We start from the raw sequence: 55,948 nt of genomic DNA, 5'->3' as shown, positions 1-55,948 counted from the left end.
TGGGAGAGGGTTTGGGTCCCGCTCCCTACTCCCCCGCCTCCACCGGCTGGTCGTAGGCGGCCATCATCGCCATGTTGAGGATCTTCGACACCGAGGCGCCGAGCGGGCAGATCTGCACCGACTTGGAGAGGCCCAGCAGCACCGGGCCGATCACCGTGGCGCCGCCCAGCGACTGGACGAGCTTGGTCGAGATCGAGGCGGCGTGGATGGCCGGCATGATCAGGATGTTGGCGCTGTCGGTCAGGCGCATGAACGGGTAGGCGAGGCGCTTTTCGGGGTCGAGGGCCAGTTCGGGCGGCATTTCGCCCTCGTATTCGAACTCGACGCCCATCTCGTCCAGCGTGGCGACGGCCTGGCGCACCTTGTCGGAGCGCTCGCCCATCGGGTTGCCGAAGGTGGAGTAGCTCATGAAGGCCACGCGCGGCTTGAAGCCCAGGCGCGTGACGGCCGAGGCGGCCTCGCAGGCGATCTCGACCAGCTCGTCGGCGTCGGGCAGCTCGGTGACGTTGGTGTCGGCCACGAAGATGGTGCGGCCCTTCGCGAGCACGACGGACATGCCCATGATCCGGCCGCCGGGCGCGGGGTCGACGACGCGCAGCACCTCGTCCAGCGCCTGGTCGAAGCTGCGGGTGACGCCGGTGACCATGCCGTCGGCCTCGCCCATCGTCACCATCGAGGCGGCGAAGCTGTTGCGGTCCTGGTTGATCAGGCGCTGGACGTCGCGCTTGAGGAAGCCCTGGCGCTGGAGCCGGGCGTAGAGGGCGTCGACATAGTCGGGGTTGCGGTCGGAAAGCCTCGCGTTGTGGATCTCCAGGCCCGCGGTCTCCGGATCCAGGCCCACGAGCTTCATGTTCTCGTGCACCAGGTTCTCGCGGCCGCAGAGGATGGCCTTGCCGTAGCCGCCCGTCTGGAAGGCGTAGGCGGCGCGGATGACGGACGGCTCCTCGCCCTCGGCGAAGACGATGCGCTTGGGCTTGGCCAGCACCGAGCCAGCGATCTTCTGCAGGAAGCCGGCGGTGGGGTCGAGGCGCTGGGCCAGGCTCTGGCGGTAGGCGTCCATGTCGGCGATCGGCCGACGGGCCACCCCGGTGTCCATCGCCGCCTGGGCGACGAACGGCGGCACGTACCAGATCAGCCGCGGGTCGAAGGCCGAGGGGATGATGTAGTCGGGGCCGAACTTCAGCTGGCGGCCGTGATAGGCGGCGGCCACCTCGTCGGGCACGTCCTCGCGGGCCAGCATCGCCAGCGCCTGGGCGCAGGCGATCTTCATCTCGTGGTTCACGCGGCGGGCGCGCACGTCGAGGGCGCCGCGGAAGATGTAGGGGAAGCCCAGGACGTTGTTGACCTGGTTGGGATAGTCGCTGCGGCCGGTGCCCATGATCGCGTCCTTGCGCACGCGATGGACTTCCTCCGGGGTGATCTCAGGGTCCGGGTTGGCCATGGCGAAGATCACGGGATTGGGCGCCATGCTGGCGATCATCTCGGGCGTGAAGGCCCCCTTGGCCGAGAGGCCGAGCAGGACGTCGGCGCCGGCGACGGCTTCAGCCAGCGTGCGCTTGTCGGTGTCGACCGCGTGGGCGCTCTTCCACTGGTTCATGCCGTCGGTGCGGCCGCGATAGAGCACGCCCTTGCTGTCGCAGGCGATGACGTTCTCGGGGCGCACGCCCATGGCCTTGATCAGGTCCATCGAGGCGATGCCGGCCGCGCCGGGGCCGTTCAGCACCACCTTGATGTCGGACAGGTTCTTGCCGGTGATGTGGCAGGCGTTGATCAGGCCGGCGGCGCAGATGATGGCGGTGCCGTGCTGGTCGTCGTGGAACACCGGGATGTCGAGCAGCTCCTGCAGCTCGGTCTCGATGCGGAAGCACTCGGGGCTCTTGATGTCTTCCAGGTTGATGCCGCCGAAGGTGACGCCGATGTTCTTGACGACGGTGATGATCTCGTCGGCGTCCTTCGTCGTGACCTCGATGTCGATGCTGTCGACGTCGGCGAAGCGCTTGAAGAGGACGCTCTTGCCTTCCATCACCGGCTTGGAGGCCAGCGCCCCCAGGTCGCCCAGGCCCAGGATCGCCGTGCCGTTGGAGATCACCGCCACCAGGTTGCCCTTGGAGGTGTAGTCGTAGGCGGCGTCGGGATCGGCGGCGATGGCGTGCACCGGCACGGCCACGCCGGGCGAATAGGCCAGCGAAAGGTCGCGCTGGGTCGCCATCGGCTTGGTGGGGGTGACCGCCAGCTTTCCCGGCTGGGGATAGCGGTGGAAGGCCAGGGCCTCCGCGTCGGTGAAGGTCTTGCGTTCCGCGTCGCTCATGGCGGCGTTTCCTGTCCTGCGTAGCCAGTTGAAATGGACCCGCCGAACGATGCGACGCGTCCTTATGCACGGACCAGCCTAGCGACGGGCATGGGCGGCTACAACCTGACAATATCAAATGGTACCGGTACAAACGCTTGTTGGGCAAAGGTTTGCGGGTTCGTCGTCGCTCCCGCTACGGAAGCTCGCCGGATAAATCCGTTGACCCCGGAGAGGGGGTGGGCGACGAGGCGCGGGCTTGCTTGCCGGAGAAAATCCCATGTCCTCGTCCCCCGTTCGGATCGCCGTCGCCGGAGCCCTGGGCCGCATGGGCAAGGCCGTGGCCGCCACGCTGGAAGGCCGCGCCGACGCGGTCGCCGTGGCCCGCTTCGACCGTCCGGGGGCGGAAGGCGAGGGGCTGGTGGCGCTGGAGAGCGCGCTGGCCGACGCGCAGGCGATCATCGACTTCACCATCCCCGAGGCCTCGGTGGCCCTGGCCGAGACCATCGCCGCGGCCGGCGGCGGCATCGCCCTGGTCATCGGCTCGACCGGCTTCACGGCCGAGCAGGACGCGCGCCTGGCCAAGGCCGCCGAAAAGGTCACGATCGTGCGCTCGGGCAACTTCTCGCTGGGCGTCAACATGCTGATGGGCCTGGTGCGCCAGGCCGCCGCGGCCCTGCCGGCCAGCGACTGGGACATCGAGGTCTTCGAGGCCCACCACAAGCGCAAGATCGACGCGCCCTCGGGCACGGCCCTGATGCTGGGCCAGGCCGCCGCCGACGGGCGCGGCGTGGTGCTTTCCGAGGTCGAGGACCGCGCCCGCGACGGCGTCACCGGCCCGCGCAAGGAAGGCTCGATCGGCTTTTCGGTGGTGCGCGGCGGCGGCATCATCGGCGAGCACAGCGTGATCTTCGCCGGCGAGAGCGAAAGCCTGACCATCGCCCACTCGGCCATCGACCGGGGTCTGTTCGCGCGCGGCGCGGTGGCGGCGGCGGTGTGGGCGCAAGGCCAGGCGCCGGGGATCTACGACATGCAGCAGGTGCTGGGGTTCAAGGCGGTTTGAGGCCTTCAAAGCCTCACGTCATTCCCGCCCTTGTGGCGGGAACCCCTGGTTCCGCTCGCACGTGAAGCGCCAGCGGCGCGCTGGGCGCGTCGCCCCTTCCGCCCTTGCGGCTGATGGAGGGTTTCCCGCCACAAGGGCGGGAATGACGGGAAACGGGGAAGGGGCGCCCCCTCCGCAATATTTCCAAACCGTCGCTTTCCTGACTTTTCTCGTACCGGGGCCTCACAAACGCCACGGGTTGCGGCATGGTGCGGCCGATGGCCGAGCCGCACGCCGACCCCGATTCCGTCAAGAAACCCGCCAAGCCCAAGCGGGGCCCGCGCCTGAGCAAGGCGGCGCTGGCCGACGCCGGGCTGGAGGCGGCGTCCTTCGCCATGATGGCGTTCATCGCGCTGGGCATGTCGGCCTATGCCGGCCGGCGCGAGATCAGCCAGGCGCTGGCCGAAGCGTGGCTGGCCGAGCGCGGCATCGAGGGCCTGATCTCGGTCGAGAGCCTGGACGCCTCGGGCTTCGCCGGCTCGATCCGGCTGGGCCCCAAGAACGATCCCTATTTCTCGGCCAAGCGCATCGAGGTGGCCTACGACCTGCAGGCCCCGTGGTCGGGCGGTCCGTTCGCCATCGACACCCGGGCCGTGCGCATCACCAGCCCCCGCCTGCAGGCCAGCTATGACGGTACGAGCCTGACCTTCGGCAAGCTGCAGCCGCTGATCGACGAGGCGCTGAAGTCGCCCGGCGAGGCCAAGGAGGGCGGGCCGGCGGTGCTGGTCGAGGACGCCCGCGTCACCCTGCGGACCCCGGGAGGCGTGGCCCGCCTGACCGGCGACGCCAGCCTCGACGACGGCCAGCTGCTGCGGCTGGACGCGGCGATCGCGGCCATGCGCTACGCCAGCGACGACCTGCAGGTCGAGCTGCGCGGCGCGGTGCTGAGGGCCCGCAAGCGCGGCGACCGGCTGTCGGTGGACGCCCGCGCCCAGGTCGACGCCCTGGACGCGGCGCAGATGGACCTGGAGGGCGCCGACGCCCGGGTCGAGGCCGACGTGGCCTATCCCGACCTCAAGCGGCTGGCGGCCACGGGGCCAGCTGACGTCAAGCTGTCGATCAAGGCCCAGGGCCTGAGGGCCGGCGAGACCAGCCTCGAGGACGTCGAGACCCGCCTGACCCTGGCGGGCCTGGTGGCCGGCAACTTCACCCAGGGCGGGGCGGCCGCGCGGCTGTCGGGCCAGGCGCGGGCCGGGCGGCTGGTGGCGCCGGGCGTCGAGGCCCGCAGCTTCACCGCCGAGCTCGACAGCGACGCCCTGCGGGTGGACTTCGACAAGGCCRGCGCGCGGGTGCTGGGGCCGGCTAGGCTGCGCGGCACGGCCGAACGGGCGGTGGCCGGCGGCGCGGCCCTGACCCGCACGGCGATCGACATCAAGTCCAAGACCTTCGTGTTCAGCGCGCCCAAGGGCCGGCCGATGAGCGTGTCGGGCCCAATCCAGGTGGCCGCGGGCGTCGGCCGGGCGGCGCGCGACGGCCTGGGGCTGTCAGCCCTGGTGCTGGACGCCAAGGGCCGGTTCCAGGCGGGGCAGACCCTGAGCCTGACCCTGGCCGGGCGGGCCGGGGCCGACGGGGCGGTGGCCGCCCCCGACGCCGAGCGCCTGACCGCCGGCCTGCCCAGTCCCGAATACGCCGCCGCGGCCCGCAAGGCGTTGGCCGAGTTCTCGCTCGACGCCGACGACCTGCGGCTGGAGATCGGCGAGGGCCGCGTGGCCGCCTTCGCCGGCAAGCCGGTGACCCTGGCCTCGGCCAGCGGCGCCAAGGCGACCCTGACCCTCGGCGGCGGGCGGCTGATGGAGAGCGTCAATGGCGTCTCGCGCGGGGCGGCGACCCTGGCGCTGGGCGGCGGCGGCCTGCCCGAACTGACCCTCAGCGCCAGCGACTGGCGGGCCGACGCCGGCGGCTTCTCCTCGCCCGTGGCCCTGGCCGGAACGCTGGACGTGCCGCCGGCGCAGGGGATCAGCGCGGCGATCAAGGGCCAGGCCCGGGCCGCCAACGGCGTGTTCGACTTCCGGCTGGCCGGTTGCACGCCGGTCAAGGTGGCCGCCATCGAGGCGGGCGAGGCCGGCGAGCGGCCGATCCAGGACATCGCGCTGGACGTCTGCCCGGTGGCCGCGCCGCTGGTGCGGGTGGCCAATGGCCGCTGGGAGGCCCAGGCCCGCTTCGCCAATGGACGCGGAACGATCACGGCGGCCGAAGCGAAAGCAGAAGGCGTGGCCGGGACCTTCGTCGGCGGCGGGCAGGGCTTCGACCGCGCCGAGGTGCGCCTGACCGAAGGCCGCCTGATCGACGCGGCCTCGGCCAAGCGCTTCGAGCCGGTGAAGGCGACGGGAAAGCTCAACCTGGCCTCGGGCGTGTGGAGCGGCGGCGTCGACGTCGGCACCGCCAGCGGCTTCGCCTTGGGCCGGATCGACATCCGCCACGGGGTGGAGAGCGGGCGCGGCTCGGCGCTGATCGACGCCTCCAACATCGTCTTCACCAAGGAGGCGGGCCTGCAGCCAGTGGCGGTCAGCCCGATGGCCGCCTTCGCCAGCGAGGCCGAGGGCAAGGCCAGCTTCAAGGGCCGCTTCGACTGGACAGACAAGGGCGTGACCAGCAGCGGCGAGGTCTCGACCCAGGGCCTGGACTTCCGCGCCAGCCCGCTGGGTTTCGTAGCCACCCTGGCCGGCGACGTGAAGTTCGACAGCCTGGCGCCGCTGACCAGCGTCCCCGACCAGAGCCTGAAGATCACCCGCATCGACTCCATCGTGCCGCTGGAGGCCGTGGGCGCGGTGTTCACCCTGGGCGCCACCTCGCTGAAGGTCAGCGAGGCCAGCCTGACGGCGGCCAAGGGCAAGATCTCGATCGAGCCCGTCGACGTGCCGCTGAACGGCGGCCCGATCAGCGGCGTCATCGTCATCGACGGCCTGGACCTGGGCGAGCTGACCGCCGGCTCGACCCTGGCCGAGAAGGTCAAGCTGGACGCGGTGGTCTCGGGCCGCCTGCCATTCCAGTTCAGCGACAAGGGCTTCAAGCTGCTGGACGGCAAGCTGTCGGCCATCAAGCCCGGCCGCATCTCGATCGCCCGCGAGGCCCTGACCGGCGTCGAGGCCAACCAGGGTGAGAGCGACAGCCCAGGCAATCCCAACAACCAGCCGGCCGCCGACGCGCCGGTCAACGCCATCCAGGACTTCGCCTACCAGGCCATGGAGAACCTGTCGTTCGACACCCTGGAGGCGGGCGTCAGCTCGACGCCGAACGGGCGCCTGGGCATGCTGTTCCACATCAAGGGCGAGCACGACCCGAAGGTCGCCGAGAAGGCCCGGGTGGGCATTCTGGAGCTGATCCGCGGCAAGGCCTTCCAGCGGCGGATCCCGCTGCCGGCCAAGACGCCGGTGGACCTGACGCTCGACACCTCGCTCAATTTCGACGAGCTTCTGGCCGCCTGGGGCCGTCGCTTCGCCGAAGAGACAGAAGAAACACGCCGTTCAGCACCGGTTCAGCCGTGAACGACGACCCTGAAGCCCGAATTGGAGACAAAGCCATGCACAAGCGCGTCCTGATCGCGACCCTGCTGGCGGCGGGAGGCCTTGCGGCCTGCACCCCGACCGTCCGCGTCAAGGTCGACCCGATCAACATCTACGCCAAGCTGGACGCCGACGTGCGGGTGCGGCTGGACAAGGAAGTCCAGACGCTGATCCAGCAGAACCCGAACCTGTTCTAAGCAAGGAGAACCGCCATGATCCGCAAGACGATGACGGTTTTGGCCATCGCCGCCGCCCTGGGCGCGGTCGCCGCCGCCCCCGTGATGGCCCAGTCGGCCGCCGCCAAGGCCGCCGTGGACTCCGCCAAGGCCGCCGGCACGGTCGGCGAGCAGGCCGACGGCTTCCTGGGCATCGTGTCGGGCGGCGACGCCGACCTGCGCGCCGCCGTGGCCGAGATCAACACCGGCCGCGCGGCCGTCTACAAGGACACCGCCGCCAAGACGGGCGTCACCGCCGACGCCGCCGGCCAGGCCACCGCCAAGCAGCTCTACGCCCGCCTGTCGGCCGGCCAGTACTGGAAGCCGCTCGGCGGCGGCTGGGTGAAGAAGTAATCCCTCGTCCTTCTCCCCTTGCGGGAGAAGGTGTCATCCGAAGGATGACGGGTGAGGGGTTTCTCAGACGCAAGACGCCGCGACAGCTGACCAGCCGTCGCGGCGTTTCTGTAAGTGCGACCCCTCACCCGACCCCGCTCCGCGGGGCCACCCTCTCCCGCAAGGGGAGAGGGATCTAATCCCCCTTCACGCCCGCCGCCGCGCGGGTCAGCTGCACGAACTCCGCCCGCAGGCCGTAGGGGTCTTCGCCGCGGGCGCCCTGGGCCAGGGCGGTGACGGCGGGCCAGTCGAACGACGGGTCGAGCCAGGGATCGCCGCGCAGCTTCTGGCCGTAGGCGGCGACCGCGACGGCCAGGCGGGTGGCCTCCGGGGCGGCGCCGAGGCGGGCATAGGCGTCGGCCGGGCCGATCGGGCGTTCGATCAGCCTGGAGGCGCTGCCGCCCGGCGGCTTGTAGCGCACCTTCAGATAGGCCAGCTCGCCCGCCTTGCCGGTCGCCGGGGCGGGTTTATCGTCACCGTAGCGCAGCGGATCGGACGAGGGCGTCGCGCCCGCCGGGGTGATCTCGTAGAGCGCGGTGACCGAGGCGCCCGACCCCACCTCGCCGGCGTCGACCTGGTCGTTGTTGAAGTCCTCGCGGTTCAGGAGGCGGGTCTCGTAGCCGATGAGGCGGTACTCGGAGACCTCGCGCGGATTGAACTCGACCTGGATCTTCACGTCGTCGGCGATCGGGAAGAGGTTGCTGGCGAAGTCGTCGCGCAGCAGCTTGCGGGCCTCGCGCAGGCTGTCGACATAAGCCGCCGTGCCGTTGCCGTTCTGGGCCAGGGTCTGCATCATCAGGTCGTTGTAGTTGCCGCGCCCGAAGCCGTAGACCGACAGGTAGACGCCGCTCTTGCGCTGGTCGGCGACCACGTCCTTGAGGCGCGAGGGATCGGCGACCCCGACGTTGAAGTCGCCGTCGGTCATCAGGATCACGCGGTTGACGGCCGCCTTGTCGAAGTTCTGGCGGGCCAGGGCGTAGGCCAGTTCCAGCCCCTGGCCGCCGGCGGTCGACCCGCCCGAGCGCAGGGCTTCCAGCGCGCAGCGCATCTTCAGCTTGGAGCGGCCGTCAGTGGGCGCCAGCACCGCGCCGGCCGAGCCGGCATAGGCGACGATGGCCACCCGGTCCTGCGGGCGCAGCTGGTCGACCAGCACGTTCAGCGCCTTCTTGGCCAGCGGCAGGCGATCCTGGCTCCACATCGAGCCGGAGGTGTCGACCAGGAAGACGAGATTCAGCGGCGGCTGGTCGGCGCGGGGCCGCTCGTAGCCCTGCAGGCCGATGTGCACGAGCTTGCGCTGCGACGACCACGGCGAGGGCACGACCGCGACGCTGGCCCGGAACGGCGTCTCGGCTGAGGCCGGGCGGGCATAGCCGTAGTCGAAGTAGTTGATCATCTCCTCGACCCGCACGGCTTCGCGCGGCACGGGCAGGCCGTCGTCGAGGAAGCGGCGGACATTGGCGTAGGCGGCGGTGTCGACGTCGATCGAGAAGGTCGAGACCGGCTCGTCGGCGGTGCGCTTGATCGGGTTGGCGACGGCGCTGGGATAGCGCTCGGTGTCGCGCGGCGCCGGGGCGGGCATGGGCAGCGACGACGGCGAGCGGATCATGGCCGGGGGCGGCGGGGCGTAGGCCAGGACGGCCGTGTCGGCGGCGCTGCGCTGCGCGCGTTCCTTGACCGGCGGGATCGGCAGGGGCGGCGGCGGGGTGACCGAGGGCGGCGGGGCGATGGCCGGGCGGGCCTGGACGCCTGAACGCCGCTGCAGGCCCGAGGTCTGGACCTCGCCGACAGCGGGATAGCCGAGGGCGGCGCAGGCCGCGGCGGTGGGCGAACCGTCCTGGGCCTGGGGCGCCGGCGTGATCGCGCCGGCGGGAAGGGCGGTCAGGAATGACAGCAGGCTGACGCCCGCGAGGCGCGCGGTCTTGGACACGGTGTCTCCTCCTCGTTCGAGGCTGAGATTACACATGTAAAAGAAAAGCGCCAGGGGCATTCCTCGCCCATGGCGCGGGGGAGGGGCCTACAGGAAAGAGTACGGATCGATGTCGATCGTCACGCGCACCGAGTTGGGAACCTTGGCCCGCGCGCGCCAGGCGGCCATGAAGCCCGGCAAGTCGACATTGCGGCCGGCCCGCACCAGGAAGCGCTTGCGGCGGCGCCCGCGCACCAGGCCCAGCGGCGCGTCGGCCGGGCCGTAGACCTCCACCCCCTCGGCGTTGGGCGTGGCGGCGGCCAGGGCCTGGACATAGGCCTCCAGCGCCTCGGCGTCGGGGCCCGAGGCGATCACCGCGGCCAGGCGTCCGAACGGCGGAAGGCCGGCCTCCTCGCGCATGGCCATCTCGGCCTCGACGAAGGCGTCGCGGTCCTGGGCCTTGAGGGCCTGCAGCACGGCGTGCTCGGGCGAATAGGTCTGCAGGTAGGCGCGGCCGGGCTTTTCGTGACGGCCGGCGCGGCCCGTCGCCTGGGCCAGCAGCTGGAAGGTCCGCTCGCCGGCCCGCAGATCCCCGCCGCGCAGGGAGAGGTCGGCGTCGATGACGCCCACCAAGGTCAGGTTGGGGAAGTTGTGGCCCTTGGCGGCGGCCTGGGTGGCGACAAGGATGTCGATCTCGCCCGCCGCCATCGAGTCCACCAGCGCCCGCGCGCCGGCCGGATCGAACACCGTGTCCGACGAGAACACCGCGATGCGGGCGTCGGGGAACAGGTAGCGGGCCTCTTCCTCGACCCGCTCCACGCCGGGGCCGATCGAGACCAGGCTGTCCTTGGCCCCGCAGTGCGGGCAGGCCTCGGGCTTCTTCATCGAAAAGCCGGTCAGGTGGCAGACCAGGCGCCCGGTGTAGCGGTGCTCGACCAGCCAGCTGTCGCTGTCGGGCGACTTCAGCTTCTCGCCGCAGGCCCGGCACAGCACCAGCGGCGCATAGCCCCGGCGATTGAGGAAGAGCAGGGATTGCTCGCCCTTCTGCAGGGTCAGGGAGACGGCCTTCACGAGCGTTGGCGACAGCCAGCGGCCGGGCTCGGGCGGGGTGGCCCGCATGTCGATCAGATGCACGTCGGGCAACTGGGCCGCGCCGTGGCGCGCGCCCAGGCGCAGCCAGCGATAACGGCCCTGGTGGGCGTTCCACAGGCTTTCCAGCGACGGCGTGGCGCTGGCCAGCACCACCAGCGCGCCCTCGATCTTGGCCCTGGCCACCGCCAGGTCGCGGGCCTGGTAGATGAAGCCCTCTTCCTGCTTGAACGAGCCGTCGTGCTCTTCGTCGACGACGATCAGCTTGAGGTTCGTAAACGGCAGGAACAGCGCCGAGCGGGCGCCGACCACGATGCGGGCGCGGCCGTCGGCCACCGCCTCCCAGGCGCGGCGGCGGCGCGGCGGCGAGACGCCGGAATGCCACTCGATCGGGGCGGCTCCGAAGCGCTGTTCGAAGCGGCCCATGACGGCCTGGGTCAGCGCGATCTCGGGCAGCAGCACCAGCACCTGGGCGGCCGGGTCGGCCTCCAGGGCCGCGGCGGCGACCTCGAGATAGACCTCGGTCTTGCCCGAGCCGGTGACGCCGTCCAGCAGCGCGGCCTGGAAGCCGCCGGCCGCCAGCATGTCGGCCATCTCGTCGGCTGCGGCCTTTTGACTCGGGTTCAGGGTCTGGGGCGGCAGGGAAAGGTCGGGCTGGGCGACGCTGTCGTCGGCGGCCACCAGGACCGGCTCCAGCGCGCCCTCGTCGATCAGGCCCTTGACCACCCCGGCCGAGACCCCGGCCTGGCGGGCCAGTTCGGCGGCGCTCAGCGGGCCGGCTTGCGCGGCCGCCAGCACCTTCAGCCGGGCCGGCGTCATGCGGGCGGGCTGCACGCCGGTCAGGGCGACGGCTTTCTCGGGCTTGGCCGGCGGGTGGCGCAGGCCGCGCAGGGCCATGGCCAGCGGCCAGCCGGGCACGTCGACGCTGTAGCGCGCGGCCCACTCGACGAAGGTGATGACGTTGGCCGGCAGGCGCGGGTCGTCCACGCGGGCGAGCACGGGCTTGAGGCGACGGTTGCCGCCGACGCCGTCGCGCAGGGCGGTGACCACGCCGCGCACGGTGCGCGGACCCAGCGGCACCGACACGTGGTCGCCGACGACCAGCTCCAGGCCCTCGGGCTCGGCATAGTCGAAGGCCTCGGGCAGCGGCATGGGCAGCAGGACGGAGGCGATGCGCGGCATGGGACCCGCCTTCTGCAACGGAAACGTCGCCGCGTCGAGATGGGGCGGCAGGCGTCGTCATCAAGCCGGCGTTAACCGAAACAGGGCTTCATCGGCCTCGCCTGACGCGTGCAGGCGATCGTTTTTGCGAGGGGTCATGAGCGAATCCAGCCAGGCGATGGTCCAGCCTCAGATCGATCCCGATCTGGTCCGCGACTTTCTTCGTGAACAGCCCGACGTGCTGCGCGAGGACACCGACCTGCTGTCCGATCTGGGCCTGAAGCTCGACACCGGCAACGTCGTCGAGTTCGGCCACGTGGCCATCGCCCGCGCCGCCGCCGCTCGCGAACGCGAGGCTCAGGTGCGCAAGACCATCGAGGCCACCGCGGAGGCCAACATGTCGGCCCAGGCCCAGGTGCACGCCGCGGTCATCGACCTGCTCGACGCCCGCAACCATTCCGACCTCGCCCGCCGGGTCGACGAAATGGCCGCCCTGCGCTTTAGCCTCGCCGCCGGCACCGTGGCCCTGGAAGGCCCCGCCCGGGTGCCGGCCGGCTGGCACGCCCTGGTCGACGGCCAGGTCGACATGATCATGGGCGACCATGGCGTCGCCCGCATGGGCTTCTTCGCTCCGGCGCTGGGCCTGTTCGGCGACAAGCTCGACACCATCCGCAGCATGGCGCTGGTCCGCATGGCCCTGTGGGAGCCCTCGCGCCAGGGCGTCCTGGCCTTCGGCTCGACCGATCCCGAAGCCTTCACCCCCGACATGGGCTCCGACCTGGTGGCGTTCCTCGCCCGCGTCGTCGAGCGCACGGCCGAACGTTGGCCGGTTCCCTGACCTCAAGATCCTCCCCCTCTGGGGGAGGTGGCCCAGAGGGCCGGAGGGGGGGCGTTCTCAGCTTCCGCGAGGCTGACCAGCCCTGCCCCCACTCCCCCCTCCGTCGGCTTCGCCGACACCTCCCCCAGGGGGGGAGGATCTAGATGCGCGCACGCGAAGCCCTGGCCGCCTGGCTGACGCACCTGGCCGACGAGCGCCGCGCCTCGAAGCGCACGGTGCGGGCCTATGGCGACAATGTGCTGGCCTATCTGAACTTCATCGAGGGCCACAACGGCGGAAGCCTGTCGCTGAACGACCTTGGCGCTGTCTCGGCCGCTGACCTTAGGGCCTATCTGGCCTTCCGGCGTTCGGGCGATCATCCGCTGTCGCCGCGTTCGGTCAGCCAGAGCCTGTCGTCGATCCGGGCCTTCCACCGCTTTCTCGACGCGCGCCTGTCGACGCCCAACGCCGCCATCGGCCTGGTGCGGGGGCCGCGCATCAAGGTCGGCGCGCCGCGTCCGGTCACCGAGGACCAGGCCCGGGGCCTGCTGGCCGAGATCGCCGTCGATCCCGACCGCGAAGCGTGGGAGGCCGCCCGCGACGAGGCGGTGCTGACCCTGCTCTGGGGCTGCGGCCTGCGGATTTCGGAGGGCCTGTCGCTGACCCGCGCCGACGCCCCGCTGGCCGAGACCCTGCGGATCACCGGCAAGGGCGGCAAGACCCGGATCGTGCCGGTGCTCGACGCCGTGCGGGCGGCGGTCGACGCCTATCTGGCCGCCTTGCCCTTCGTGCTGGCCCCCAACGAGCCGCTGTTCCGCGCCAAGCGCGGCGGGCCGCTGTCGCCGCGCCACGTGCAGGCGTCGATGCAGCTGCTGCGGGGGCGGCTTGGCCTGTCCGACCGCGCCACGCCCCACGCCTTGCGCCACAGCTTCGCCACCCACCTGCTGGGGGCGGGCGCCGACCTGCGCTCGATCCAGGACCTGCTGGGCCACGCCTCGCTGTCGACAACCCAGCGCTACACCCAGGTGGACGCCGAAGGCCTGCTGGCGGCCTACGGCAAGGCCCACCCGCGGGCCTAGGCCCCCAGGTCCTTGCGCACGAAGCGATAGGTCTCGCGCTTCTCGCAGGCGCAGGCCTTCATCTGGCCGTCGGGCGTCCACCACACCAGGAGCGGATAGGCGAAGTTCACGCCGTTCTGCTTGAGCAGCGGAACCAGGTCCTCGACCGACTTGCGGCCGGCCTCGATCACGGCGGTGCGGGCGATGTCGCCGTCGGCGGGCTTGAGGCCCGGGGCCGTCCAGGCGTCGACCGGGGTGGCGTCCCACTTCTCCGACAGCGCCCACGAGCGGTTGATCCACAGCTCGGCGACCGTGGCGCGCTCGACCGGCGTCGACTTGGGCACGCCGTTGCGGTCGGCGCGGGCGATCTCGATCAGGCGGGTGTCGATCCCGGCCTTGTGCAGGCGCGGGTACTCTTCCTTCTTGAAGCGGACGCAGTCGGGGCAGGTGCGGAAGCTGATCATGTAGAGCTTGGGCCCTTTGAGGCCCGGCGACACCCAGCCCGAGCCTTCCAGGATCTTGGCGATCTCGGCCTGGTTCCGGGTGATGGTCTTGGGCCGCCAGCGCAGCTCGAAGTTCCACCACGCCCACCAGCCGGCGCCGATCACCACGACCACGGCGGCGAGGCCGGCCCACAGCTTCCAGTTCTTCATCTCGACCGATCCTCTCGGGATTGTTCTGCTGGTGATAGGACGCCCCGCGCGCCCCGGCGACGGCAAAATTCCTGAAAGCCGCTTGAGGCCCGCGTGGGGGACTCTAGATTGGCGCGATGTCTACGCCACAGGCGCCCGGGGGCGCCGCCTCCCTCGAAATCGACCTGCCCGACGAGGCGGCCACCAAGGCGCTCGGCGCGCGGCTGGCCGCGATCCTGTTTCCGGGCGCGGCCCTGTGTCTCTACGGCCCGCTGGGCGCGGGCAAGTCGACCCTGGCCCGGGCGCTGGTGCGCGCCCTGACCTCGCCCGACGAGGAGGTGCCCAGCCCGACCTTCACCCTGGTGCAGTTCTACGAGACGGCCGAGTTTCCGCTGGCCCACTTCGACCTCTATCGCCTGGAGGACCCGGACGAGGCCTACGAGATCGGCCTCGTCGAGGCGCTGGAGGACGGCGCGGCCCTGATCGAGTGGCCCCAGCGCCTGGAGGGCCGTCTGCCGCCGCACCGACTCGATGTAGAGATCTCGCCCGTTCTGGACGCGCCCGACGGCGAGGCGCGCCTGGTCCGCATCACCCCGTACGGCGCCTTCAAGGAACGCAAGCTTGAGCTCTGACCGCGAGACCCTGAAGGCCGACTTCCTGGCCCGTCACGGCTATGGCGACGTCCGCCGCCAGCCGCTGGGCGGCGACGCCTCGACCCGGTCGTACGAGCGCCTGTATCGCGGCGAGGCGACCTTCATCTTCATGGACCAGCCGCCGGCCCTGGAGACCGCGCCGTGCCCGCCCGGCGCCACGCCGGACGAGCGCCGCGCCCTGGGCTTCAACGCCGCCTATCGCCTGGCCGCCGGCCGGGTGGACGCCTTCGTGGCCGTGGCCGGCTGGCTGCGCGCCCAAGGCCTTTCGGCCCCCGAGGTGCTGGCCGCCGAGCCGGCCCTGGGCCTGGCCGTGCTGGAAGACCTGGGCGATGATCTCTACGCCAGCGTGATCGCCAATGGCGGCGACGAGCCTTTGATGTACGACGCCGCCGTCGACGCCCTGGTCGCCCTGCACGCGGCCAGGCCCCCGTCGGTGCTGGAGGCGGGCGGTTCGACCTGGCCGCTGCTGACCTATGACGACCTGGCCTTGCAGATGGCGCAGGACCTGTTCGTCGAGTGGCTGCCCAAGCTCAAGCCGGTGACCTTCGACGCGGCCGCCCTGGCCGAGTGGCAGGCGCTGTGGACGCCGATCCGCGCCCGGGCCGAGGCCGGCGCCTGCGTGTTCTGCCACCGCGACTATCACGCCGAGAACCTGCTGTGGCTGCCCGATCGCGAAGGCCCGGCCCGCGTCGGCCTGATCGACTTCCAGGACGCGGTGGTCGCCCACCCGGCCTGGGACTTCTCGATGCTGCTGCATGACGCCCGTCGCGACGTTTCGCCGAAAATCGAGCAGCGCGGCCTCGACCGCTACCTGGCCGCCCGGCCCGACCTCGACCGCACGCAGTTCCTGGCCGACTACCACGCGCTGGGGGCGCTCAACATCGCCCGCATCCTCGGCATCTTCGCCCGCCTGGTCACCCGCGACGGCAAGCCGAAGTACGAAAGCTTCATGCCGCGCCTGTGGCGCTATCTCGACAGCTGCCTGGCCGATCCGGCGCTTTCGGGCCTGAAGGCCTGGTTCGACGCTCACGTCCCGGCGGAGGTCCGAGCATGACCTCTCCGAAGAAAGCCATGGTGCTGGCCGCGGGCCTGGGCACCCGCATGCGCCCCCTGACCAACGACCGCCCCAAGGCGCTGGTCGAGGTCGCCGGCCGCACCCTGATCGACCACATGCTCGACCGCCTGGCCGACGCCGGGGTCGAGACCGCGGTGGTCAACGTCCACGCCTTCGCCGACCGGCTGGAAGCCCACCTGAAGGCCCGCACGGGCGCCCCGGCCATCGTCATCTCCGACGAGCGCGGCGAGCTGCTGGAAACCGGCGGCGGCCTGCGCAAGGCCCGGCCGCTGCTGGGCGAGGACGCGGTGTTCGTCGCCAACATCGACTCGGTGTGGACGCAGGACGGCGCCCCCGCGATCGACAGCCTGGCCCAGGCCTGGGATCCGGAGCGCATGGACGTCTGCCTGCTGCTGGCGCGGCTGGACCGCACGCTGGGCTTCGACGGGGCCGGCGACTTCTTCCTGGCTGACGACGGGGCGCTGACCTTCCGGGGCGAGGCGCCCAGCGCGCCCTTCGCCTATATGGGCGTGCACATCTGCAAGCCGGGCCTGGTCGACGACGGCCCGGACGGCGCGTTCTCGCTGGCCACGATCTGGCGCAAGCTGGCGCCGCTGGGCCGCGTGCATGGGGTGGTGATGGACGGCTTCTGGATGCACGTCGGCGATCCCGGCGCGCGCGACGAGGCCGAAGCCAAGCTGGCCGGGGGATGAGCGGCCTGGCCGGCTCCGGCTGGTTTTCGATCCCGGCCCACCGGCCGTTCGTCGACGACGTGGCCGCCGGCCTCGTGGAGCGGCTGTCGCACCTGGGCCCCGACGCCCTGTCGCACGCCACCCTGCTGACCCCCACCCGGCGCGGGGCGCGCGCCCTGGCCGACGCCTTCCTGGCCGTGAACGGCGGACGGGCCGTGCTGCTGCCGCAGATCCGCCCCCTGGGCGACCTCGACGAGGGCGAGCCGCCGTTCGAGCCGGGCGACCTGGCGCTGGACCTGCCGCCCGCCGTCTCCAGCCGCCGGCGGCGGTTCGAGTTGGCGCGCCTGGTGCACGACAACGCCTCCTTGCTCGACAGTCCGCCCAGCGCCGGCCAGGCCCTGGAGATGGCGAAAGCCGTCTCCGACCTGCTCGACAGCTGCCAGATCGAGGAGGTGCCGATCATCGAGCGCCTCGATGGTTTGGCCGACGGCGATCTGGCCGCCCACTGGCAGGTCTCGGCGCGGTTCATCCGGGCCATGGTCGAGGGCTGGCGCCAGCGCCTTTCCGATCTGCAGATGATGGACGTCAGCGCCCGCCGGGTGGCGCTGCTGCGCGAGCTGGCCAAGCAGTGGACGGCCAATCCGCCGCCGGGCGTGCTGGTCGCCGCCGGTTCGACCGGCACCGCGCCGGCCACGGCCGACCTGCTGATCGCGGTCGCCAATGCGCCGCAGGGCTGCGTGGTGCTGCCGGGCCTGGACGAGGACCTGGCCGGCGAGGCCTGGGACCAGGTCGGCGAGCAGCACCCGCAGGGCGCCATGCGCCGCCTGCTGCACCGCGCGGGCGTGGATCGCGGCGTCGTGCGCCGCTGGCGCAACGAGGCCGACAGCCGGGGGCGCTGGCGCCGCCGCCTGGTCAACGAGGCCCTGCGCCCGGCCGAGGCCACAGCCGACTGGCTGGCCCAGATCGCCAAGCTGCGCGCGGAGTCCGAGAAGGTCGATCCGATCGCCGAGGGCCTGTCGGGCCTGTCGCTGGTCAACGCCTCGGGCGAGGAGGAGGCGGCGCTGGCCTGCGCCCTTCTGCTGCGCGAGGCGCTGGAGACGCCGGGCAAGACCGCCGCCCTGGTCACCCCCGACCAGCAGTTGGCCCGCCGGGCGGGGCTTTATCTCGCCCGCTGGGGCGTCGTGCCCGACAGCTCGGCCGGCGCGCCGCTGGCGGCCTCGGCCCCGGCCGTGCTGGCCCGCAAGCTGGCAGGCCTGGTGCTGGCGCCGCTGGACCCCGTCGGCCTGCTGTCGGTGGCCAAGCACCCGCTGCTGAAGGCGGACGAGGCCGCCCGCACGCTGGAACTGAAGGGCCTGCGTGGGCCAGCGCCCGTCGACGCCGCCGCGCTGGAGCGCCGCATCGCCGCCTTCCCGGAGGCGGTGGACCTGGCTCGCCGCATCCATGCCGCCGTCGAGATCGCCTGCGCGCCCTACGCCGCCGGTCCCGTCGCGCCGCCGCACCTGGCCGCCGAGGCGCTGGCCAAGGCGCTGGAGAGCCTGGTCGAGCCGTCTTCGCTGTGGGCAGGCTCGGGCGGCGAGGCCCTGGCGGCGCTGATCTCGGCCCTGATCGACGACGGCCAGGCCCTGCCGCCGACCAATCCGCTGGGCTTCCTCGACCTGCTCGGACGACTGGTCGACGAGGAGACCCTGCGCGTCGGCGGCGCCACCCATCCGCAACTGCGCATGCTGGGCGCCATCGAGGCCCGTCTCGTGCGCGCCGACCGGCTGATCCTGGCCGGGCTGGAGGAGGGCGTCTGGCCCCAGGCCGCGCCGATCGACCCGTTCCTGTCGCGGCCGATGCGCGCCAAGCTCGGCCTGCCGCCGCCCGAGCGCAAGATCGGCCTGACCGCCCACGACTTCGCCCAGGCCGCCAGCGCGCCCGACGTCATCCTGGTGCACAGCCAGCGCCGGGGCGGCGCGCCGGCCGTCGAGAGCCGCTGGCTGTGGCGGATGAAGACCCTGGCGCGCGGGGCGGGCCTGACGCTGACCGAGCGCACCGACGTGCTGGACTGGGCCCGCGCCCTGGACGCGCCGGGCCCCTACGCCCCGGTCAAGCGCCCGGCCCCCTGTCCGCCGGTCGAGGACCGGCCGCGCAGGATGGCCGTCACCCGCGTCGAGGCCCTGACCCGCGACCCCTACAGCGTGTGGGCGCGCGACATCCTCAAGCTCTATCCCCTCGACCGACCCGACGAGCCGGTGGAGGCGCGGGCGCGCGGCACGGCGATCCACGCCGCCTTCGAGGTGTTCGCCCTGACCTATCCCGACGCCCTGCCGGCCAATGGCGCGGAGATCTTCGAGGGCCTCTACATCGCCGAACTGGTGGCCGCCGGCATGCCGCCCTCGGCCCTGGCCCGGGAACGGGCGCTGGCCCGCGAGGCCGCGCTGTGGGTGATGGACCTGGAGGCCCGCCGCCGCGCGGGCGCGCAGAAGATCATCGTGGAAGCGGCCGGCGAGATCACCTTCCAGGTGAACGGCCGCCCCTTCACCCTGACGGCCAAGACCGACCGCATCGAGCCGACGCGCGACGGCGCGGCCGCCCACATCCTCGACTACAAGACCGGCGCGGCCCCCAGCCAGAAGCAGGTCGACACCGGCTTCTCCCCGCAGCTGACCCTGACGGCGGCGATCCTGCAGAACGGCGGCTTTGGCGAGCTCGGCGCGCGCGCGCCGGGCGACCTGACCTATGTGCGCGTCACCGGCCGCCGCCCGGCCGGCGAGGAGCAGGTGCGCGCCGCCGCCGGCCCGGAGAGCGAGGAGGCCGCCCGCAAGGCCTTCGACGGCCTGGTCGAGCTGATCCGCAAGTACGACGAACCCGACCGCCCCTACCTGTCGCGCACCGCGCCGCAGTTCGTGCACGACCACGCCGGGGACTACGGCCACCTGGCGCGGGTGTTCGAGTGGTCGACCAGCGGGGACGAGGGGGACGGGGAATGAGGGCGGGGAAAGCCTCAAGGAACCTCCCCCTGTGGGGGAGGCGGCCGAAGGCCGGTGGGGGGGCGTTTTCAACTGCCGCCGCGCTGGCCTGCGCCGCAAAGACTCCCCCCACCGATCGCTGCGCGATCGCCTCCCCCAGAGGGGGAGGTTCCCTGTGATCGACCCCCAACGCATCGCCGCCGATCCGGCCATCTCGGCCTTCGTCACGGCCAACGCCGGTTCGGGCAAGACCAAGACCCTGATCGACCGGGTCGCGCGCCTTCTGCTGGGCGGCGCCGAGCCGGCGGCGATCCTGTGCGTGACCTACACCAAGGCCGCCGCCGCCGAGATGCAGCACCGTCTGTTCGACCGCCTGGGCAAGTGGTGCGTCACGCCCGACGACGCCCTGCGCGCCGAGATCGCCGGCCTGGTCGACCGGCCGCAGAGCGAGTTCGACGCGGTCGCCCTGTCGAAGGCCCGCAGCCTGTTCGCCAAGGCGCTGGAGACGCCCGGCGGCCTGAAGATCCAGACCATCCACGCCTTCTGCGAGAAGCTGCTGCGGCGCTTTCCGATCGAGGCCGGGGTCTCGCCGGGCTTCGAGGTGATGGACGACGGCGCCTCGGCCGCCGTGGCCCAGGCCGCGCTGCACAAGCTGGCCGCCTTCGTCACCGCCACCGACAACGAATTCTCCCAGGCCTATGCCCGTTTTTCGGTGGCGCTGGACTTCGCCTCGTTCGAGGCGATGTTCGCCACGTTCGAGCACCAGCGGGCCAACATCGCCGCCTATCTGGACCGCGCCGGCGGCCTGGAAGGCGTGATCGCCGACATCTGGGATTTGTGCGGCTTCGCCGAGCCGACCACGGTGGAGGCGGTCGCCGCCCAGGCGATGGATGACCTGGATCCGACGCTCTGGCGGTCGGTCGCCGACGTGCTGTCGGGCGGCGGCAAGACCGACATCAAGTGCGCCGACCAGATGCGGGCGGTGGCGACCAACCCCGCCGCCACGCTGGACGAGGCCCTGGCGGTGCTGTTCACCGAGAAGGGCGTCGGCACGCCGGCGACGTGGCCGGGCAAGACCTCGGGCCTGAAGAGCCGCGAGGACCTGCGCGAGCGCCTGCTGGCCGAGCAGGAGCGCCTGGGCGAGGCCCGCGAATGGATGCGCGCGGCCCGGGTGGCCGAGGACAGCGTCGCGGCCATGCGGCTGGCGGCCCTGTATCTGGCCGAGTTCATCGCCGAGAAGCAGGCGCAGGGGGCGCTCGACTTCTCCGACCTGATCGAGAAGACCCGCGATCTCCTGACCCGCAAGGTCGACGCGGCCTGGGTGCTCTACAAGCTGGACGGCGGGGTGTCGCACATCCTGCTCGACGAGGCCCAGGACACCGCGCCCGAGCAGTGGGAGATCCTGTCGGCCCTGACCGAGGACTTCTTCGCCGGGGCCGGGGCGCCGGGGCGCGACGGCAAGGCGGCGGACGGCCGCACCCTGTTCATCGTCGGCGACGAGAAGCAGTCGATCTATTCGTTCCAGGGCGCCCAGCCCGAGCGCCTGCTGATCGAGACGCAGGACTACATCGCCCGCATCGAGGCCGTCGGCCGGGTGGGCAAGGCCGTGCCGCTGTCGACCTCGTACCGCTCGACCCGGCAGGTGCTGGACTTCGTCGACGCGCTGTTCGAGGCGCCCGACGCGCGGCTGGGCCTGGCCCCCACCGGCGAGGACATCCCCGCCCACGTGGCCTTCCGCAAGGATCATCCCGGCTGCGTCGACCTGTGGCCGCTGGAGCGCGAGCCGGTGGCCGCCGAGCGCGAGGCCTGGGACGCCCCGCTGGACATCGAGACCGAGCAGGGCGCCAACCGCCGCCTGGCCGAAAGGATCGCCGCCGAGATCAAGGCCCTGGTCGAGCGCGGCGACGGCGTCTTCGACAAGGACGCCCGCGTCTGGCGTCCGGCCCACTACGGCGACGTGCTGGTGCTGGTGCGGCGGCGCAAGGCGCTGTTCGAGGAGGTGCTGCGGGCGCTGAAGCGGCGCGGCGTGCCGGTGGCCGGCGCCGACCGGCTGTCGCTGTCGGCCCACATCGTCTTCGACGACCTGCTGGCGCTGGGCCGCTTCTGCCTGTTCCCGGACGATGATCTGACGCTGGCGGCGCTGCTCAAGAGCCCGTTCTGCGCGCTGACGGACGATGATCTCTACGCCCTGGCCAAGGGACGGAAGGGAACGCTGTGGGGCGTCCTGTCGGCGCGGGCCGACGAGCGTCCGGCCTGGCGCGAGGCGCACGCCCTGCTGGACTGGGCCCTGACCGCCCGCCGTCGCCGCCAGCCGTATGAGTTCTACGCCCTGTTCCTGGGCAAGCTGGACATCAACGGCGTCAGCAACCGCGCCCGCGCCCTGACGCGCCTGGGCGAGGAGGCGGCCGACGCCCTGGACGAGTTCCTGGCCCAGATCACCAACGCCGAGGCGCGCGGCGTGCGGGATCTGGAGACCCTGGTCGCCGAGTTCGCGGCGCTGGACATCGTGGTCAAGCGCGAGATGGAGGGCGTGCGCCGGCAGGTGCGGGTGATGACCGCCCACGGCGCCAAGGGCCTGGAGGCGCCGATCGTCTTCCTGCCCGAGACGACGATGAAGGGCGGGGCGCGCGGCTCGCCGCTGCTGGCCACCGAGAAGAAGGGTTTTCTCTGGTGCGCCTCGGGCAAGCAGGACTGCGAGGCCTCGGCGGCGGCGCGCAAGCTGCGTGAGGACAAGGCCCAGCAGGAGGCCTATCGCCTGCTCTATGTCGGCCTGACCCGGGCGCGCGACCGGCTGGTGCTGTGCGGCCGCATCGACGCGCGCACCAAGGACGAGAACGTCGGCGGCTGGTACGCCGCCGCCCGCGCCGCCTTCGCCCATGCCCGCATCGCCGAGGACGTGCGCACGATCGACGCGGAGACGGGGATCCTGCGCTATGGCCCCGATCCGTCGCCCGCGCCGCCGGCCGCCGAACTGGTCGAGGCGCCGCCCGCGCTGCTGCCCGACTGGGCGCGGCGGGCCGCCGATCCCGTCTCGGCCGGCGCCCGCTGGGCCGCGCCCTCGGCGCTGGAGGCCGAGGAGGAGGCGGCAGGCTCGGCGCCCTCGCCCCTGGCCAGGATCGAGGGCCTGGGCCGTTATCGCCGGGGCGAGATCATCCACCGCCTGCTGCAGCTGCTGCCCGACATCGCGCCGGCCGGCCGGCGGGCTGCCGCCGCCCGCCTGCTGGCGGCCGAACGCGACCTGACCGACGCCCAGAGAACCGAGATGACCGCCGCCGCCTTCGGGGTGCTGGAGGACGAGCGGTTCGCCGCCGTGTTCGGGCCGGGCTCGCGGGGCGAGGTCTCGCTGGCCGGGGCCGCCGCGCAGCTGCCGTCGGGCATGGCGATCTCGGGCCGGGTCGACCGGCTGGTGGTCGATCCCGAGCGGGTGCTGGTGGTCGACTACAAGACCAACCGCCCCTCGCCCGACCGCATCGAGGACGCCGATCCGGCTTATCTGTCGCAGATGGCGGTCTATGCGGCGGTGCTGGCCGAAATCTTCCCGGGTCGCCGGATCGAGGCGGCGATCGTGTGGACGGATGGTCCCAAACTGATGGTCGTTCCAGAAAACGTGCGGGCCGCGGCGCTTTCGCGCCTCTTCTGAGTTATTGCCGGACGCGCCCCCCGCGCCTACATCTTCGATCAAGAGGCGGTCGCAACCGCCACCGTTCTCAATTTCGCGCCGCGATCCCCCGACCCGCCGCGCCAGCCAGGAGCCTGACCATGAGCACCGTTGCGGTGACCGACGCCACCTTCGAACAAGACGTCCTGCAAGCCGAGGGCCCCGTGCTCGTCGACTTCTGGGCCACGTGGTGCGGCCCGTGCAAGCAGATCGCCCCGGCCCTGGAGCAGATCTCCGAGGAGCTCGCCGACCAGGTCGTGGTCGCCAAGATCGACATCGACGAGAACCAGATGACCCCCGCCCGCTACGGCGTGCGCGGCATCCCGACGATGATGCTGTTCCGCGGCGGCCAGATGACCTCGATGAAGGTCGGCGCCATGCCCAAGAGCAAGATCGTCGAGTGGCTGGCCGAAGCCGGCGTCAAGCAGACCGCCTAAGCGCGGCCTGCACCCTCGAAACGAAGAAGCCCCGGCCGCAAGGCCGGGGCTTTTTTGTTGTCCGTCGGGGGCTGAAGGATCAACCGCCCTTGACCAGTTCCGGCAGCGACTTGCCGCTGACGTTGGTGCGGGCCGCGCCGCAGACCTGGATGGCCACGGCGCGGGCCGTGGCGTCGGTGCGGCGCAGGCGCATGTCGTGGCCGCCGACCAGGGCGAAGTCCTGGTCGTAGTGGCGGACGGCGTTGATCTGTTCGCCGGTCTTGCCGCAGTCGATGCGCGACGAGATCTCGGTGTAGCTCGACTTGTCGTCCGGCCACACGAAGTAGCTGACCAGGGCGACCTTGCCCTCGCGGCGGATCGAGCCGACGTCCAGGGCGATGTTCGAGCGGCCGGTGGGCGCCGGCTGACGGAAGGTGACGCTCGTGGAATACACGCTCTGGATCGGGCGGGCGCCGCCGTCGGGCTCGTAGAAGGACGGCGTCTGGGCCGAAAGGTTGGAGATCCGGCTGACCCGCCAATCCTGCTTGGGCCACTCCTGGGCCGCGGCCGGCGCGACGAACGACAGGGCGGCCAGACCGGCGAGGATCATCTTCATGGGGTGCTTTCCTCCAACGCTTTTGGCGACGCTACGCCCGCAACCTTAAGTGATCAACCGTCTCCTTGCCCGGAGTGAAACTTATGTTTCTCGCGCGCGGACCCTTGTGGCGAAGGGATTTCGCGGCCGGCCGAGATCGCGGTGAGGTGGAAGCGCTCCCTTGCGGCGGGAGCCGCCGTCAAAACCCGCGAAGCTCGCCCCAGACCTCGAAATCGTCGCGCCGCGAGCGCCAGGCGTTGACCGGAGCGGTCTCGTCGGCGACGCCCAGCGCCATGCCGGAAAACACCATGTGATCGTCCGGCAGGCCCAGGAACTCGGCCGAGAGCGCGCCGTAGGCCGACCAGAACTCCTGGGCGCAGGTGGCCAGGCCCGCCTCGGCGGCCAGCAGCATCACCGTCTGCATGTACATGCCCAGGTCCGACCACTGCGGCGGGCCGAGGTTGCGGTCGATGGAGAAGAAGAGGCCCACGGGGGCTCCGAAGAACTCGGCGTTGCGGGCGAACTGCCGCAGGCGGCCGATCTTGTCCTCGCGCGGAATCTCCAAGGCCCCGTAGAGGTCCTCGCCCACCTGGAAGCGGCGGCTGCGGAACGGCTCCCAGAGATTGGCCGGATAGACCGCGTATTGCGCCTCGTCGGGCGAGCCCAGGCGCGCGGCCACCTTGGCCTTGAACTCGGCCAGCACTTCTCCGGCGATGGCGTGCACCTTCCAAGGCTGCAGGTTGCCGCCGGACGGCGCGCGGGCCGCGGTCTCCAGGATCGCTCGCACCGTCTGTCCCGGCACCGGATCGGCCTTGAAGGCCCGCGCCGAAAACCGCCGCGCCACCGCCTCGGACACGCTCATCGTCTCCGGCATCAAGGCCTCCCTAACCAACGCACCCTATCGAGCGTCTCCATCGTTGGTTAGCATCCGGCCGCAAGGTCAAGGCAAGGGGCGTCGGGTTTTGAAGGTCTTGTTGCGCAACATCTTCCTGGCGCTGTTCATCCTGCTGATCGCAGGACCGATCCTGGCCGTGCTGGTCTATCGCTTCGTGCCGGTGCCGGCGACGCCGCTGATGGTCATCCGCGCCGCCGAGGGCAAGGGCTGGGATCACCGCTGGCGGCCGCTGTCGAAGGTCTCGCCCAGCCTGCCGCGCGCCCTGATCGCGGCCGAGGACGCCCGCTTCTGCGAGCACCACGGCTTCGACGTCGAGGCCCTGCAGAAGGCCTACGAGAACAACGAGAAGGGCAAGAAGGTGCGCGGCGGCTCGACCATCAGCCAGCAGACCGCCAAGAACGTCTTCCTGTGGCCCGACCGCTCGTACCTGCGAAAGGGCCTGGAGGCCTGGTTCACGGTGCTGATCGAGCTGGGCTGGGGCAAGCAGCGGATCATGGAGGTCTATCTGAACTCCATCGAGTTCGGCCCCGGCATCTACGGCGCCGAGGCCGCCGCCCAGCGCTATTTCGGGGTCAGCGCCGCCAAGCTGACCCCGGCCCAGTCGGCGCGGCTGGCGGCGATCCTGCCCAGCCCGCTGAAGTGGAAGGCGGTCAAGCCGGGCCGCTACGTCCAGAAGCGCTCGCGCCGGATCGGCGCGGCCTCGGGCACGGTGCGCCGCGACGGCCTGGCCGCCTGCGTGATCTGACAACGACGAAGAAGACGAAGAACAAGAGGGAGGAAACGACGATGGCCATCGCCCCCGGTCCGACGCTGGAGACCGCCCGCCTGATCCTGCGCCCCACCGGCGCCCAGGACCTCGACGGCTGGGCCGAGCTGATGGCCGACGCCGAGGCCGCCCAGTACATCGGCGGCCAGCAGACGCGCGAGGCCGCCTGGCGCGGCATGGCCAGCATGGCCGGCTCGTGGGCGATCAACGGCTTTGGCATGTTCTCGCTGATCGCCCGGGACACCGGCCTGTGGGTCGGCCGCATCGGTCCGTGGCGGCCGGAGGGCTGGCCGGGCACGGAGGTCGGCTGGGGCCTGCTGCGCAGCGCCTGGGGCAAGGGCTATGCGGTCGAGGCGGCGCAGGCGGCCATCGACTGGGCCTTCGATCATCTGGGCTGGGAGGAGGTGATCCACTGCATCCACCCCGACAACACGCCCTCCCAGCAGGTGGCGACGCGGCTGGGGTCGAGGAACCGGGGGCCGGCGCCGCTGCCCCCGCCCTACCAGGACACCCCCAACGAGGTGTGGGGCCAGACCCGGGCGGAATGGAAGGCGCGGGCCTAGGGACGGGTACTCAATTGGCCGAGGGCAATGGGTTATCTGTTTCAATAGCTTATAGCAGTTGTCATCCCGGCCGCAGCGCAGCGGAGCGCCGGGATCTCCCACAGTTTTCGAACCTGCCGACGTGGGAGATCCCGGCTCTACGGATCGCTGACGCGCTCCTCCGGCCGGGAAGACACGTTTCTTTGCACGCCAATTGAGTCCAGACCCTAGGGCGAAGGGGGCTAGCGCAGCATCCCCGCCGCGATCGCGGCCTGGCCGCCGATATAGAGGAACCACACCGCCCAGGCGGTGAGGCGCGCCGAGCCGAACAGCCTGGCGTTCTTGAAGAGGTCGAAGGCCAGGATGGCGTCGGAGGCCATGAAGGCCACGGCGCCCGCCGTCGCCGGCCAGCGCGCGGCCGGCAGGGCCGCGGCGCTGACCACCATGGCCAGGATCGCCGCCACATAGGCCAGCACCGCCGGCCGCAGCGGCCCCAGCGACCCCCACAGGCGCCGCAGCATCACCGCCCCGACCAGGGCCGCGACCGGCGCCAGAACGAAGAAGGCCTGGCCGGGGGCCGCGCGCTCGCGCCAGAAGACGATCACGTAGACGACGTGTCCGGCCAGGAACGCCGCCAAGCCGAAGGGCAGCCAGCGCTTGGGATCGCCGGCCAGGAAGGCGTCGCCCAGCGCGCACAGGGTCAGCGCCACGGCCAGCAGCACCGTGCCGCCTTCCAGATAGGCCAGCACCGCCAGGGCGCTGGTGGCGGCGGTCTTGACCAGCGTGCGCAGGAACGACGGCGGGCGCTCGACCAGCACCAGGCCGTAGGCCAGGGTGCAGGCGCCGCAGATCGCCCACAGGACCGTGTCAGTCATCCTTGGAGAGCTTGGCGAGGAAGGCCTGGGCCGCGTCCTTGTGGCGGGCCTTGAGGTTTTTGCCGACGATGGCCAGCAGGGCGGCGATCACCGCCGCGTCGTCGGTGAAGCCCAGCGCCGGCAGCACGTCCGGGATGGCGTCGGTCGGCAGCACGAAATAGGCCAGGGCGGCGAACATCATGCCCTTGGCCGCCGTCGGGGTCTCCGGATCGCGCGCGCACCACCACAGCGACAGGGCGTCGGCGGCGAACGGGATCTTCGAGGCCACCTTGCGCATCTTCGGCCAGAAGCCGCGCGTCACCCGCTGCTCGTTGACCCGCACCGTGGCCGGCACGAGGGCCTTCCTCGGATCCAGCACGTCGTCGGGCGTGACGCCGCCGTTGACGTCGGGGGATGGTTTGGCGTCGGCGCTCATCGGGTTAAACCGCTCCTCAACACACCAATTAAACGCAACCCCAGGGGAAACGTCCATGAAACTCGACAACACCGTCGCCGCCGTCGTCACCGGGGGCGCCTCGGGCCTTGGCGAGGCCACCGCCCGCGCCCTGGCCGCCCAGGGCGTGAAGGTCGCCATCTTCGACATGAACGAGGCTCGCGGCGAAGAGGTCGCCAAGGAGATCGGGGGCGTCTACTGCAAGGTCAACGTCACCAGCGACGCCGATGTCGACGCCGGCTTCGAAAAGGCCCGCGCCGCCCACGGCCAGGAGCGGATCCTGGTCAACTGCGCCGGCGTCGGCAACGCCGCCAAGACCGCCAGCCGCGACAAGGCCACCGGCGAGACCAAGCACTTCCCGCTCGATATCTTCGACCGCGTGATCCAGATCAACCTGGTGGGCACCTTCCGCTGCATCGCCAAGTCGGCCAAGGGCATGCTCGACCTCCCGCCGCTGCAGGACGGCGAGCGCGGCGCGATCGTCAACACCGCCAGCGTGGCGGGCGAGGACGGCCAGATCGGCCAGGCCGCCTATTCGGCCAGCAAGGGCGGCGTCATCGGCATGACCCTGCCGATCGCCCGCGACCTGATGAACGACGGCATCCGCGTCAACACCATCCTGCCGGGCATCTTCAACACCCCGCTGATGAACGCGGCGCCCGACAACGTGAAGGACGCCCTGGCCGCCAGCGTGCCGTTCCCCAAGCGCCTGGGAAACCCGGCCGAGTACGCCCAGCTGGCCCTGACGATGATCACCTGCGGCTATTTCAACGGCGAGGACGTGCGCCTGGACGGCGGTATCCGCATGGCCCCGCGCTGAGCCTTGCGTCCCCCTCCCTTCGGGGAGGGGGACGACGGCCGGGGGCGGATCAGCCCGCGACCTCTTCCTTTTCCAGCACCGGCTCGGCGGCGGGCATGCGCGAGCGCAGGGGCAGGGCGGGCACGAACAGGATCACCGCCAGGCCCAGCACGATCACCACCAGCGCGGCCTGCATCACGCCGCTGACGGCGAAGGCCAGGGCCTGGCCCAGCGCCGGGTCGCGGGTTCCGCCGACCACGCCGCTTTCCAGCGCCAGGCCCTGCAGGGCGCCCAGATCCAGCTTGCCGCCGCCATAGGCCGCCAGCCGCGTGGTCAGCAGGGCGCCGGCCACGGCCACGCCCACGGTCGAGCCGATCTGCCGGAAGAACTGGTTGGAGCTGGTGGCCACGCCGATGTCGCGCGGCGACACCGCGTTCTGGGTGGCCAGGTTGAAGAGGCTCTGGTTGGGGCCCAGGCCCACGCCGACCACGAGCAGCAGCAGGCACAGCAGATAAAGGTGCTGGATCCCGGCCAGGTGGGTCATCGGGACCACGCCGACCAGCAGCAGCGACGCCCCGCCCAGCATGAACGGCTTGTACTTGCCCGTGCGGGTGACCAGCTGGCCCGACACCGCCGAGCCGACGATCAGCCCGCCCATCAGCGGCAGCATGGCCAGGCCCGAGGTGGTGGCGTCGACGCCCAGGCCCAGCTGCATGTAGAGCGGCAGGAACACCGCCACCCCCATGAAGGCCATCGAGATCAGGAAGGCGGCCAGGTTGGCCGTGACGAAGGTCTTGTTCCTGAACAGGTGCAGGGGGACGATCGGGTTCGACACCCGGCTCTCGACATAGACGAAGAGGCCCAGCGCCACGGCCGCGCCGACGAACAGGCCGATGCTCTGGGGCGAGGCCCAGGCGATGTCGTGGCCGCCGAGGCTGAGCGCCAGCAGCAGCGGCACGAAGGCGGCGATCAGCAGGGCCGCGCCCAGGAAGTCGATATTGCCCGAGCGCTGGTGCGGCAGGGCCGGCATCTTCACCAGGATCATGAACAGCGACAGCAGGCAGAGCGGCAGGTTGACGTAGAACACCCAGCGCCAGCCGGCGATCACGTGGCCGGCCAGGTGGACCGTGCCGTGGTCGGTGAAATAGCCGCCGATCAGCGGGCCCAGCACGCTGGACAGCCCGAACACCGAGCCGAAGATGCCGGCGAACTTGCCCCGCTCGCGCGGCGGATAGAGGTCGGCGATGATCGCGAAGGCGGTGGTGAACAGGGCCCCGCCGCCGATCCCCTGCAGGGCGCGGAAGACGATCAGCTGCACCATGCCGCTCATGCCGGCCAGGGTTCCGAACTCGCCCGACAGGCCCGACAGCCACGAGCCGACCATGAAGATCGAGATCCCGACCACCAGCACGGGCTTGCGGCCGTAGATGTCGCCCAGCTTGCCCCAGATCGGCACCATCACCGTCGAGCTCAGGAGGTAGGCGGTGGTCACCCAGCTGTAGAGCGTCAGGCCGTGCAGTTCGGAGATGATCCGCGGCATGGCGGTGGAGACGATGGTCTGGTCGAGCGCGCTGAGCAGAAAGACGATCATCAGGCCGGCCAGGGTGGTGCGGCGTTCGGCGTCGGTGAATTGACCGGTCATGCGGTGGTCCGTCGATCTTGGTCGCCCCGCCTAGCACGGTTCGCCGGGCCAAGGGCAGGTGCGATGCGACAAGAGGTCGAGGGGCGGTGAAGCCGACTTTCTCTGCTCCGCTTCACGGGGGAGGAGCAGGGTCTCCGATCCTTGATCCAACCTCTGGTCGCTCGCCGCCCGGGTCCAACCGGCGTAAGTCGTTCCGGCGCCTTTCAAGGATGTTCCATGCGTCGTTTCACTCCGCTGCTGCCTCTGCTGGCTCTCGCCCCCGTGCTCGGCGCGGCCGCGCCGCGGGCGGTGGAGGTCGACATTCGCCAGGCCTGGGCCCGGCCGGTGGCGGCCGCGGGCATGAACAGCGCCGGCTACATGGTGCTGGCCAATCGCGGCCGCGCGCCGCTCACCCTGACGGGCGCCGCCAGCCCGCTGGCCCGCGAGGTGATGGTCCATCGCACGACGCAGGCCAGCGGCGTCTCGTCGATGCGGGCCATGACCCAGGGCCTGGTGATCCCGCCGGGCGGCCAGGTCGCCTTCGCGCCGGGCGGAAACCACTTCATGATCATGGGCCTCAAGCGCCCGCTCAAGCCGGGCGAGCGCCTGCCGCTGACCCTGACCTTCGACGGCGGCCGCAAGGTCGAGGCGCAACTGGCGGTGCGGACGGCTCCGCCGCAACCCGTGGCTGCGGCCGCGCCCGCCGCGCCGCATCGGCACTGACCCAAGGTGGCGCTTGCGTGGGCGCCAGGCCCGCCTGTGGAAACATGACAGAATTTTAAGGCAGGAAATTCCGATCTCCGGCGCAGATTGCCGCCGGTTTTCCAACGGATCTGCCTTTCGATGAAAAAAGCTTGGTTCGGCGCCGCCGCGGCGGTCGCCCTTTCGATCTCCGCCTTCGGCGCCCAGGCTCACGAAGAGCACGCCTGTCTCGACGACGCCTGCACCGTCCAGTCGCTGTTCGCCCAGGGCGCGGAAGGCGGCGGCGCGGCCGTCTCGCTGGAGTCGCCGCGCTACGGCGCCTGGGGCTTCGACCTCACGGGCATGAACACCTCGGTCAAGCCGGGCGACGACTTCTACAAGTACGCCAACGGCAAGTGGGACGAGACCACCCAGATCCCCGCCGACCGCACCCGCTACGGCAATTTCGACAAGCTGGCCGAGCTGTCGGAAGCCCGCACCCGCGCCATCATCGAGGGCGCCGCCGCCGGCAAGACCACCGACGCCGACAGCGTCAAGGTGGGCGCGGCCTACAAGGCCTTCATGGACGAGGCCCGCATCGAGAAGCTGGACGCCGCGCCGATCGCCGGCGAGCTGAAGCAGATCAAGGCCATCAAGACCAAGGACGAGTTCACCGCCCTGATGGGCAAGAGCCCGACCACGGCCTTCGCCTCGATCCTCAGCCTCTACGTCTCGACCGACGCCAAGAACCCCACCCGCTACGCCGTCTATGCCGGCACGGGCGGCCTGTCGCTGCCTGACCGCGACTACTATCTCGACGCCAAGTTCGCCGACAAGAAGGCCGCCTACGAGCTCTACGTCGCCAAGATGCTGGGCTTCGCCGGCTGGGCCAATCCGGCCGAGAGCGCCAAGGCCGTGGTCGCCTTCGAAACCCAACTGGCCGAAGCCAGCTGGACCCGCGTCGAGCGCCGCAACCGCGACAAGACCTACAACCCCAAGACCTGGGCCGAGCTTCAGGCCCTGACCCCGGGCTACGACTGGAACCGCTATCTGGTCGGCACCGAGCTGCCCAAGCTCGACCGCGTGGTGGTGACCACCGACACCGCCTTCCCGAAGTTCGCCAAGGTCTATGCCGACACCTCGCTCGACACCCTGAAGGCCTGGCAGGCGTTCAAGGTCGTCGACGGCGCGGCCCCGATGCTGTCCAAGCGCTTCGCCGACGCGGCGTTCGAGTTCCGCGGCAAGACCCTGTCGGGCCAGCCCGAGCAGCGCCCGCGCTGGAAGCGCGGCGTCGCCCAGGTCAACGGCATGCTCGGCGAGAGCGTCGGCAAGGTCTATGTGGCCGAGTACTTCCCGCCGGACTCCAAGGCCAAGATGGTCGACCTGGTGGCCAACCTGCGCACCGCGCTGAAGGCCCGCATCGAAGGCCTCGACTGGATGGGCCCGGAGACCAAGGACAAGGCCCTCGACAAGCTGGCCAAGTTCACCGTCAAGATCGGCTATCCCGACAAGTGGCGCGACTACTCCAAGCTGGAGATCCGCGCCGACGACGCCTACGGCAACGCCCTGCGGGCCGGGGCCTTCGAATGGCGTCATGACGTCGAGCGCCTGAACCAGCCGGTCGACAAGACCGAGTGGGGCATGACCCCGCAGACGGTCAACGCCTACTACAACTCGGTCAACAACGAGATCGTGTTCCCGGCCGCCATCCTGCAGGCGCCGTTCTTCCATCCGGACGCCGACCCGGCCGTCAACTACGGCGGCATCGGCGGCGTGATCGGCCACGAGATCGGCCACGGCTTCGACGACCAGGGCCGCAAGTCCGACGGCGACGGCGTGCTGCGCGACTGGTGGACGGCGGAAGACGCCGCCAAGTTCGACGTGCAGAAGGCCAAGCTGGGCGCGCAGTACTCGGCGTTCGAGCCCTTCCCGGGCGTGCACGTCAACGGCGACCTGACGATGGGCGAGAACATCGGCGACATGGGCGGCCTGTCCTTCGGCCTCGACGCCTACCACGCCTCGCTGCACGGCAAGCCGGCCCCGGTGCTGGACGGCTTCACCGGCGACCAGCGCGTCTATCTGGGCTGGGCCCAGGTGTGGCGCCAGAAGAGCCGCGACGATGCGCTCAAGCAGCAGATCGCCAGCGACCCGCACTCGCCGGCCTACTACCGCGTCAACGGCACCATCCGGAACCAGCCGGGCTGGTACAAGGCCTATGACGTCCAGCCGGGCGACAAGCTGTACATCGCGCCGGAAGATCGCGTGAAGATCTGGTGATCTGAGCGTTCTCCTCCCTCGCGTAGCGGGGGAGGTGGCGCGCTGCGGATACGCAGCGTGACGGAGGGGGCGACGGCCGGCAATGAGCCCAGTCTCGCCCCCTCCACCGCTTCGCGGTCCCCCTCCCCCGCACGCGGGGGAGGAGTTAGAACCCCGGACCTTGCGGTCCGGGGTTTTTCTTTGGCCTCACGTCGCCGCGTCGAGGATGGCCTCGCGCACCAGGTCGGGGCGCTCCATCGGCAGGAAGTGGCTGGTTCCGGCCAGGGTCTCGATGCGCACGGCCTTGCCGCGGCGGGCGAAGGCGGCGCCGTCGCCGATGCGGCAGGTCGAGCCGGTCTCGGCCGCCAGGATCCGCACGGGTCCGCGGAACTGGCTGACCGCCCGCCACGGATCGTGGCCCTGGGCGGCGTAGTTGGAGGCCTCCCAGGCCGGCGTGCAGGCCAGTTCGACCTTGCCGTCGGGACGGTCCTTGAAGCCGCCGCCGACATAGTCGGCCAGCATGGTCTCGGGCCAGGTCTTGAAGGCGCCGCGGCCGCGATAGGCGGCGAAGGCGGCCTCGCGGCTGTCGAACACCTCGCGCCGGCGGCTGGCGGCCTGGGCGATCGGCATGCGCTTCCAGAGGCGCCCCGAAGTCCACGGCGCCTTGGCGTAGAGGGCCACCAGGCGCGGCATGATCACCGGATCCAGCAGCACGACGCTGGAGACCTTGCCCGGGGCCTGGGCGGCGGCCAGCAGGCTGACCGTGGCCCCCATCGAGTGGCCGGCCAGCACCACCGGGGCCTGGTCCAGCGCCCGCAGCAGCGCCAGCAGGTCGTCGCGCAGGTCGAGCCACGAGCGGCGGCCGTCGGGATCGGCGGCCAGGCGGCTGTCGCCGTGGCCGCGCTGGTCGACGGCCAGCACCCGCAGGCCGGCCGACAACGGGGCCAGCAGGGCGCGATAGGTCTGGGCGTTGAAGCCGTTGGCGTGCACGAAGACGACGTCGACCGCGCGGCTGGCCGGGCCGAAGTCCAGCGCGGCCATCTCGCCGTCGCCGGCGGGGCTGTCGATGGCGATGAAACGCCGCTTGGGCTCGCGGAAGACGGCGGCGTCCATCGGCCAGAGGTTCCTTCTTCGGCTCTTCCCGCTAACGTAGGCGCCCACAGCCCCGCCGTCCAATGGAGCCGACGATGAATCCGCTCGCCACCATCGGCTACGAGACCGACACCCAGGGCGGCATGATCGATCGGCTGAAGGCGGCCGGGGTGGAGCTGGTGGTCGACGTGCGGGCGGTGGCCTCGTCGCGCAAGGCCGGTTTCTCCAAGACCCTGCTGGGAAACAGCCTGCAGGACCAGGGCATCGGCTACCTGCACCTGCAGCCGCTGGGCACGCCCAAGGCCGGCCGCGACGCCGCCCGCGCGGGCCGCACCGACGAGATGCGGGCAATCTTCGCCGCCCACCTGGAAGAGCCCAAGGCCCAGCTGGCCCTGGCCCAGGCCACGCAGCTGGCGGGCGAAAAGCGGATCGCCCTGCTGTGCTACGAGGACGACCCGGCCTGCTGCCACCGCCGCATCGTCGCCGACCGCATCCGCCAGGCGCTCAAATGCGAGGTCGTGGACCTGTGATTAAGACGGTGCTGGCCGGTTACGAGGCCGACGGGCAGGACCTGGTCGACCGGTTCGAGGCCATAGACCCCGCCGGGCTCTACGCGCCTGTGGCCCAATTCATTCCAGCGGCGCGGGCCAGGATCGCTGACATCGGGGCCGGCACGGGACGCGACGCGGCCTGGCTGGCGGGCCTGGGCCACGCGGTGGTCACCGTCGAGCCGGTCGCGGCCCTGCGCGAGGCGGGCCGGGCGCTGCATCCCGAGCTGGCCTGGATCGACGACCGCCTGCCTGAACTTTCAGGCCTGCGCGGCGAGCGTTTCGACCGCTTGCTGCTGAGCGGCGTCTGGCAGCACCTGGACGATCAGGCCCGCGCCGAGGCGATGCCGGCGCTGGCCGACCTGCTGGCGAGGAACGGGGTGCTGGTGATGTCGCTGCGCCATGGCCCCGGCGCGCCGTCGCGGCCGGTCTGGCCGGTGGACGTGCAGGCGACCGTGGCGCTGGCGCGCGACGCCGGGCTGCGGCTGGTCCACCGCGCCGAGGCGGCCTCGGTGCAGGCCGGCAACCAGGCGGCGGGGGTGACCTGGACCTGGGTGTGTTTCGAGGGGCAGGGGCGATGAAGGCTCTCGTGACCATGCTTTCGCTTCTATCCCTGACGGCCTGCGGCCGGCCTCAGGCCGAGTGCGTGGCGAGCCCCGAGGTCAGGGTGAGCATCGACGCGCGAACCTTTCGCGTCCCCACCCGCCTGCGGCCGGCGATCCTGGGCGTGGACGGCGAGGCGCGCCTTCCGAGCCGCGCTCGTCGCGACGCGCACGGCGGATGGGCCTATTGTCAGGATGCTTCAGAGCCGCCGGCGCGGGCGACGTCGATCTCGTTCCGTCCTTCCGGCGCCGGGCTGGAGGGGGTGGACCTGTTGATCATCGGCCGGCCCGTCGCGCCGAAGCGCTTGGCTCCCTCCGCTTACCCCACGCATGAGGAGGCCGGCTTCGAGGTGACGCCGACGAAGGGGCCGATCCATGTGTTCAGTCCGGCCGGCCGCGCCTGGTCTTCACCCGTCGGCGCCTCGTGCATGCCGTTCGCGGCCGAGCCTGCGCGGGGGTCGTGCCGCGTGTCGTTCGTCACGCGAAGGGGCGCCGCGGTCACCTTCGACCTGCGCGGCGAGCCGAGCCTGGCCGAGTGGCCGCGAATGATCGCTGCGGTGGACGCCTACGTTTCCGGCCTGGAGGCGCGGGACTGACGGATGGTGACGCCTCTCCCGCCGGGCGGGAGAGGCGTGCGGCCATCAGACCTGCGTCAGCTGCCACTCGCCGCGGCCGTCCTTGCAGGCGTTGTAGCGCTCGGTGGCCGGGCGCTGGCCGCGGGTCGAGATCTGGGCGGCGATGGTGCGGCACGACGGCTCGGGGCCGTAGCCGCTGGCGGTCAGCAGGCTGCTCGACACGTAACCCGTCCCGTAGCCGCCGCGGCCGACCAGCAGCCAGTTGGAGCCGGGCACGCCGCCCAGCACCTCGACGCGCTCGCCGGCCGACAGCTTGCCGACCACGCTCTCGCTGGTCGACGGACCGGCGCGCAGGTTGGCGGTCGAGCGGACGGTGTAGTCGGCGCCGACGGCGTCGTAGCTGGCGAGCTGACGGATGTTGCGCTCGAAGCGCAGCTGGTCGCCGGCGATCGGCGGGCCGTAGGTCGAGGCCACCACGTCGATGCGGCCCGAGGCGCCGGTGCGGGGGTTGCTCCAGGCCTGCGACTGGCCGGTTTCCAGCGCCTTCTTGGTGGCGGCCTGGGCGCGGGCGGTGTCGGTCGACTGCATGCGGCAGCCGATGTACGAGCCCGCCGCCGCGCCGGCGGCCGCGCCGACCAGGGCGCCCAGGCCCTTCTCGTTCTTGGCCACCTGGGTGCCCAGCAGGGCGCCGACGCCGGCCCCGATCAGGGCGCCGCCCTCCTGCTTGCCGCCGCTGGCGTCGCACGAGAACAGGCCGCCCAGCGGCTTGCCCTGGGCCAGGGCGGGGGCGGGCGCGGCCAGGCCCGCACCCAGCAGGGCGGCGATCGACAGGGCGGCGGGGATGGACTTGCTCATGACGTGGCTCCTTGCGCGGGGCGGATCGTCGTCCTCTGGGGAAAGGACGATGCGTCCGCCGGATTTGACGTCGCCGCCGCCGCCCGTGCTATCGTTCAGGTGAACAATGATAAGGGAGGCGACGATGGGTAATGAAACACCGTCCGACTATAGCTGCTTTAAGGTAGAGGTCGAAGCGGGCGTCGCTCACCTCAAGCTGATAAGGGCGGAAAGCTTCAACAGCATGACGCGTTCGTTCTGGCGCGAGCTGCCGGCGATCGTGAACGACCTCGACAGGCGTGGCGGCGTGCGGGCCATCGTCATCTCCTCGACCGGCAAGCACTTCAGCGCGGGCATGGATCTTTCGGTGTTCGCCGACGAGGGCGTCACCGGCGGCGAGCCCGTCGACCGCCACGTGGCCGCCGAGGCCTTCCGCCACAAGGTCAAGGGGCTGCAGGAGACCTTCTCGTGCCTGGAGCGGGCGCGGATGCCGGTGATCATGGCCATCCAGGGCGGCTGCATCGGCGGCGCGGTCGACTTCGCCACCGCCTGCGACATCCGTTACGCCACGGCCGACGCCTATTTCGTGATCCAGGAGATCAACATCGGCATGACCGCCGACGTCGGCACCTTCCCGCGCCTGTGCAACCTGATCCCCGAGGGCTGGGTCAAGGAGCTGGCCTATACCGGCCGCAAGCTGCCGGCGCAGAAGGCCCTGGAGCTGGGCCTCGTCAACGCCGTGTTCGACAGCCATGAGGCCGTGGTCGCCCACGCCCTGGAGACCGCCCGCGAGATCGCCGGCAAGACGCCGCTGGCGGTGACCGGCAGCAAGGTGATCATCAACTACGCCCGCGACCATTCGGTGGCCGACACGCTGGACTACCTGGCGGTCTGGCAGTCGGGCATGCTGGCGGGGCCGCACATGGCAGAGGCCTTCGCCGCCAAGGCCGGCAAGCGCGAACCGGTCTATCCGGACCTGGCGCCGATCAAGGCGGGGATCTGACCCCGCCTCGCATCAGATCTTGCGGGTGATCTCGATCGCCTGCCAGCCGGCGTTGGGGCCCTGGCCGTCGGGGTCGAAGCTGTAGTGCACGGTGCGCCAGCCGCCGGCGTTGCTGCGATGCCAGCCGATGGCCTTCCAGCCAGCGGGATAGTTCATCATGTCTTCGAAGTCGGGCTCGCCCAGCGGCGAGCCCAGCACCGGCTCGGCCTTCAGCCGGGCGACGGTGGCGGCCGGATCGGCGGGCTGCAGATAGAGGCGGCACTCGGAGGTTCCGCCCAGGTTGCTGACCATCAGCATGGCCGGGCGGCCGGCGATCGTTCCGGTGCGGATCTCCTGGATGTCGCTGGCGCCGATGCCGGCCAGCAGCGGCGGGGCGGCCTTGGGATCCATGGCCGTCCAGCCGGTGGCGCGGACCTTGCGGCGGATCTCGAGGTGCGAGGCCGGCGCGACGCACACGTCGCGGAAGGCCGCCAGTTCGCTGCTCAGGTTCGGCGGGGCGACGGGCTTGGAGACGGCCGAGACGGCCAGGGCCCCGCCGCCCAGCAGGGCGGCGCCGGCGACGGACAGGGCCAGGAGGGTACGCGCGTTCATCACTCAAGGTTGAGGCGCGCCGAGGGGCCTCGTCAAGCGCCGCGATCAGCGTCCCTGCCAGATCTCCGGCCGCTGATCGAGGAAGGCCGACAGGCGGGCGGAAATCCCCTGCTGGTCGCGGGCCGAGGGGTGCCAGTCGCAGCCGGTCAGCTCCATCTCGCCCACCGGAATGACGGCCAGGCGGGTCTCGCCGTCGGCCTTCAGCGCCTCGGCGACGCGGTCGACCTGGGCGGCGATCTCGCCTTCGGCGCTGGGCGGGGCCAGCAGGATCACGAAGGCCTGGGGCTGGCGGGCGCGGATGTCGCGCACGAAGCGGGCGTAGGCGGCCACGTAGTCGTCGCGCAGGGCCCGGCGGTCCTTCCACCGCTCGCCGGCCTTCAGCGGCGTGGAGAAGTCGTTGGTGCCCAGGTTGATCACCACCACCTGCGGTCGCCAGTTGTCGTCGCGGTAGCCGGGGGCGTCGCCCAGCAGGGCCTTGGGCCAGGCGGTCGGCAGGGTGTCGCCGCCCATGCCGTCGAAATTGCGCACGATACCCCGGCCGGAGATGGCGTTGACCTGGCGCTCGGCGCCGAAGCGCTGGGCGGTGAGGGGGCCAAAGGCGATGGAGTTGTCGGTGGTCATCCACACGCCGTCGCCCGGGCAGGCGCGGACGTCGGAGGCGTCGCCATAGCCGACGCTGTGGGAGTCGCCGATGAACTCGATCTGGCGACGGGGCGCGGCCAGGGGCAAGGGGAGGGACTGCGCCTGGCCGCCGTCCAGGAAGAAGCCGCCGAAGCGGGCTGGGGCGGCCTGCATCTCGTTGACGACGCTGGCGCGCACCAGGTGACGGCCGTTGGCCAGGCCCTCGATGCGGTAGAGGCCGGGGGCAGGCTTGACCAGCCGGCCGACCGGCGCGCCGTCGATGGAGAGGTGCAGGATCTGGTCGCCGGCCCCGACCTTGAACAGCACCGTCTCGCCCGCGAAGGCGGCCTCGAAGCGGGCGCTGGGCCACTGGTAGGTCCAGCCTTCCGGCCCGGCGACGACGCGGCCGCCGGCCAGCGCGGGCAGGGGCGTCAGGGCGGACGTTTCGGGAGCGGGGGCCAGGCGCGGCTGGGCCAGCGCGAGGGCGGGAACCAGGGCGGCCAGAGCCGCGGCCGTCACAAGCCCTCGAAATCCCATCGCGCCCTCCGGTTCGTGTGCGAGGGCCTTCGTGTAGCGGGTGGGCGCAATAAGGAAAGTCGGAAAAGGTATTCCGGCGCCCCTCTCCCCCTGCGGGAGAGGGTGGCCTCGCGGAACGAGGTCGGGTGAGGGGTCTCTCAGAAGTTTGTGGAGAGGCCTTTCGACCCCTCATCCGTCGGCCTTCGGCCGCCACCTTCTCCCGCAAGGGGAGAAGGTTCACTTGGCGACGAGGCCCTCGGGCAGCTCCGCGCCGCGCAGGTCGCAGCCGGAAAGGTTGGCGCGCGACAGGTCCGCGCCGATCAGGCGGGCGCGGGCGGCGCTGGCCCCAGACAGGTTGGCGCCGCGCAGCACCGCGCGGGTCAGGTCGGCGCGCAGGGCGCGGCCCTCGCCGATGACCAGCGGTCCCAGCTTGGCGCCCGTCAGGTCGGCGCGGGCCAGGTCGGCGTCGGCCAGACGCGCGCCGCGCAGGTCGGCCTTGCGCAGGTTGGCCCCGCGCAGGTCGGCGCCGACGAGGTTGGCGCCCTGCAGTTCGACGCCCTCCAGGTCCATGCCGAAGAAGATCGCGCCGGGGGCGGAAAGGCCGCTCAGCTTGCGGCCCTTCAGGCGGCGCAGGGGGCGGAAGTCGACCTGCGGGATGCTGGCCGCCCGACCCTTGGCGCCGCTGCTGGCGCAGAACGCCTCGTGGGCTTCCAGAAGCTCGTGCAGCGGCTGGTCGTCGACATAGATCAGCGGCGGCGGGGCGCGCAGCACCTCGGCCAGGTCGGCGTCCTCGAGATTGGCGCCGGAAGTGTCGACGCCGGTCAGCACCGCGCGGCGCAGCAGGGCGCCCGACAGGTCGGCCCCGAAGATCTCGGCGTTGGTCAGGTCGACCCGGTTCATCGTGGCGTTGTTCAGCCGTGCGCCCGACAGCGTGGCGCCCGACAGGTCGGCGTCGGTCAGGTCGGCGGCGCGGGCGAAGGCGCCTGACATCTGGGCCCCGCTCATCTTGGCGCCCTTCAAGAGGGCGTAGTCGAGGCCGGCGCCGTCCTCGGCGTGGCGCAGCAGGCGGAAGCCCTCGGCCCCGTCCTGCACGGCCGTCAGCCCCTCGCGCAGGTCGCAGCTGGAGAGGTCGGCGCCCGACAGGTTGGCCCCGCGCAGATAGGCTCCGCGCATGTCGACCCGGGTCAGGCGCGCGCCGCGCAGGTCGGCGTCGCGCAGGTCCGCGCCGTACAGCACCGCCCTGTCCAGCACCGCGCCGCGCAGCGAGGCCCCGGCCAACAGCGCGCCGGTCAGGTCGGCCTCGGACAGGTCCGCGCCGTCCAGCTCGAAGTGCGACAGGTCCAGATAGGCCAGGGTCGCGCGCCGCCCGGCCGGCAGGCCCTTGAGGTACCGCGCGTGCGCCTCCACCGCGGCCTTGACGGCGGCGGCGGGAGCCTTGCGGATCAGGCTCTGCGGCGAAGGGGCGGGAAGGGGCGACATCGGTGTTTTTATCAAGTGTTCCGGCCGTTTATGCCGAAGCTCCGCTTAAGGAACGGTTTGTTTTGCGGCTGTGAAACAAGTCACAGCCAGCCTTTTCGGCGGAACCAGATCAGCGGGAACAGGGCCGCGGCCAGCATCAGCCCCAGCGCCATCGGATAGCCCTCCATCCAGCGCAGTTCAGGCATGTGCTCGAAGTTCATCCCGTAGATGCCGGCGATCAGGGTCGGCGGCAGGAACACGGCCGAGAACACCGAGAAGATCTTGAAGATCTGGTTCTGCTCGATGTTGATGAAGCCCAGCGCCGCGTCGAGCAGGAAGGTGATGTTGCCCGACAGGTAGCTGGAATGGTCGGTGATCGACTGCACGTCGCGCTGCAGCGATTTGAGGTGGTCGCGCAGGTCCTTGTCGCCCTCGAACTGCTCGGCGAGGCTGGCGAACGACAGCAGGCGCGCCAGGCTGACCAGGCTGTCGCGGGCCTTGGCGTTGACGTTCTGCGCCCGGCCCAGGCGGCTGAGGATCTTTTCGAAGGCCGCGCCGCGCGGGCGGCTGAAGATGGTGCGCGACTGGGCCTCGACCTCGCCGGCGGTGCGCTCGAGAATGTCGGCGGTGCGGTCGACGATGGCGTCCAGCAGGCCAAGGAAGGTCTGCGGGCCGTGCGGGCAGAGGCTGGGCTGGCGCTCAGCCTGGGCGGCGAACACCGAGAAGGCGCGGGGCTCGACGTAGCGGATGGTCACCAGCTTGTCGCCGGCCAGCACGAAGGTCACCGGCGCGGCCGTGGGCAGCTCGCCCTCGGCGTTGACCAGGATCGTGGCGGTCATGAAGGTGCCGCCGTCCTCCTGGTAGAGGCGCGAGGAGGCCTCGATCTCGGCCATTTCCTCGCGGGTGGGCAGCAGCAGGCCGATCGACTGCTCGACGGCCACTTCCTCGGCGCGGGTGGGGTCGACGAGCTCGATCCAGACGGCGTCGGTCGGCAGCCGCCAGTCGGGCGTATGGCCGCCCGGCTCGAAGCCCGGGGCACCTTGTCGGAGAACTCTCAGCATGGATCGACCCGGACCTTCACCTCACGGGTGTGGCAGGGGCTTTGGGTCGCGTCAACGCACCTGGGCGTCGATCGATGTGGAGATCAGCGCGGCTGCTGAGCCTGCTTGTCGTCGCCTTGGGCGGCGGCGATCAGGGCGGCGATGCGGTCGGTGGAGTCGGCGGCCTGGTTGATCATGTCCAGCGGGTTGGCGCGGACCGACGAGGCGACCTGGTTGGCGGCCTGCTTGGCCAGCGACACGGCGGCGTTCTGGGCGAGCGCCAGCTTGCTGGTGGCCGCGGCGATCGTGATCGCCTGCTGGTTCTGATAGATGAAGCCGTGGGTCGGATAGACCGTGGTGCCCAGATCGCGGATCGGGTCGTACCAGACCTTGACCTGGCTCCAGTCGCCGGCGGGCGAGACGTCGACGACGGTGACGTCCTTCTCGACCTGGCCGCGGGCACCGTTCATGACGGACCAGTTGGCGTGGGTGACCTGGATCACCCGGTCGGTCAGCACCTGCGAAACGAAGGCGACGTGGCCGAGGTTCATGCGGCCGGTGGGCTTGAAGCAGAGGACGGCGCCGGCCTTGGGCGTGAAACCGGTCTCGTACTTGCCGGTGGCCTGGCCCCACCAGGTGCGGGCGTCGCCGAAGATCTGGATGCCCGACATCAGGCGGGCGAAGGGGACGCACTGCCAGTAACCGTCGGCCACGGCGCTCGAGATCGGCGCGAGGCTGATCATGGCCGCAGCGGCCAGGGAACCCCAAAGGGCTCTCTTCCGTTTCGTCATGCTTGGGTACTCCCCCGCGTCACTGGGTAGGGGGATAACCCTGACGGAAAAATATGAAAAGAGTGTTTATTAGGCCACAGTGGCGGTTGCGGCCGCGCTACGGCGTCGCTTGGCCACAGACTTCATGAAGTCTCGGGCCGGCTTTTCCACCAGGTGATACGACGCCGCCGACAGTGGAACCAAGGCTGCGACGATTAACGCCCAGACGGCCAGCGGCAGTTTGTCGCCCTCTATGTTCAAGAGCTTTGCTGCGCCGTTGATCGCCAGGATCTTCCACGGGATGCAGATCATGTAGGTCGAGTAGCTGATCTCGCCCAAATACACGAACATGCTTTGCGAAGCGAAGGTCGAACCGGCCTTGGCCAGGCGCGCCAGGGATAGAATAAATCCGCCCAAAATGGTCACGATCAACGCATCGGGCGCCTGGAGCTGCACTGTAGCGAGCAGCAGGAGGCCCGCGAAAGCGGCGCCGATTCCCGCGCCGCGAAGGCTCAGGTCCTGGTTCTTCCACAGGGTGTAGAGCGCGCAGCCGTAGAAGAAGCACGGCACGATGCGCAGGGCGCCCCAGCGGATCGTGGCCTCGGTCAGCGAAAATCCGGCCAGCTTCTCGAAGGCCGGATAGAGCCCGGCGATCACCAGCAGGGCCGCGCCCAGCAGCACCAGCGGCCGCTGCCGCAGCTTCCAGGCGACGAAGGCGAAGGCCGGGAAGCTGAGATAGGCGAACCACTCGGCCGAAATCGACCACGAGGGGTGGTTCCAGCCCGACACCGGCGCGAAACCCCAGGCCTGAACCAGCAGCAGGTTGGCCGGCAGGGCGTCCCAGGCCAGCATGTTCTTGTCGACGGCAATGCCGGCGATCCCGGCGGCGACCGCCATCAGGCCCACGCCCGCCAGGGTGAAGAGGTGCAGCGGATAGACTCGCGCCAGCCGGTTCCACAGGAAGCCGCCATAGCCGAACCGGCCCTCGCCGAAAGCCGTCAGATAGACGTGGCAGAGGATGAAGCCCGACAGGATGAAGAAGGCCTCGACGCCCAGGTAGCCCTTGGCCACGACGCCGGGAACCGTTCCGTCCACGGCGAGGTTTGGCCAGTAGTGGTACATCACCACCCAGAAGGCGGCGAAAAACCGCAAAGCGGTTAGGGGCTTGATATGGGCGGCGTCAGGCATATCTGCTTCTTCCGTGTCCGAGTTTCGCCGCAATTCGCCGATCGCCGTTTGGCGACCGCGGCGGGCTCTGCGACGGGCTGGGACCTGCTCAATTCTCACTCAGCCTAACCGGGACCCATGAACGAACTCCTTCAACTCGCCACCGACCCGGGCGCCTGGGCCGCCCTCGTCACCCTGGTGACCATGGAAATCGTCCTCGGGATCGACAACCTGGTCTTCATCTCGATCCTGTCGAACCGGCTGCCGCCCGAGCATCGCCAGCGTGTGCGCCGCATCGGCATCTCGCTGGCGCTGATCATGCGCCTGGCGCTGCTGTCGACCATCGCCTTCATCGTCGGCCTGACCGCCCCGGTCTTCAACCTGGGCATCGTCGGCCCGCTGGGCAGCCACGGCGAGCCGGCCTTCGAGACGGCCTTCTCCTGGCGCGACCTGATCCTGATCGCCGGCGGCCTGTTCCTGATCTGGAAGGCCACCAAGGAGATCCACCACACGGTCGACCCCAAGCACGAGAGCAACGACGTGCTCGACAAGACGGGCGTCGTGATCTCGAACGTCGGCGCGGCGATCTTCCAGATCATCCTCTTGGACCTGGTGTTCTCGATCGACTCGATCCTGACCGCCGTGGGCATGACCGACCACCTGCCGATCATGGTCATCGCCGTGATCGCCGCCGTGACCGTGATGCTGCTGGCCGCCGACCCGCTGGGCAACTTCATCAACGCCAACCCGACCGTGGTCATGCTGGCCCTGGGCTTCCTCTTGATGATCGGCACCGTGCTGATCGCCGAGGGCTTCGGGGTGCACGTGCCCAAGGGCTACATCTACACCGCCATGGCCTTCTCGGCCGGCGTCGAGGGCCTGAACATGCTCTCGCGCCGCGCGGCGGAGCGGAAGCACAAGAAGGAATGACCATGATCCTTCTCCCCTTGTGGGAGAAGGTGTCGGCGATAGCCGACGGATGAGGGGTTTCTCAGACGCAGAACGCCGCGACAGCTGATCGGCTGTCGCGGCGTTTCTGTTTCAAGGACCCTCTCCCTGAAGGGAGAGGTGTCGGCGAAGCCGACGGAGAGGGGAGGGGCTGCGAAACCGGCCGCCTCTCCGGCGGCTGAAAACGTCCCCCCTCCGGCCCTCCGGGCCACCTCCCCCAGGAGGGGGAGGGTCTTTAATGCGCCGGGGCCGGCGGCGGCTGGCGCCTCGGGGCGCGCTGGAGCATCCCGCGGGCGATCTCCTGCTCGCCGATCAGGGCTTCGGTGGCGCCCATCTGGCCCAGCAGCTCGACGTCGGCGTCGGTGTAGGCGCGGGCGATGATGCGGGCGTCGGGATTGGCCGCGCGGGCCTGCTCGATGATCCGCGCCGCCTCGAAGGGGCTGGGCACCGCCACGAAGACGTGGGTGGCCTTGTCCAGGCCCGCCTTCATCAGCACCTCGGGGCGCACGGCGTTGCCCTGCACCACCTCGTAGCCTGCCTCGCGCAGCTCGGCGGCGCGCTCGACCTCGTCCTCGATGACCACCAGCGGCGTGCGGTTGCGCAGGCCCTCGGCCACGGCCTTGCCCACCCGGCCGTAGCCGACCAGCACCGCGTGCGGCTGGGCGGCGGCGGCCACCGGCTCGCTGGCGCCCTCCTTGGCCGAGACCTTGACCAGCGCCTTGTCCAGCCAGGCGAACAGCAGCGGGTTGATCAGGATCGACAGGATGGCGCCGGCCAGGATCAGGTCGCGGCCCTCCGGCGGCAGCAGCTTCAGCGACACGCCAAGGCCCGCCAGGATGAACGAGAACTCGCCGATCTGGGCCAGGCTAACCGAGATGGTCAGGGCCACGCTCTTGGGGCGCTTGAAGGCCACGACGATGAAGTAGGCAGCGACCGACTTGCCCAGCACGATGATCGCCACGGTGGCCAGCACCGCCAGCGGCTCGCGCAGCAGCACCATCGGGTCGAACAGCATGCCGATCGAGACGAAGAACAGCACCGCGAACGCGTCGCGCAGGGGCAGGGTCTCGTTGGCGGCCTGATGCGACAGCTCGCTCTCGGCCATGATCATGCCGGCGAAGAAGGCGCCCAGCGCGAACGAGACGCCGAACAGCGCGGCCGAGCCGAACGCCACCCCAAGGGCGATGGCCAGCACCGCCAGGCGGAACAGCTCGCGCGAGCCGGTGTGGGCGATGCGGTGCAGGATCCACGGGATGACCCGGCGGCCGACGATCAGCATGAAGGCGACGAAGGCGGCGACCTTGCCGATGGTCAGGGCGAAGGCGCCCAGGATGCCGCCCGAGGCGTGGGCCGGGGCGGTTCCGCCCAGCACGCCCGACAGCGCCGGCAGCAGCACCAGGGCCAGCACCATGGCCAGGTCCTCGACGATCAGCCAACCGACGGCGATGCGGCCGCGGTCGGTCTCGATCAGCCGGCGCTCCTGCAGGGCGCGCAGCAGCACCACGGTCGAGGCCACCGACAAGGCCAGGCCGAACACCACGCCCGGCCCCCAGCCCCAGCCCAGCGCCACGGCCAGGCCCACGCCCATCAGGGTGGCGGCGGTGATCTGGGCCACCGCGCCGGGGATGGCGATCTTGCGCACCGCCATCAGGTCCTTGACCGAGAAGTGCAGGCCCACCCCGAACATCAGCAGGATGACCCCGATCTCCGCCAGCTGCGGGGCCAGTTCCTGGTCGGCGACGTAGCCCGGCGTGAACGGCCCGACGATGACCCCGGCCAGCAGGTAGCCGACCAGCACCGGCAGCTTCAACCGATTGGCGAGCGCGCCGAAGACGAAAGCCAGGCCCAGGCCCGCGACGATGGTGGCGATCAGCGAGGTGTGGTGCAAAGGGCCTCCTTGACGGTCATCTTTTTCGGGCGTACTCACCCATTATGGGTGACGAGCCCGTGGGATTCCAGATGCCACACGCAAAAATTCTCCTTCCTGCCCAGTGTCGGGGCGCCCGCGGGCTGCTCAACTGGTCGCAAGGCGAGCTCGCGGACAAGGCGGGGGTGTCGCGCAGCACGGTCAAGGACTTCGAGACCGAGCGCCACGCCTTGCACCATAGCACCGAAAGGCTCCTCATCGAGGCGCTGGAAGCGGGCGGCGCGGTGCTGATCCCGGGCGCGGAGACCGGCGAGCCGGGACCGGGCGTGCGGCTTAAGATGGTCGTGGACTAGGACAGAAACCTGATCGAGGAGGGGCGGGGGCGTTGAACCACGAGGTTTCACCGGCGGACTACAAGGATCTGGTCCTGTTCCTGGCCACGGCCGGGATCGTCGCGCCGCTGTTCAAGCGCCTTCGCATCAATCCCATCCTCGGCTTCCTGCTGGCCGGCGTGATCCTGGGGCCGTTCGGCCTGGGCCGCCTGATCGGCGTCGCCCCGTGGCTCGACTACGTCACCGTCGACAATCCCGACGAGATCGGCCAGCTGGCCGAGTTCGGGGTGGTGTTCCTGCTGTTCATGATCGGGCTGGAGCTGTCGTGGGAGCGGCTGCGCCTGCTGCGCAAGTACGTCTTCGGCCTGGGCGCGGCCCAGGTGATCGGCTGCTCGCTGGCGCTGGGCGCGGTGGCGATGATGCTGGGCCAGACGCCGGTGGCGGCCCTGGCCATCGGCTCGGCCCTGACCCTGTCGTCGACCGCCATCGCCGTGCCGGTGCTGGCCGAGCGCAAGCGGCTGCACGCCGAAGGCGGGCGGGCGACCTTCTCGGTGCTGCTGTTCCAGGACCTGGCGGTGGCGCCGATCCTGATCACCCTGGCGATCCTGGGCCGGGGGCATGGCGAGTTCGACGCCCGCGGCCTGCTGGCGCTGCTGCCGGCGGCCCTGGGCCTGGGCGTCATCGTGCTGGTCGGCCGCCTGGCCCTGCGTCCGATGATGCGCTCGGTCGCCAAGGCCAAGAGCGAAGAGATGTTCATGGCCGCCTGCCTGCTGGTGATCATCAGCGCGGGCCTGGTCAGTTCGCTGTCGGGCCTGTCGATGGCGCTGGGCGCGTTCGTCGCCGGCGTGCTGCTGGCCGAGACCGAGTATCGCCACGAGGTCGAGGTCAAGATCGAGCCGTTCAAGGGCCTTCTGCTGTCGCTGTTCTTCGTGTCGCTGGGCATTCGCCTGGACCTGTCGCTGCTGGTCGCCTCGCCGGTGCTGGTGCTGGGCACGGCGGTGGGCCTGGTGGTGATCAAGGCCGCCATGGTGTTTGGCCTGGGCCGGCTGTTCGGCCTCTCCAACCGGGCCTCGGGCGAGGCGGCCCTGGCCCTGGCGGCCGGCGGCGAGTTCGCCTTCGTGCTGCTGGCCAACGCCATGGACGCCGAGGTGGTCGAACCGGCCATCGGCCAGGCGGTGCTGGTCGCGGCCACCCTGACCATGTTCCTGATCCCGGTCCTGACCGGGATCGGCGCGCGGCTCGGCCGCAAGGCGCCGGCCGAGACCACCGAGGCGCCGGACGGCGTCGACCTGTCGGTGGAAGAGCCCAAGGGCCGGGTGCTGGTCGTCGGCTTCGGCCGCGTCGGCCGGCTGGTCGGAGAGATGCTCGACCGCCACGACCTGCCGTGGATCGCCATCGACCGCGACCCGCGCCTGGTCGAGCAGGGCCGCCGCGCCGGCCACCGGGTCTATTTCGGCGACGCCGCGCGGGTGGAGCTGCTGGAGCGCTGCGGCCTCGACTACGCCCGGGCGGTGGTGGTCACCATGGACGGTCCGGAAGCCGCCGAGGCGGTGGTCGAGGCCGCGCGGGGCCATCGTCCCGACCTGACCATCGTGGCCCGGGCCCGCGACGCCCGCCACGCCGCGCGCCTGTACGAGCTGGGCGCCACCGACGCCGTGCCCGAGACCATCGAGGCCTCGCTGCAGCTGTCGGAGGCGGTTCTGGTCGATGTCGGCGTGCCGATGGGCCTGGTGATCGCCTCGATCCACGAGCGTCGCGACGAGTATCGCAAGGTGCTCAACCGCCCGGACGCCCTGGGCGGGCGCCGCCGCCGTCTTCGCGACGCGGGGTGAGGCGAGGGGGCCGGGATCGCCGGCCCGCCCGGTTGGTATCCCGACACCGCGCTCAAAACTTGACTATTTGCGTCGCTTTTCAGCCCTCAAGACCGGCTGGACGCTACGGAAGGCCTTGCGCGGAAACGCTTTGCGTGCGAACCGAGAGGTGCGGGCGCCTTTCGAGGAGACCACGCCGTCGGATTCGGCGGGGGGGAATTCGCAAGGCGTGACCGCGAGGTGTCGCGGGGGACTCCGCCGCTGTGAAACTTTGGACGGTGTTGCCGAGCCGACACTTTCGCGGGACGTGCGCCTTGGTATAACGATGCTCGGCCGTTGGGCCGTGCAGGGCAATAGAGGGCTCTTGATATGAAACTCAAACTCCTGGCGGGAGCCGCCCTGGCCGCGGTGTTCGCCGCGTCGGGCGCTTCGGCCCAAGAGACCGGCTGGTATGGCGCGGTCGACCTCGGCTACCACTGGCCGACGGCTGTCAACAGCGAGTCGGACGCCAACGCTCCGGACGGTCAGCACTATCACTGGACCTGGAAGTCGGAGTCCGATTGGGCCGGCTTCGTGCGTCTGGGCTACCAGTTCACCCCGAACTGGCGCGCTGAACTCGAAGGCGGCTACCGTCCGGGCGACCTGGAAGGCGTCCGCGGCAACCCCGTCCGTCAGCAGCCGATCGGCCTCTGCACCCCGGGCGTGACGCGCACCGCCGCGAACCCGAAGTGCGGTTCGCCGTCGGGCTCGATCGAGTCGTGGTCGCTGATGTTCAACGTCCTGTACGACTTCGCTCCGGACGCCAAGCTGAACCCGTTCGTCGGCGCCGGCCTCGGCGTCAACCGTCTCGACGTCACCACCCTGGGCCAGTTCTCGGGCGTTCCGGCCGGCCAAGCCGCCATCCAGAACCTGACCGTCGACGACGACGACATCGCGATCGCCTGGCAGGGCATCGCCGGTCTGGCCTGGAAGGCGACCGACAAGCTGAAGCTCGACGTCACCTACCGTTACTTCTCGACCGACGACCACAGCTGGAAGTCGACGGGTTCTGGCGCTCTGCAGCCCGGCACCTTCGAAGGCCAGTACAAGGACCAGTCGCTGACGGTCGGCCTGCGGTACTCGTTCGCGGCTCCGCCGCCCCCGCCGCCGCCCCCGCCGCCGCCGCCGCCTCCTCCGCCCCCGCCGCCTCCGCCGCCTCCGCCCCCGCCGCCGCCTCCGCCGGCCCCGGTGTACGAAGCGCGCGAATTCATCGTCTACTTCCCGTTCGATCAGTACGTGCTGACGCCGGAAGCCCAGTCGGTGGTTTCGGAAGCCGCCAAGTACGCCAACGACGGCAAGGCCACCCGCCTGGTGGTCGTCGGTCACACCGACACCTCGGGCTCGCCGAAGTACAACGTCCGCCTGTCGGAACGTCGTGCGAAGGCCGTGGCCGACGCTCTGGTCGGTCTGGGCGTCGCCCAATCGACCCTGGCGGTCGACTGGAAGGGTGAAACCGCTCCGGCCGTCGCCACCGGCGACGGCGTGAAGGAACCGCTGAACCGCCGTTCGACCATCTCGATCAACTTCTAAGATCGAGACCGAACGGAGGCTCTAGGCTTCCCGACGAATGCGAAGGCCCCGGAGGAAACTCCGGGGCCTTTTGCTGTCTGGCCAAGTCTGGCTCCCCTTCTCCCCTTGCGGGAGAAGGTGGCGGCGCAGCCGTCGGATAAGGGGTTTCTCAGAAATCTGACGTCGCGCCCGGTCGATCGGTTTTCGCGGCTCAGAGGGCCTTTGACCCCTCACCCGACCCCGCGTTGCGGGGCCACCCTCTCCCGCAGGGGGAGAGGGATCTCTGTTGGAATATCCCCGCTCTTTTTTGCTCCGAACCCTTCCGAAGAATCCGGAATCGACGGGTGGGCAGGCGCTCCGGTCGCGGAGCTTCGTTAACGCCGGTGCGGCGCGATGACGCGGCGAAAAATTATGGTGTGGGCAAACCCTTGATCCACACCGAGAACCTCAACGCGTTCACAGGTTGTTAACGAAAAACTCGCCTCGGAGGCGTTACAAGCCGTTGACGAAACGGCGGCGCCTGTGGCCCCATATATGGGCTCTGGGGGCGCAATGCCCTACTATATCTAGCGGCTTCGCTGGAAGCGGACGGCTTCTCGCAAGCGCATGGTAAATGGACGGGTTCTGCTCATGACCGCTGGTGAAGCGACCAAGATTCAACCTGCCGCGCGCCCTGCGTCGGCCTTCAAGGAGCGTCCGGCCCTGGCGCTGGTGCGCAAGGTCCAGGTGGACCGCTCGCGCGACGCGCTCCTGACCGATTTCGGCAAGACCACGCTGGAAGACCGCTATCTGCTGCCGGGCGAGTCCTACCAGGACATGTTCGCGCGCGTCTCGACGGCCTTCGCCGACGACGCCGACCACGCCCAGCGCGTCTACGACTACATGAGCCGCCTGTGGTTCATGCCGGCCACCCCGGTGCTCAGCAACGGCGGCGCCGATCGCGGCCTGCCGATCAGCTGCTTCCTCAACGCCGTCAACGACAGCCTCGACGGCATCCTGGGCGTCTGGAACGAGAACGTCTGGCTGGCGGCCAACGGCGGCGGCATCGGCACCTACTGGGGCGGCGTCCGTTCGATCGGCGAGAAGGTCAAGGGCCAGGGCCAGACCTCGGGCATCATCCCCTTCATCCGCGTGATGGACAGCCTGACGCTGGCGATCTCGCAGGGGTCCCTGCGCCGCGGCTCGGCCGCCGTCTATCTCGACATCCACCACCCGGAAATCGAGGAGTTCCTCGAGATCCGCAAGGCGTCAGGCGACTTCAACCGCAAGTCCCTGAACCTGCACCACGGCATCTCGATCTCCGACGAGTTCATGCACGCCGTGCGCGACGGCCAGAAGTTCGGCCTGCGCTCGCCCAAGACCAACGAGGTCCTGCGCGAAGTCGACGCCCGCGGCCTGTGGCAGAAGATCCTCGAGCTGCGCCTGCAGACCGGCGAGCCCTACCTGATCTTCTCCGACAGCGTGAACCGCGCCATGCCCTCGTTCCAGCGCGAGCTGGGACTGAAGGTGCGCCAGTCGAACCTGTGCAGCGAGATCATGCTGCACACCGGCACCGACCACCTGGGCCAGGAGCGCACCGCGGTGTGCTGCCTCTCCAGCGTCAACGCCGAGACCTATCTGGAGTGGCGCGATCACCCGACCTTCATCGAGGACGTCATGCGCTTCCTCGACAACGTCCTGCAGGACTTCATCGATCGCGCCCCGGACGCGGCCTCGACCGCCGCCTACGCCGCCATGCGCGAGCGTTCGGTGGGCCTGGGTTTGATGGGCTTCCACTCGTTCCTGCAAAGCCAGAACGTGCCGTTCGAAAGCGCCCTGGCCAAGAGCTGGAACATGCGGATGTTCAAGCACCTGCGCCGCGAGGCCGACAAGGCCAGCATCAAGATCGGTGAAGAGAAGGGCCCGTGCCCCGACGCCGCCGACCGCGGCTCGATGGAGCGCTTCTCGCACAAGCTGGCCATCGCCCCGACGGCCTCGATCTCGATCATCTGCGGCGGCACCAGCGCCGGCATCGAGCCGATCCCGGCCAACATCTACACCCACAAGACCCTGTCGGGCTCGTTCGCGGTGAAGAACCCCTACCTGGAGAAGCTGCTCGAGGAGAAGGGCCAGAACACCGACGTGGTCTGGGGCTCGATCCTGGAGAACGAAGGCTCGGTCCAGCACCTGGAGTTCCTGAGCCAGGACGAGAAGGACGTCTACAAGACCGCCTTCGAACTGGATCAGCGCTGGGTGGTCGAACTGGCCGCCGACCGCACGCCGGAAATCTGCCAGAGCCAGTCGGTCAACGTCTTCCTGCCGGGCGACGTCGACAAGTGGGACCTGCACATGCTGCACTGGATGGCCTGGGAACGCGGCGTCAAAAGCCTCTACTACCTGCGCTCCAAGTCGGTTCAGCGCGCGGCCTACGCCGGCGCCGACGGCAAGGGCGAGGAGGCCGCCGGCGGCTTCGACGCCCCGGCCAAGACCGACTACGAAGAGTGCCTGGCCTGCCAGTGATGCGGGCGCGCTAGGGCGCGGCAGCGACGATTAACCACAGCGGCGCGACACATCGCGCCGCTGTTTCTTTGCGCGGAACCAATACAGTCACTGACTGTTCACCGAACGCCGGCGTTTTCCCGGTGGACGTATCCGATCAGGCGGATACGGTGGGCAGGATTGGGATTGGGGAATCCGCAATGCGTATCGTTTGCGTGACGATCGCGACGTGCTGCGGCGCCGCTCTGGCGCTTTCCGCGGCATCGTCGGAAGCTGCTGTCCGGAAGGGCAAGCGCAAGGCGTCGGCCAAGCCGGCGGCCGCCGCGCCGACTCTGACGCCCACCTTGCAGAAACTGGATCTGACCCGCCGCGAGCCGTCGCAGGCCGCGCCGACGTCGGCCGCCGCCTTCGCCGCCCGTCCGGCCGACTCCCGGGCCGTCGAGGCCGAGGGCGAGCTGTTCTCGGTGTCGCCGGCGGGCCTCTATGGCGACGCCAACCTGCTGGACGCCGACCGCTATTACAACGAGCGCGGGCCGGTCAGCTGGCGCTCGGGCAGCTACGTGGTCGGCGACAACGGCCACAGCGTCGATTCCGTGCGCGTGTCGGTCGCCAGCTCCTCGCGTCTGGCCCAGAGCGCACCGCTCAGCCTGGTGCGCCCCGGCGCGGCCAATTTCGACGCCGATAGCGTCGATGTTAGCGTCTCGCGCGGCTGGCCGGCGGCGGTCAAGTTCGGCGCCGGCAAGCTGGCCGTCGACTTCACGCCCCATGCGGGCCTGGGCTTCGGCGGGGCCGGCGGTTCGGCCGAGGCCGGCGGCATGGTCCGCATCGGCAAGAGCGTCGAGGACCGGGTGATCAGCGGCCTGGGCGTGCGCGACGGCAGCGAAACCTTCGGCGACCGCGGGCGCTGGTACCTGTTCGCCGGCGCCAGCGGCCAGCTGGTCGGCATGAACCTTCTGCGCGGCCAGGACGGCGACTGGACCCGGGCCGGCGTCACCTCCGACACGGGCAGCCGCCTGGTCGGCGACGCCCAGGCGGGCGTGGGCTGGCGGCGCGGGCCGATGCAGGCCTCGGTCGGCTACATCCGCCGCGAGATCAAGTCCAAGGACCAGATCATGGGCATGGCGACCCAGGAAGACTCGGTCGTGGCCCTTTCGTTCAGCCTCAAACCGCATTGGTGACCGGCGTTTGATTTGCGCCGCGACCTCGCGGCGCTTGAGTTTCCGGCCGCGATCATGCAGCTAGCGTCGATCCGTCCGCAAAATCGTCGAGCGTCATGAGCGAGAGCGAGCCCCCGCGCCGCAAGATCCTGAGCCTGAAGAGCGGCGTCGCCGCGCCCGGCGGCCCGCCGCCGCTGGAGCGGCTGCAGAAGGCCGCCAAGGTCGTCACCCCCGAGCCGGCCCCGCCGCCGCCGCCCGCCGTCGGCGACTGGAAGTGCAAGCCCTGCGGCACCCGCTTTGATCCGCCGGTCGAACTGGCCGACAGCGACCACGTGCGCTGCCCCTCGTGCAACGCGCGCCTGGGCCTGGCTTCGGACTTCCGCGCCGACCCGCCGAACGTCGCCAAGCTGCGCGCCCGCCACCTGAAGAAGGCCGGCTGAGCCGCAGGCCAGCGTCCGTATCCGATGGGGCGGACGCGAAAGATCGAAGCGCCTACACCCGTCATCCCGGAAAGCGCGTAGCGCTTATCCGGGACCCAAGTGACCGGGCGCCGAGTCTGGGCTCATCCGTCCGGCGGTCGATGCCCTGCCCGTCACGCCCGGGGCCCGGTTCTCAAGAAGCTGAAGGCGAGCCGACCGGCTCCGATCGTCCCGGCCAGCTCTGGCGCTGGGCGAGCACCCGGGCCACTTCGGCCATGTTCTCGGTTCCCCACAGGCACAACGGCTCCAGCGCCTTGGTCAGGCTCAGCCCCAGCGGGGTGAGGCTGTAATCGACCCTGGGCGGCACCTCCTTGTAGTCGGTGCGCACGACCAGGTCGTCGCCCTCCAGTTCCTTGAGCTGCTGGATCAGCACCTTATCGCTGACGCCGCGCACGGCCCGGCGCAACTCGCCGTAGCGGGTGGGGCCCTGCAGCAGGAAATAGAGGATCAGCGGCTTCCACTTGCCGGAGATCACGCGAAGCGTGGCGTCCAGCCCGCAGCTGAAGCCGGTCGCGCAGAGGGGAGCGTCGCTCATGGTTCCGGGATCCGAACTTTCTGGGCACTTACCAAAAGGTGCATACTTGTCGATAGGTATGTAGGTCGCCAACTCCCTTGCCGCCACACTGAAGGAGGCAAGACATGAGCAGACTTGAAGGCAAGACCGCCGTGATCACCGGCGGCGCAAGCGGCATCGGCCTGGGCGCGGCCAAGCGCTTCGTCGAGGAAGGCGCGTTCGTCTACATCTTCGGCCGCCGGCAGGAGGCGCTGGACGCGGCCCTGCGCGAACTGGGCCCCAACGCCCGGGCGGTCCGCGGGTCGGTGACCGAGGCGGCCGATCTGGATCGCCTGTACGAGACGGTGAAGGCCGAGCGCGGCGGGCTCGACATCCTGCTGGCCAACGCCGGCACCGGATCGTTCGCGCCGCTGGGTGAGATCACGGTCGAGCACTACGACCAGATCTTCGATCTCAACGTGAAGGGCCTGGTGTTCACCGTGCAGAAGGCGCTGCCGCTGATGGGGCAGGGCGGCTCGATCATCCTGACCGGCTCCAGCACCGGCGTGATGGGCACCCCGGCCTTCAGCATCTACAGCGCCACCAAGGCCGCCGTGCGCAACCTGGCGCGCAGTTGGGCGCTGGACCTGCGCGGCACGGGCGTTCGGGTCAACGTGATGTCGCCCGGCCCGATCACCACCGAGCTGGCGCAGGAGGTGCTGGGCGAGGACGGCGTGGCCGCCATGGGCGCCTCGACGGTGCTGGGGCGCATGGGCGATCCGGCCGAGACCGGCGCGGTGGCCGCGTTCCTGGCCTCGTCGGACTCCAGCTTCATGACCGGCGGCGAGGTGTTCGTCGACGGCGGTCTGGCCCAGGTCTGAGCCAGCTCAGCGCGGGGGCGGCGGCGGACGGTCGCCGCCCCCGTCGGGGCCCGGCCCGCCGCCGGGCGGCGGAGGCGCGCCAGGGCC

Annotated in this window: 48 protein-coding genes and 1 pseudogene; 29 read left to right on the top strand and 20 right to left on the bottom strand. The window is 70.6% G+C overall.

What is annotated here, in order from left to right; all coding sequences use genetic code 11:
- Positions 1-25: 25 nt before the first annotated feature.
- Positions 26-2,308: an NADP-dependent malic enzyme gene (locus AC1DCG_RS12840; RefSeq protein WP_477029304.1), complete on the bottom strand. Its 2,283-nt coding sequence runs from the start codon at positions 2,306-2,308 to the stop codon at positions 26-28.
- 259 nt (positions 2,309-2,567) lie between these two features.
- On the opposite strand from AC1DCG_RS12840, the gene dapB reads away from it, so the two are divergent.
- The gene (gene dapB / locus AC1DCG_RS12835; protein WP_477029305.1) at positions 2,568-3,350 is read left to right on the top strand and encodes a 4-hydroxy-tetrahydrodipicolinate reductase; all 783 of its coding nucleotides are present in this window, start codon (positions 2,568-2,570) and stop codon (positions 3,348-3,350) included.
- An 18-nt stretch (positions 3,351-3,368) separates the two neighbouring features.
- Here dapB and AC1DCG_RS12830 read toward each other — a convergent pair.
- Positions 3,369-3,507 (bottom strand): annotated as a pseudogene (locus AC1DCG_RS12830) (hypothetical protein); the annotation flags it as partial.
- A gap of 88 nt (positions 3,508-3,595) precedes the next feature.
- On the opposite strand from AC1DCG_RS12830, the gene AC1DCG_RS12825 reads away from it, so the two are divergent.
- From AC1DCG_RS12825 to AC1DCG_RS12815, 3 genes are read left to right on the top strand one after another with little or no spacing between them, the layout of a single operon-like run.
- On the top strand, positions 3,596-6,874 hold the full coding sequence (locus AC1DCG_RS12825) for an intermembrane phospholipid transport protein YdbH family protein (RefSeq protein ID WP_477041511.1): 3,279 nt from the start codon (positions 3,596-3,598) through the stop codon (positions 6,872-6,874).
- 35 nt (positions 6,875-6,909) lie between these two features.
- Positions 6,910-7,089 carry a YnbE family lipoprotein gene (locus AC1DCG_RS12820; protein WP_058349385.1) on the top strand — a complete coding sequence of 60 codons (180 nt, stop codon included), beginning with the start codon at positions 6,910-6,912 and terminating at the stop codon, positions 7,087-7,089.
- Between the two features lie 15 nt (positions 7,090-7,104).
- Positions 7,105-7,461 (top strand): YdbL family probable chaperone protein, encoded by a 357-nt coding sequence (locus tag AC1DCG_RS12815; protein WP_058349384.1) that lies wholly within the window; start codon positions 7,105-7,107, stop codon positions 7,459-7,461.
- A gap of 175 nt (positions 7,462-7,636) precedes the next feature.
- Here AC1DCG_RS12815 and AC1DCG_RS12810 read toward each other — a convergent pair whose 3' ends face one another.
- Together AC1DCG_RS12810 and AC1DCG_RS12805 are read right to left on the bottom strand one after the other, a co-directional pair.
- Positions 7,637-9,427, bottom strand: coding sequence for a vWA domain-containing protein (locus AC1DCG_RS12810; protein ID WP_477029307.1), 1,791 nt, complete (start codon positions 9,425-9,427; stop codon positions 7,637-7,639).
- A gap of 87 nt (positions 9,428-9,514) precedes the next feature.
- Positions 9,515-11,677 carry a primosomal protein N' gene (locus AC1DCG_RS12805; RefSeq protein WP_477029308.1) on the bottom strand — a complete coding sequence of 721 codons (2,163 nt, stop codon included), beginning with the start codon at positions 11,675-11,677 and terminating at the stop codon, positions 9,515-9,517.
- 136 nt (positions 11,678-11,813) lie between these two features.
- Between AC1DCG_RS12805 and AC1DCG_RS12800 the strand changes: the two genes are divergently transcribed.
- Positions 11,814-12,494, top strand: a complete 681-nt coding sequence (locus AC1DCG_RS12800; RefSeq protein ID WP_477029309.1) for a DUF484 family protein — start codon at positions 11,814-11,816, stop codon at positions 12,492-12,494.
- Between the two features lie 143 nt (positions 12,495-12,637).
- Positions 12,638-13,552 carry a tyrosine recombinase XerC gene (locus AC1DCG_RS12795; protein ID WP_477029310.1) on the top strand — a complete coding sequence of 305 codons (915 nt, stop codon included), beginning with the start codon at positions 12,638-12,640 and terminating at the stop codon, positions 13,550-13,552.
- On the opposite strand, the gene AC1DCG_RS12790 is transcribed toward AC1DCG_RS12795, so the two are convergent.
- Complete coding sequence (locus AC1DCG_RS12790) at positions 13,549-14,184, bottom strand: hypothetical protein (RefSeq protein WP_477029311.1); 636 nt, start codon at positions 14,182-14,184, stop codon at positions 13,549-13,551. The genes AC1DCG_RS12795 and AC1DCG_RS12790 overlap by 4 nt on opposite strands.
- Before the next feature lie 116 nt (positions 14,185-14,300).
- On the opposite strand from AC1DCG_RS12790, the gene tsaE reads away from it, so the two are divergent.
- From tsaE to trxA, 6 genes are all read left to right on the top strand, one after another.
- Positions 14,301-14,795 carry a tRNA (adenosine(37)-N6)-threonylcarbamoyltransferase complex ATPase subunit type 1 TsaE gene (gene tsaE / locus AC1DCG_RS12785; protein WP_477029312.1) on the top strand — a complete coding sequence of 165 codons (495 nt, stop codon included), beginning with the start codon at positions 14,301-14,303 and terminating at the stop codon, positions 14,793-14,795.
- On the top strand, positions 14,785-15,870 hold the full coding sequence (gene amgK / locus AC1DCG_RS12780; protein WP_477029313.1) for an N-acetylmuramate/N-acetylglucosamine kinase AmgK: 1,086 nt from the start codon (positions 14,785-14,787) through the stop codon (positions 15,868-15,870). Before tsaE ends, amgK begins: the two co-directional genes overlap by 11 nt.
- Positions 15,867-16,583: an N-acetylmuramate alpha-1-phosphate uridylyltransferase MurU gene (gene murU / locus AC1DCG_RS12775; RefSeq protein ID WP_477029314.1), complete on the top strand. Its 717-nt coding sequence runs from the start codon at positions 15,867-15,869 to the stop codon at positions 16,581-16,583. The genes amgK and murU overlap by 4 nt, the downstream gene beginning before the upstream one ends.
- The gene (addB, locus tag AC1DCG_RS12770) at positions 16,580-19,534 is read left to right on the top strand and encodes a double-strand break repair protein AddB (RefSeq protein ID WP_477029315.1); all 2,955 of its coding nucleotides are present in this window, start codon (positions 16,580-16,582) and stop codon (positions 19,532-19,534) included. The genes murU and addB overlap by 4 nt, the downstream gene beginning before the upstream one ends.
- Before the next feature lie 154 nt (positions 19,535-19,688).
- Positions 19,689-23,153, top strand: a complete 3,465-nt coding sequence (addA, locus tag AC1DCG_RS12765) for a double-strand break repair helicase AddA (RefSeq protein WP_477036940.1) — start codon at positions 19,689-19,691, stop codon at positions 23,151-23,153.
- Positions 23,154-23,272: 119 nt separating this feature from the next.
- Complete coding sequence (gene trxA, locus AC1DCG_RS12760; RefSeq protein ID WP_101717002.1) at positions 23,273-23,608, top strand: thioredoxin; 336 nt, start codon at positions 23,273-23,275, stop codon at positions 23,606-23,608.
- Positions 23,609-23,687: 79 nt separating this feature from the next.
- On the opposite strand, the gene AC1DCG_RS12755 is transcribed toward trxA, so the two are convergent.
- Positions 23,688-24,203 (bottom strand): hypothetical protein, encoded by a 516-nt coding sequence (locus AC1DCG_RS12755; RefSeq protein ID WP_477029317.1) that lies wholly within the window; start codon positions 24,201-24,203, stop codon positions 23,688-23,690.
- 178 nt (positions 24,204-24,381) lie between these two features.
- Positions 24,382-25,044 carry a nitroreductase gene (locus tag AC1DCG_RS12750; protein ID WP_477029428.1) on the bottom strand — a complete coding sequence of 221 codons (663 nt, stop codon included), beginning with the start codon at positions 25,042-25,044 and terminating at the stop codon, positions 24,382-24,384.
- Between the two features lie 64 nt (positions 25,045-25,108).
- On the opposite strand from AC1DCG_RS12750, the gene mtgA reads away from it, so the two are divergent.
- Complete coding sequence (gene mtgA / locus AC1DCG_RS12745; RefSeq protein ID WP_346764952.1) at positions 25,109-25,822, top strand: monofunctional biosynthetic peptidoglycan transglycosylase; 714 nt, start codon at positions 25,109-25,111, stop codon at positions 25,820-25,822.
- A 41-nt stretch (positions 25,823-25,863) separates the two neighbouring features.
- Positions 25,864-26,406, top strand: coding sequence for a GNAT family N-acetyltransferase (locus AC1DCG_RS12740; RefSeq protein ID WP_477029318.1), 543 nt, complete (start codon positions 25,864-25,866; stop codon positions 26,404-26,406).
- Positions 26,407-26,627: 221 nt separating this feature from the next.
- Here AC1DCG_RS12740 and AC1DCG_RS12735 read toward each other — a convergent pair whose 3' ends face one another.
- Together AC1DCG_RS12735 and AC1DCG_RS12730 are read right to left on the bottom strand one after the other, a co-directional pair.
- Complete coding sequence (locus AC1DCG_RS12735) at positions 26,628-27,260, bottom strand: lysoplasmalogenase (RefSeq protein ID WP_477029319.1); 633 nt, start codon at positions 27,258-27,260, stop codon at positions 26,628-26,630.
- Positions 27,253-27,675 carry a YkvA family protein gene (locus AC1DCG_RS12730; RefSeq protein ID WP_165261109.1) on the bottom strand — a complete coding sequence of 141 codons (423 nt, stop codon included), beginning with the start codon at positions 27,673-27,675 and terminating at the stop codon, positions 27,253-27,255. The genes AC1DCG_RS12735 and AC1DCG_RS12730 overlap by 8 nt, the downstream gene beginning before the upstream one ends.
- A 55-nt stretch (positions 27,676-27,730) precedes the next feature.
- Here AC1DCG_RS12730 and AC1DCG_RS12725 point away from each other — a divergent pair, with 55 nt between their 5' ends.
- The gene (locus AC1DCG_RS12725) at positions 27,731-28,513 is read left to right on the top strand and encodes an SDR family NAD(P)-dependent oxidoreductase (protein WP_165261107.1); all 783 of its coding nucleotides are present in this window, start codon (positions 27,731-27,733) and stop codon (positions 28,511-28,513) included.
- A gap of 49 nt (positions 28,514-28,562) precedes the next feature.
- Here the strand turns inward: AC1DCG_RS12725 and AC1DCG_RS12720 are convergent, their stop codons facing one another.
- Positions 28,563-30,134 carry an MDR family MFS transporter gene (locus tag AC1DCG_RS12720; protein WP_477029320.1) on the bottom strand — a complete coding sequence of 524 codons (1,572 nt, stop codon included), beginning with the start codon at positions 30,132-30,134 and terminating at the stop codon, positions 28,563-28,565.
- 216 nt (positions 30,135-30,350) lie between these two features.
- Between AC1DCG_RS12720 and AC1DCG_RS12715 the strand changes: the two genes are divergently transcribed.
- Together AC1DCG_RS12715 and AC1DCG_RS12710 are read left to right on the top strand one after the other, a co-directional pair.
- A complete protein-coding gene (locus AC1DCG_RS12715; RefSeq protein ID WP_477029321.1) occupies positions 30,351-30,836 on the top strand; it encodes a copper chaperone PCu(A)C in 486 nt (161 codons plus the stop codon).
- A gap of 120 nt (positions 30,837-30,956) precedes the next feature.
- Positions 30,957-33,071, top strand: a complete 2,115-nt coding sequence (locus AC1DCG_RS12710; RefSeq protein ID WP_477029322.1) for a M13 family metallopeptidase — start codon at positions 30,957-30,959, stop codon at positions 33,069-33,071.
- 186 nt (positions 33,072-33,257) lie between these two features.
- On the opposite strand, the gene AC1DCG_RS12705 is transcribed toward AC1DCG_RS12710, so the two are convergent.
- A complete protein-coding gene (locus tag AC1DCG_RS12705; RefSeq protein ID WP_165261099.1) occupies positions 33,258-34,163 on the bottom strand; it encodes an alpha/beta fold hydrolase in 906 nt (301 codons plus the stop codon).
- Positions 34,164-34,237: 74 nt separating this feature from the next.
- Here AC1DCG_RS12705 and AC1DCG_RS12700 point away from each other — a divergent pair, with 74 nt between their 5' ends.
- Genes AC1DCG_RS12700 through AC1DCG_RS12690 form a run of 3 tightly spaced genes read left to right on the top strand, consistent with a single transcriptional unit; the run spans position 34,238 to position 35,888 of the window.
- On the top strand, positions 34,238-34,672 hold the full coding sequence (locus AC1DCG_RS12700) for a DUF488 domain-containing protein (RefSeq protein WP_477029323.1): 435 nt from the start codon (positions 34,238-34,240) through the stop codon (positions 34,670-34,672).
- A complete protein-coding gene (locus AC1DCG_RS12695; RefSeq protein WP_477029324.1) occupies positions 34,669-35,271 on the top strand; it encodes a class I SAM-dependent methyltransferase in 603 nt (200 codons plus the stop codon). Before AC1DCG_RS12700 ends, AC1DCG_RS12695 begins: the two co-directional genes overlap by 4 nt.
- Positions 35,268-35,888, top strand: a complete 621-nt coding sequence (locus AC1DCG_RS12690) for a hypothetical protein (protein WP_477036943.1) — start codon at positions 35,268-35,270, stop codon at positions 35,886-35,888. Before AC1DCG_RS12695 ends, AC1DCG_RS12690 begins: the two co-directional genes overlap by 4 nt.
- Positions 35,889-35,933: 45 nt before the next feature.
- On the opposite strand, the gene AC1DCG_RS12685 is transcribed toward AC1DCG_RS12690, so the two are convergent.
- Positions 35,934-36,722 (bottom strand): SH3 domain-containing protein, encoded by a 789-nt coding sequence (locus tag AC1DCG_RS12685; protein WP_165261093.1) that lies wholly within the window; start codon positions 36,720-36,722, stop codon positions 35,934-35,936.
- A 124-nt stretch (positions 36,723-36,846) separates the two neighbouring features.
- Here AC1DCG_RS12685 and AC1DCG_RS12680 point away from each other — a divergent pair, with 124 nt between their 5' ends.
- Positions 36,847-37,704: a crotonase/enoyl-CoA hydratase family protein gene (locus AC1DCG_RS12680; protein WP_477029326.1), complete on the top strand. Its 858-nt coding sequence runs from the start codon at positions 36,847-36,849 to the stop codon at positions 37,702-37,704.
- Between the two features lie 12 nt (positions 37,705-37,716).
- Here AC1DCG_RS12680 and AC1DCG_RS12675 read toward each other — a convergent pair whose 3' ends face one another.
- The 6 genes from AC1DCG_RS12675 to AC1DCG_RS12650 all read right to left on the bottom strand — a co-directional run bounded on the left by AC1DCG_RS12675 (position 37,717) and on the right by AC1DCG_RS12650 (position 43,888).
- On the bottom strand, positions 37,717-38,295 hold the full coding sequence (locus AC1DCG_RS12675) for a hypothetical protein (RefSeq protein WP_477029327.1): 579 nt from the start codon (positions 38,293-38,295) through the stop codon (positions 37,717-37,719).
- A 45-nt stretch (positions 38,296-38,340) separates the two neighbouring features.
- Entirely contained in the window at positions 38,341-39,435 is a 1,095-nt protein-coding gene (locus AC1DCG_RS12670; protein ID WP_477029328.1) for an SGNH/GDSL hydrolase family protein, read from the bottom strand.
- A gap of 234 nt (positions 39,436-39,669) precedes the next feature.
- Positions 39,670-40,911 carry a pentapeptide repeat-containing protein gene (locus AC1DCG_RS12665; RefSeq protein WP_477029329.1) on the bottom strand — a complete coding sequence of 414 codons (1,242 nt, stop codon included), beginning with the start codon at positions 40,909-40,911 and terminating at the stop codon, positions 39,670-39,672.
- 80 nt (positions 40,912-40,991) lie between these two features.
- Positions 40,992-41,951 (bottom strand): magnesium/cobalt transporter CorA, encoded by a 960-nt coding sequence (corA, locus tag AC1DCG_RS12660; protein WP_477036944.1) that lies wholly within the window; start codon positions 41,949-41,951, stop codon positions 40,992-40,994.
- An 83-nt stretch (positions 41,952-42,034) separates the two neighbouring features.
- The gene (locus AC1DCG_RS12655; protein ID WP_165261081.1) at positions 42,035-42,721 is read right to left on the bottom strand and encodes a CHAP domain-containing protein; all 687 of its coding nucleotides are present in this window, start codon (positions 42,719-42,721) and stop codon (positions 42,035-42,037) included.
- A gap of 69 nt (positions 42,722-42,790) precedes the next feature.
- Positions 42,791-43,888, bottom strand: a complete 1,098-nt coding sequence (locus AC1DCG_RS12650) for an acyltransferase family protein (RefSeq protein WP_477029331.1) — start codon at positions 43,886-43,888, stop codon at positions 42,791-42,793.
- A 117-nt stretch (positions 43,889-44,005) separates the two neighbouring features.
- Between AC1DCG_RS12650 and AC1DCG_RS12645 the strand changes: the two genes are divergently transcribed.
- On the top strand, positions 44,006-44,797 hold the full coding sequence (locus AC1DCG_RS12645) for a TerC family protein (RefSeq protein WP_477029332.1): 792 nt from the start codon (positions 44,006-44,008) through the stop codon (positions 44,795-44,797).
- Between the two features lie 253 nt (positions 44,798-45,050).
- On the opposite strand, the gene ybaL is transcribed toward AC1DCG_RS12645, so the two are convergent.
- A complete protein-coding gene (gene ybaL / locus AC1DCG_RS12640; RefSeq protein ID WP_477037272.1) occupies positions 45,051-46,703 on the bottom strand; it encodes a YbaL family putative K(+) efflux transporter in 1,653 nt (550 codons plus the stop codon).
- A gap of 71 nt (positions 46,704-46,774) precedes the next feature.
- On the opposite strand from ybaL, the gene AC1DCG_RS12635 reads away from it, so the two are divergent.
- The 6 genes from AC1DCG_RS12635 to AC1DCG_RS12610 all read left to right on the top strand — a co-directional run bounded on the left by AC1DCG_RS12635 (position 46,775) and on the right by AC1DCG_RS12610 (position 54,448).
- Complete coding sequence (locus AC1DCG_RS12635) at positions 46,775-47,035, top strand: helix-turn-helix domain-containing protein (RefSeq protein WP_165261367.1); 261 nt, start codon at positions 46,775-46,777, stop codon at positions 47,033-47,035.
- 32 nt (positions 47,036-47,067) lie between these two features.
- On the top strand, positions 47,068-48,846 hold the full coding sequence (locus AC1DCG_RS12630) for a cation:proton antiporter domain-containing protein (protein WP_477029334.1): 1,779 nt from the start codon (positions 47,068-47,070) through the stop codon (positions 48,844-48,846).
- 348 nt (positions 48,847-49,194) lie between these two features.
- Entirely contained in the window at positions 49,195-50,394 is a 1,200-nt protein-coding gene (locus tag AC1DCG_RS12625) for an OmpA family protein (protein ID WP_165261068.1), read from the top strand.
- Between the two features lie 603 nt (positions 50,395-50,997).
- On the top strand, positions 50,998-52,872 hold the full coding sequence (locus tag AC1DCG_RS12620; RefSeq protein WP_165261365.1) for a ribonucleoside-diphosphate reductase subunit alpha: 1,875 nt from the start codon (positions 50,998-51,000) through the stop codon (positions 52,870-52,872).
- A gap of 179 nt (positions 52,873-53,051) precedes the next feature.
- A complete protein-coding gene (locus AC1DCG_RS12615; RefSeq protein WP_477029335.1) occupies positions 53,052-54,029 on the top strand; it encodes a lipid A-modifier LpxR family protein in 978 nt (325 codons plus the stop codon).
- A 95-nt stretch (positions 54,030-54,124) separates the two neighbouring features.
- The gene (locus AC1DCG_RS12610; protein ID WP_165261062.1) at positions 54,125-54,448 is read left to right on the top strand and encodes an FmdB family zinc ribbon protein; all 324 of its coding nucleotides are present in this window, start codon (positions 54,125-54,127) and stop codon (positions 54,446-54,448) included.
- A 172-nt stretch (positions 54,449-54,620) separates the two neighbouring features.
- Here AC1DCG_RS12610 and AC1DCG_RS12605 read toward each other — a convergent pair whose 3' ends face one another.
- Positions 54,621-55,022 (bottom strand): winged helix-turn-helix transcriptional regulator, encoded by a 402-nt coding sequence (locus AC1DCG_RS12605; protein ID WP_165261060.1) that lies wholly within the window; start codon positions 55,020-55,022, stop codon positions 54,621-54,623.
- Between the two features lie 104 nt (positions 55,023-55,126).
- On the opposite strand from AC1DCG_RS12605, the gene AC1DCG_RS12600 reads away from it, so the two are divergent.
- Entirely contained in the window at positions 55,127-55,861 is a 735-nt protein-coding gene (locus tag AC1DCG_RS12600; RefSeq protein ID WP_165261057.1) for an SDR family NAD(P)-dependent oxidoreductase, read from the top strand.
- Positions 55,862-55,948: the final 87 nt, after the last annotated feature.

Source organism: Caulobacter sp. 10L414 (genome assembly GCF_056395525.1).
This window is presented reverse-complemented; position numbering and strand designations above follow the sequence as displayed.

Excerpts from the sequence above, each read along its gene's own strand:
- AC1DCG_RS12730 (WP_165261109.1), bottom strand. The coding sequence starts at position 27,675 with ATGAGCGCCGACGCCAAACCATCCCCCGACGTCAACGGCGGCGTCACG.
- AC1DCG_RS12650 (WP_477029331.1), bottom strand. The coding sequence starts at position 43,888 with ATGCCTGACGCCGCCCATATCAAGCCCCTAACCGCTTTGCGGTTTTTC.
- AC1DCG_RS12615 (WP_477029335.1), top strand. The coding sequence starts at position 53,052 with ATGCGTATCGTTTGCGTGACGATCGCGACGTGCTGCGGCGCCGCTCTG.
- AC1DCG_RS12685 (WP_165261093.1), bottom strand. The coding sequence starts at position 36,722 with ATGAGCAAGTCCATCCCCGCCGCCCTGTCGATCGCCGCCCTGCTGGGT.
- AC1DCG_RS12815 (WP_058349384.1), top strand. The coding sequence starts at position 7,105 with ATGATCCGCAAGACGATGACGGTTTTGGCCATCGCCGCCGCCCTGGGC.
- AC1DCG_RS12750 (WP_477029428.1), bottom strand. The coding sequence starts at position 25,044 with ATGAGCGTGTCCGAGGCGGTGGCGCGGCGGTTTTCGGCGCGGGCCTTC.
- AC1DCG_RS12710 (WP_477029322.1), top strand. The coding sequence starts at position 30,957 with ATGAAAAAAGCTTGGTTCGGCGCCGCCGCGGCGGTCGCCCTTTCGATC.
- AC1DCG_RS12655 (WP_165261081.1), bottom strand. The coding sequence starts at position 42,721 with ATGACGAAACGGAAGAGAGCCCTTTGGGGTTCCCTGGCCGCTGCGGCC.
- AC1DCG_RS12840 (WP_477029304.1), bottom strand. The coding sequence starts at position 2,308 with ATGAGCGACGCGGAACGCAAGACCTTCACCGACGCGGAGGCCCTGGCC.
- AC1DCG_RS12720 (WP_477029320.1), bottom strand. The coding sequence starts at position 30,134 with ATGACCGGTCAATTCACCGACGCCGAACGCCGCACCACCCTGGCCGGC.
- dapB (WP_477029305.1), top strand. The coding sequence starts at position 2,568 with ATGTCCTCGTCCCCCGTTCGGATCGCCGTCGCCGGAGCCCTGGGCCGC.
- corA (WP_477036944.1), bottom strand. The coding sequence starts at position 41,951 with ATGCTGAGAGTTCTCCGACAAGGTGCCCCGGGCTTCGAGCCGGGCGGC.
- tsaE (WP_477029312.1), top strand. The coding sequence starts at position 14,301 with ATGTCTACGCCACAGGCGCCCGGGGGCGCCGCCTCCCTCGAAATCGAC.
- AC1DCG_RS12795 (WP_477029310.1), top strand. The coding sequence starts at position 12,638 with ATGCGCGCACGCGAAGCCCTGGCCGCCTGGCTGACGCACCTGGCCGAC.
- murU (WP_477029314.1), top strand. The coding sequence starts at position 15,867 with ATGACCTCTCCGAAGAAAGCCATGGTGCTGGCCGCGGGCCTGGGCACC.
- AC1DCG_RS12600 (WP_165261057.1), top strand. The coding sequence starts at position 55,127 with ATGAGCAGACTTGAAGGCAAGACCGCCGTGATCACCGGCGGCGCAAGC.
- AC1DCG_RS12705 (WP_165261099.1), bottom strand. The coding sequence starts at position 34,163 with ATGGACGCCGCCGTCTTCCGCGAGCCCAAGCGGCGTTTCATCGCCATC.
- AC1DCG_RS12610 (WP_165261062.1), top strand. The coding sequence starts at position 54,125 with ATGAGCGAGAGCGAGCCCCCGCGCCGCAAGATCCTGAGCCTGAAGAGC.
- AC1DCG_RS12645 (WP_477029332.1), top strand. The coding sequence starts at position 44,006 with ATGAACGAACTCCTTCAACTCGCCACCGACCCGGGCGCCTGGGCCGCC.
- AC1DCG_RS12820 (WP_058349385.1), top strand. The coding sequence starts at position 6,910 with ATGCACAAGCGCGTCCTGATCGCGACCCTGCTGGCGGCGGGAGGCCTT.
- AC1DCG_RS12665 (WP_477029329.1), bottom strand. The coding sequence starts at position 40,911 with ATGTCGCCCCTTCCCGCCCCTTCGCCGCAGAGCCTGATCCGCAAGGCT.
- AC1DCG_RS12755 (WP_477029317.1), bottom strand. The coding sequence starts at position 24,203 with ATGAAGATGATCCTCGCCGGTCTGGCCGCCCTGTCGTTCGTCGCGCCG.
- AC1DCG_RS12690 (WP_477036943.1), top strand. The coding sequence starts at position 35,268 with ATGAAGGCTCTCGTGACCATGCTTTCGCTTCTATCCCTGACGGCCTGC.
- AC1DCG_RS12700 (WP_477029323.1), top strand. The coding sequence starts at position 34,238 with ATGAATCCGCTCGCCACCATCGGCTACGAGACCGACACCCAGGGCGGC.
- AC1DCG_RS12715 (WP_477029321.1), top strand. The coding sequence starts at position 30,351 with ATGCGTCGTTTCACTCCGCTGCTGCCTCTGCTGGCTCTCGCCCCCGTG.
- trxA (WP_101717002.1), top strand. The coding sequence starts at position 23,273 with ATGAGCACCGTTGCGGTGACCGACGCCACCTTCGAACAAGACGTCCTG.
- AC1DCG_RS12675 (WP_477029327.1), bottom strand. The coding sequence starts at position 38,295 with ATGAACGCGCGTACCCTCCTGGCCCTGTCCGTCGCCGGCGCCGCCCTG.
- AC1DCG_RS12680 (WP_477029326.1), top strand. The coding sequence starts at position 36,847 with ATGGGTAATGAAACACCGTCCGACTATAGCTGCTTTAAGGTAGAGGTC.
- AC1DCG_RS12635 (WP_165261367.1), top strand. The coding sequence starts at position 46,775 with ATGCCACACGCAAAAATTCTCCTTCCTGCCCAGTGTCGGGGCGCCCGC.
- AC1DCG_RS12800 (WP_477029309.1), top strand. The coding sequence starts at position 11,814 with ATGAGCGAATCCAGCCAGGCGATGGTCCAGCCTCAGATCGATCCCGAT.
- AC1DCG_RS12805 (WP_477029308.1), bottom strand. The coding sequence starts at position 11,677 with ATGCCGCGCATCGCCTCCGTCCTGCTGCCCATGCCGCTGCCCGAGGCC.
- addB (WP_477029315.1), top strand. The coding sequence starts at position 16,580 with ATGAGCGGCCTGGCCGGCTCCGGCTGGTTTTCGATCCCGGCCCACCGG.
- AC1DCG_RS12725 (WP_165261107.1), top strand. The coding sequence starts at position 27,731 with ATGAAACTCGACAACACCGTCGCCGCCGTCGTCACCGGGGGCGCCTCG.
- AC1DCG_RS12625 (WP_165261068.1), top strand. The coding sequence starts at position 49,195 with ATGAAACTCAAACTCCTGGCGGGAGCCGCCCTGGCCGCGGTGTTCGCC.
- AC1DCG_RS12740 (WP_477029318.1), top strand. The coding sequence starts at position 25,864 with ATGGCCATCGCCCCCGGTCCGACGCTGGAGACCGCCCGCCTGATCCTG.
- AC1DCG_RS12605 (WP_165261060.1), bottom strand. The coding sequence starts at position 55,022 with ATGAGCGACGCTCCCCTCTGCGCGACCGGCTTCAGCTGCGGGCTGGAC.
- AC1DCG_RS12790 (WP_477029311.1), bottom strand. The coding sequence starts at position 14,184 with ATGAAGAACTGGAAGCTGTGGGCCGGCCTCGCCGCCGTGGTCGTGGTG.
- AC1DCG_RS12735 (WP_477029319.1), bottom strand. The coding sequence starts at position 27,260 with ATGACTGACACGGTCCTGTGGGCGATCTGCGGCGCCTGCACCCTGGCC.